The following is a 57,671-nucleotide window of genomic DNA, read 5'->3' on the forward strand; positions in this document are numbered from 1 at the left end:
ACCATTTGTGGATAATACTTCGAAGACCCCGTCGCCTAATTCCAAGATGGAAACATCAAAAGTCCCACCACCAAGGTCATAGACTAAAATCTTTTCATCTTTGTCGGTCTTATCCAAACCATAGGCTAAAGCTGCCGCCGTTGGTTCGTTAATAATCCGTTCAATGTTTAAGCCGGCAATCTTACCAGCATCCTTAGTTGCTTGCCGTTGGGCATCATTAAAGTAAGCTGGAACAGTCACAACGGCCTTTTCAACCGTGTCACCCAAGTAATCTTCAGCAAAGCCCTTGATATATTGCAAAATCATTGCTGAGATTTGTTGTGGGGTGTAGTCCTTACCTTCGATGCTAACTTTGTAACCAGCTTCACCCATGTGACGCTTGATTGAAGCTACCGTATTCGGGTTAGTGATTGCTTGCCGCTTGGCAACTTCACCAACTTGAGTTTCGCCATCTTTGAATGCCACAACTGAAGGAACCGTCCGGCCACCTTCAGGAGTGGTGATAATCTTAGGTTCATTACCTTCAAGAACCGCTACCGCAGAGTTAGTAGTCCCGAGGTCAATCCCGATAATTTTATTACTTGCCATAAATTAACAAACCTCTTTTTAATTTAGTATTTTTATTGATTAATTACTGTGCCACAACAACCATTGCTGGACGGAGGGTCCGGTCTTTCAATAGGTAACCCCGTTGTAAGACTTGTACTACCGTATCAGCTGGATGATCATCATCAACTGGCACCGTTTGAACAGCTTGGTGAATATTGGGATCAAACTTTTCGCCCGCAGCCGCAATTTCGGTGACCCCATGTTTTTTCAAAGCATCCTGTAAATGGCCATAGACCATTTCGACACCCTTCTTCAACTGTTGGGCCGCTTCATCGTCAGCTGGCGTTGCCAAAGCCCGTTCCAAGTTATCCAGAACTGGTAAGACATCCTTTGCAAGTGCTTGACCGTCATATTTCAACAGCGCCGCTTGTTCTTTTTTGTTGCGGTTTTGCATGTTGACGATCTCCGCCTGTGCACGCAATAACTGGTCATCTTTCGCATCTAATTGCGCTTTGAGATCAGTAATTTGTTGTGTCGGATCGACCGCTGTCGTTTGCTCAGCTTGATCATCAGTCGCACTCGTCGCTGCCTGTGTCGCTTCACTGGCAGTTGACATTGCTGCTGAATCAGTTGTTGACGCTTGTGAATCTTCCGGCGTCGTCCGCGTTGATTTCTTTGCCAATGTTTTCATCTCCCTGTCCGTCACTCGTCAAAGTACCGGTAATAATCTAATAATTTGCGGGCTAATTCTCGTTGGAACGCACCCATCAGTCCAATCATCCGTGAATACGGCATGGCGGTCGGCCCGAGCAAGGCAATCACACCTTGTCCGTGTTGATCAACATCGTAAGTCGCGGTAATTAAACTGTAGTTCTTCAACAAATCGTTGGTGATCTCATTACCGATTCGGACTTGAATCCGTTGACCGGGTGGACCAATCACGTTAGCTAACCGGTCCGTTTGGTCGAGTAACGAGTACAATGACTGTAACTCTTTAGGGCTCTGCTGGTCCGTATAGTTGAACAAATTCAACTTACCACCAACATAAAAGCGCTCGGAAGCTGCCTTGGACAACACACTGCCAAAAATATCTAAGAAACCATCTGGATCTTGCAAATACTGTGCAAGTTTTAACGGAATCTCATGCGTTAATTGGCGGAGGACGTCTTGTAACGGCAGGCCAACCAGTTGATCGTCGATGAAACGAACGACCGGTTCCAGCTCATCGCCGGTAATGTCACTAGGAATAGTAAACGTCTGGTTTTCAACGTCACCATTATTCGTCACTAGAATCGCCATTACTTGATGATTCCCCAACGGAACGAGTCTGAAACCACTCAACCGACTATCTTTAAGTTCAGGTCGCAATGTAAAGGTCGTGTAACTTGTCAGTTGCGACAAGATATCCGCCGACTGAGCAACGATCTCATCGATCTTGTGAAATTCACCGCCTAATGAATGTTGAATCACCTTCAAGTCTTTGCCGTCCACCTTTTCAGGCTTTAGGATATGGTCAACATAGTACCGATACCCCTTAATCGATGGAATTCGCCCTGAAGACAAATGCGTTTTGACGATTAATCCTAAATCTTCTAGTCGGGCCATTTCATTACGAATTGTCGCTGAACTGACCTTGATCGGTAGTTCTTGAACTAGCGATTTGGATCCAACTGGATTACCGCCCTCGGTATAGTCACGGACAATGGCCTTTAAAATTAGGCTTTGTCGTTCAGTTAACGTGATCATCACCTCTTTTTAGCACTTAACTTAATGGAGTGCTAACACAATTACTAATATAACAACCACCCTGATGAAAGTCAAGGAAAGACAAAGTATTTCTAGAAAAGAATGCTTAAATTATTAGGACCCCAGTCCCACTATGACTGGACTTATTTGACCGTCGCCCCCCAATTAGCACTCCTTACTTACGAGTGCTAATATACACCCTCACCCTTCACAATGCAAGCATGGTGCCTAGCAGACTACTCGCTTTTCTGCTGCCATTACTCAGCACACCAGCCACAACAAAAAAATCTCAAGAGTTACAGACTCTCGAGATTTTTGACTAGCCTGATGTACATTGCCAACAGACATTCTAGTGAAACCTGGCCTTAACGGTAATCAGCTTTCAAACTAATCAACGTTCAGCTTTATTAATGGCATGATCAATGGTTTCATTATCAAATTGTTCTTGTAAGTACGCTTCATTGTCGATTGGCAAGTGCACATGAAAGTCAGCAAAATGTTGAACTTTCAGCGTCGCTTGTTCGACTTCAAACCCCAGCAAGTGTCCACCTAATTGATGGTCTTTACTTAGAAAGTGTAAGTGAAAGCCACCGACCGTAGCGCCTTGGAACAAATGCGGTGCGTAGTAGCCAATAATCGTTCCGTCAACATGTTCACCGGTGAATTCCGGTTGTGTTGCCGTTGCCGCGACTAATGTTTTGTACGGTGGCTCCTGACGAGGCGCGACTCGCGTCTTGACTTTTGCAAAGGTCCCATCGACGCGAATAGCCGCAAACACGTTGGTCAAACGATAGTCATGAACCACTTGTTGCTCGAAATCAGTTTGTGTGATTGCAGCTAATTGCGCACTAATATCAGGCTTTTCAAAGTGCACCGATGCAAATGGTAACGTCTCTTCGGGCTGAATTTCCCGAATTTGACCATCCTCACGTGCTTGATAGGCGTGACCTCCTAGAATAATCACTTCACCATTGAGACCGTCTAACGTCCCAATACCCGTATCACCATGGGTTAAGAGTTCACCAGCCGTAATCGTCCCGTCAAATAATCCGGGAACAAGTAAGCCTAATGTGCCGTGTTGAAAAATTGTTGTTGTGTCCATTCATTGTGCCTCCAAACGATTTGATTGTTGTGCAACTTGAATCCGGGGTGTGACCACAAAGGGATGCGCCACATAATAGTCACGGGTGTTTTGTTCATCCCGCTTTAATTGCGCAACCAAGGCATCCGCCCCAGCAAATTTAATTTCACCGCGCATCCGGTGCCCCCAACGCACCGTTAAATTGTGGCCATAAAGATCTCCTTGGAAATCTAATAAGTATATTTCAACCGTGATTGGTCGGTGATCACCAAACGTGACATTTCGTCCAACTGAGGCCATTCCCATAACCCAGCGTGTCCCAATCTGCACCATCGTCGCGTAAATGCCAATTCCGGGAACCCGGGTATTGGGCCCGTGAGCAACGTTGGCCGTTGGAAAGCCGAGCGTTCGGCCCCGCGCTTCACCATGAACTACTTCGCCGGCAGTTTCATATTGATAGCCCAGTAACCGGTTAGCCGTATCGATATCTCCCGCGTCCAAAGCGCGGCGAATCCGCGTGGAACTGATCTTTTCAGCATCTAATTCCGCCTTAGGAACTTCAATGATTTCAAACCGGTTATGACCATAGTCATTCAAACGCTGCATATTTGCAATTTCAGCTGGCCCGTACGTGTAATCAAAACCAGCAACCACCGTTTGTGCGTGTAATCCAACAATTAACTGATCGACAAACGTTTGGGGTGGCATGGCACCGACCGTGGCATCAAAGTGAAGTACATATAAGATGTCAACGCCGAGCTCACTCATCAATGCCGTTTTTTGATCAATTGTCGTTAAATAACGGACTTGCTGCGGATCAGTGTGTTTAAAAACAACTGACGGATGCTGGTCAAACGTCATCACCGCTAGTTTGGCGTGTTGCGCCTGAGCGGCCTGGCGTGCCGTTGCAACGACTTGCTGATGTCCACGGTGAACGCCGTCAAAAAATCCTAAGGCCAATACGATTGGTCCTTCGGGAATCTGACTAAACGCCACGGGATACTTTAAATTAATCACCTGCATGACAAAAACTCCTTAATTGACCGCAAACATTTTGAACGGCTTGTACCGCTGTTCGTCCGGTCGATAACTATATAGACATTTTAGGCTGTTTTGGTAAACTAACGCAACCATCGTGTTCGCATCTGGATCAGTTTGTTGCCCTTCTGCCGCCGTAATAAAGGCCCCATTCTTGACCCGTTGCCACTGCTCATCCGTTAACGTGACTCGCGGGTACTGACTTAAAGCTTTATCAATTGGCGCCAATAATGCTCCGGCCGTTCCAGCATCGACGTGGGCCGCGATTTCCTCAAAGGTCACGGTTTCATCTAAAGTAAAGCCGCCACTCTTTAATCGGGTCAAATCACTCATCACAGCGGGTACCCCGAGCACTTTGCCGACATCCACCGCTAGCGTGCGAACATAAGTCCCTTTACTACAAGCGACCGTAAAATAGATCGTCTGAGTCTGGGTTGCCGAGTCATAGGTAGATGCCTGCCGTTGCTTGAAGCTGCTAATTGTGACATGCCGTTCTGGGCGCTCGACAGTTTCACCACTGCGCGCATAGTCATATAAACGCCGCCCATTTACTTTTACTGCTGAAAACATCGGTGGAATTTGCGTAATGGCCCCCGTCATCTGTGCCAGCGCAGCATCAACTTGGTCACTTGTGAACGGCTCTGTGACCGCTTGGCGCGCAATCTCCTCACCATCTAAATCTTCAGTAGTCGTTGCAAATCCGAGGGTAATGCTCCCTTGGTATTCTTTGCCAGAAGCCACTAAAAATTGCACAACTTTAGTCGCATTCCCAATACAAATCGGTAAAACGCCATCCACATTTGGGTCCAGTGTCCCTGAATGACCTACTTTGCGGGTCTGATAGAGTCGTCGGATTTTAGCGACACAGTCAAAGCTCGTCATCCCACGAGGTTTATATAATGGTAGAATCCCGTTCAACATAAAAAACGCCTTCAATCATTTAAATTCGGTTTCTAGTGGCAGCCAATCGCCGTGCCACGGATTCGATCGTTCTTAATCGACGGTTTTCAGTATACCACACCTCACAAATATGTAAGCGGATTATCACAGAATTCAAGGCCCTGAGCACCGCAACTAAGATACCCCAAATCGACACGCTGGTCCGGTGCCACTGACGACCACGTATGTGCCTGGCAAAGCTGTATTTAACTCATTGATCCAGAAAACCGTGAGCTTAATCCCTATTAGTCAAATAAAACGACTGAAAAACAAGAATCGCACAAATTAGTCCCCTTATCAAAAGGATACCGCGCGGGACCGTCCCTAATTACGCCGATGACTTTCAACATATGCTGCCATCAAAAAAGCGTGCAACGGCCTTAGTGTGGCTGATGTACGCTTATTCAATGTTATCGTCTTAAAATGCAACCGGCACGCTAACCGCAGTTGACAGCTACATGGTTCTTCAAGCTTGGAGCGCAACTGGCTGCTGATTCAACCACTGCTGAATTTGACGGGCAATCTGCTGGGGTGTCAGTTGATCGGTTGCGATCGTCAAATCGGCCGCATCAGCATATAAGGCTTGGCGCCGCTGCTTCAACGCAATCAGTGCCCCTGTATCCAATTCATTGACAAGTGGTCGGCTAGTATCATTTTTAACACGGTTAATAGTGGTTTGATCACTAGCCGTCAACCAGATAACTGGCACCGCGCTTTGTTTCAGGCTAATTGCATTCATTGCAATGGTCGGAGTACCACCACCGGTCGATAAAATCCCGGGTGTTTCGAGTGCTTGGAGCAAAGTCTGATGCTCCAATTGCCGGAAGTACCCCTCTCCTTGCTCCGCAAAAATAGTCGTAATCGACCGTCCCGCCCGCTGAACAATCAAATCATCTAAATCAGCATGTTTAGTTGCTAACCCGGCCGCCAAAAGCCGACCGACCGTTGTTTTCCCACTACCCATAAATCCAATTAAAATTGCTCGCATTCTTAATTCCTCCTTACAATCTGATAACCCGCATCAGCTAACAACGACGATGCTTGCGTTCTCGTCTTTAGATCACTAAATGTCAGTTGCAAGACACCATCAATCTCTTCACGAATCTCTAAAATATGAATATTGACTAAGCTCAGCTGAGCCTGTGCGAGCCGCTGAGTGACATCCGCGAGAGCGCCAACACGGTCGGGGACGTTCAAAAACAAATCATAAAAGTTTGGTAGTCCTCCCAACTGTTCCGGTCCCAAGTGATCACGCGTCACCTTAGCTGTCGCAAAAAATTCGTACAATGTTGCTTGATCATGCACCCTAATGGCTGTCTTGATGCGCAACAGTTGGTCAATATAATCCTGCAATTGATTGGTTATTAGTTCAGCATTAGTCATCAGGATGGCCGCCCACATCGTGGGGTCCGAACTGGCAATCCGAGTAATACTTTTAAACCCACCAGCCGCTAATCGCAACCCGAGTGCCGAATCTGCCAAAGCCACCTGAGTCTGATCAACTAAAGCCGCAGCGACAATATGTGGCAAATGACTTAACTGTCCTACAATCCGGTCATGCTGTATTGCAGTGACCGTCAACCATTTGACGTGAGTCGCTTGTAACAATGCTTGCAGCCGTTGAACGGCTGCTTGATTAGTCCGGCCCGGCACCAACAAGTAAAAGGCGTTCTCGAATAAGTTGGCGCGGCCAGCCGTCACACCCGATTTATGTGAACCCGCCATTGGATGACCGCCGATGAAAGTCACACCGTGCTGTTGTATGGCAAGCGCGGCATGCATCACCACTTGTTTAGTACTCCCGACATCCGTCACAAGCACCCCTGCCTTGAGTGGCATCATAGCCAGTCGGTGCAAGTCAGCAACGATCACATCAACTGGCCCCGCTAAAATAATCACATCAGCGTCGCTCGCGACCGCGGCCAAATCAGTGCCACTAGCATCGATCATACCCTGTTGACGCGCATAACTCAGGCTGACATCGTCACGATCAATCCCAATAATGTGCACCGTGGGATGGGCCTGCTTAATGCTTAGTGCCAACGAACTGCCAATTAGCCCCAAACCTTTGATCAATACAGTTGTCATCTTCACACCCCCTGGCTTAAACGTGCTAAATCTTCAAAGAACGTCGGGTATGAAATGTTCACAGCTTCGGCGGACTCTAGTTCGGCGGGAGCGGCTAATCGCAACGCTGCAATCGCCATCATCATACCGATTCGGTGATCGCCATGGCTGGCTAATGGCTCGGTCGGCTGCCGCCAAGACTTGCGACCATCAATCACGAAGCCATCCGGTTGCGAAGTGATCTGCACACCAAGTTTTCGAAGCTCGGTCACAATCGTTGCAATGCGATCGGTTTCCTTGACTCGTAATTCAGCAGCCCCATTGATTGTGCTAATACCATTCGCAGTCGCAGCCAACAATGCAACTAGTGGCAGTTCATCGATTACGGCAGGAATTTCAGTAGCAGTGACTTGGACCGGGTGCAGTTGTGCAAACCGCACGTCAAGCGTGCCAACTGGTTCGCCCATTCGGTGTCCATGATCGACCGTCACTTGACCACCCATCCGGCGCAAAATGTTTAAGAAACCCGTTCGTGTCGGATTCAGTCCCACGTTCGTTAACCGGACATGTGAATTTGGAATAATCGTCGCGGCTGTCACGAAAAAAGCAGCCGAGGAAAAATCGCCAGGAATCGTTAGTGACCGACCAACCAAGGCTGGCTGCGGTTGGACCGTGATTGTTCGCTGATCAGGCGCCGTTTCAATTTGACCACCAAATTGTTGCAACAACCGTTCAGTGTGGTCACGAGTCGGTAATTTTTCAATAATTGTACTTGCTTGATCGGCCTGCAAGGCTGCTAAAATCAAGGCGCTCTTAACTTGTGCACTAGCGACCTGCATCTCGGTACAACTACCATGTAAAGTCCGACCAGTGATCGTCATCGGTAAGTGCCCGGCTGTTAATTGTACCTGCGCCCCCATGGCTTGTAATGGTTGACGCACTCGCTCCATCGGCCGTTGACTAAGAGACGTATCACCGACCAAGGTCGTCTCAAACGGTTGACCGGCTAACAACCCAGTTAATAAGCGAGTGGCCGTCCCCGCATTCCCCATGTCTAATGGTTGTTGTGGTTGGGTCAACCCATGTAAGCCGCGGCCACTGATTGTAACGGTCGTATCGACACGCTTGATTGGCACCCCTAACTTTTGCAGCGCCGTTAAAGTCGATAGGCAATCGGCGGCTGGCAAAAAGTGATGCAAGATCGTCGTCCCTTGACTAATTGCCCCTAAAATCAAGCCTCGATGTGAGACACTTTTATCGCCTGGTACACTTAAGTCACCTTGTAACCCACTAGCTGGTTGAATACTTAGTTTTTTTATCATTAATCATCATCACCTAATTTATTTGATAGACGCACCACACCATCGAAGGTGTCAAACGTGCAAGTTCACGTTCATGAGTCGTCAGTGTCACGTTTTTCTCATTAGTTAGCACGTAGGCCGCCTGATTACGTTGATAAGCCTGATACGCTAAATATTTACTGGCGACTGTTTGCACCACGACCTGATGCACGACCCTCGTCAACAATTGGGCGGTCGCTGCATGCGTGTAACCAATTTGATTATCGGCATTTACTCGTTGGAGCACGACAAGTGGATCGAGCTGGGTCATAAAACAACTGCTCAACGTTAATTGGGACAATAATGCGTAATGTATATCCCCCCAGCTGGCATTCAGTGTGTCTGATTTGAAAGCAGCTGGTATCACCAGTTGGTCACCAGAATAGGCCGTTAAATCAGTTAAAATGGTTTCAAAGCTCGGGTGTTCGACAATCACCGCTTGGTCCTGCCAGTTGCGATGATTATAAACTTGCGCGGCCGCGTAACTATCCGTGGCGGTCGGGCCTAAAGTATGAATCTGCATAAGCCCTCCTAATATTGTCGGAGTTCTTCGCGGTATGCCGTCACTGTTTGCTGGAAGCGAGCTAAGTTACTCCCGTCAAACGTTGCCGTCAATGCTCGCGTTAATTCAATCGCTACCACACTTTCAACCACAATCGAGGCGGGGACGATGGCCGTCGTGTCTGAACGCTCTACGCTCGCCTTTTGGCTGACTTTGGTCGCGATATCCACACTTTGTAATGGTTTGTAAAGTGTTGGAATCGGCTTCATGGCGGCCTTAACAACAATCGGCATTCCATTAGTCATGCCACCTTCAAAGCCGCCCAAATGATTGGTCAACCGTGACCAGCCGGCGTGTTCATCCCAACTAATCTCATCCATCACTTGGCTACCATAATGGCTGGCAGCCGCAAATCCATCACCAATTTCAACACCTTTCATGGCGTTGACTCCCATCACTGCTGCAGCTAACTGTCCATCTAATTTGGTATCCCAGTTCGTGTAACTGCCCAAACCAGCCGGCACATTTTCGGCAACGACCCGGATAACACCACCCAAGGTATCCCCGGCCTTCTTCGTTGCTGTGATCAGCTCATGGATTTCGGGAACCAAGGCCGCATCTGGTAATCGCAAATCATTTTGCGCGATTTGGGCTTGTAATTGATCAACGGATAGTGTTAAATCGGCCGTCACTTGCTTAGGGCCAATTTGTTGAACGTAGCCAACTAGGTGAATATCTAGCTGCGCCAATAATTGCTTACAAATCTGACCGATAGCCACTCGCATGGCTGTCTCACGAGCTGAGGAACGTTCTAGCACGTTTCGTAGATCGCGATGACCATACTTCATTCCGCCTACTAAGTCAGCATGCCCCGGACGTGGACGAGTGACTTGCCGCAACGTATTGGTTGCCGTAGCTGGACTTACCGGATCCATGATTGCTGCCCAGTGCGCGTGATCGCGATTCATAATCGTTAATGCAATCGGGGAACCTAGCGTAACACCGTGCCGCACGCCACCAGTGATTTGGACGGTGTCATGTTCGATCTGCTGGCGATTGCCGCGGCCAAACCCACCTTGCCGGGCTGCGAGGCCTGTATTAATGGCATCAATGTCTAGCTGTAAGCCAGCCGGAATACCGGTCAGCACCCCTGTCAATTGAGGCCCGTGCGATTCGCCTGCCGTAACGTAATTAATCATGATCAATATCCTCCTTGTGTAAATTCGTGTGTAAATCCGTCTGATATGCGCGTGAGTTATGCATAATTGCTTGATAAATAGCTTGTAAATAAGGGGTATGCGCGGTCTGGGTACTCTTCACCGCAACTTGTTGTAACACCCGTTGTTCACGTTGCTGGTCTAATACCGGAAGTTGCTGTTGTTGCTTCAACTCCCCGATGGCTGTAACCGTCTCAAAACGTTGATTGAGTAATCGGACGATTTGCTGGTCAATATGATTGATACGTTGGCGTTCTTGACTAAGTGTGGTTGGGACATGTAGCGCCCATACAGCTAGGCCGACAAAGGCGAGACCACTGACAGCAATAACTAAATCAAAGCGCATCGCGGTCGCAATATTTTGCTTTGACAGCCACCCAGTCACGAGCGGAATCGTGAAGGAAGCAATACTGCCAAACGTGAAATAAATTCCTGTGATTCGGCCCTTGATGTGGGGATAGCCTTTGATAAATAAATTGAGGCCGACCTGCATCACGCCACCCGCAGCAGTAAACCCAAACCCGAAAGCCGCCAGCATGGACAGCCCAGCCGCTGGACTATAACAGATAACCGCTAACGCCAGCAGCGAGCCGCCATTCATTGCCAACAACAATTTGGTTTCTGCCACCCCACGACGTAACAACCAGAAAATCACAATAACGCCGGTGATTGACCCAATGCTGTAAAGTGAAAGCAACCAGTGCGCTAACACTGACGAAAAATGCAACGTCGTAGTGGCAAACAAGCTGACCCACTGCGTGTAGAGGATCATAAGTGCCATCGAAGTATACCCATAACCAGCTAAACCAACTGTCGCCAACCAGCGCCGGTTCTTAAGTGGTTGCTGGGATACGCCCGTTCCGGCTTGAGCAACTTGATTTTTTAGTGGAAACTGCTGCCGGTTCAACAGGATACTGTTGACCACTAGGATTGCCGCGGCCAGGATAAATGACCAGCCATACCAGATTCGTTGTGCTTCAAAGTTGGCAACGAGCAGTGGTAATAAGAATTCACCGGCAGACATGAAGGCCTTTAACAAGACATTGGCTGAGCCTTGCCGCCCACCCATTTCAATAAACGTCGTGTAGGTTCCCGCATCCAACGCGGAGTTCGCAATACCGGCCAAAATCGCCAAACCGTATGCCAGCTGAATATTAGTGACCAATGCCATCCCCACAAAGAACGTGAAGTAGCAAGCCATGCCAAGATTGACGAAGACTTTACGGCCAAAACGATCTGATAAATTTCCCAGAATAAAGTAGGCCAGTAAGCGCCCAATGCCAATCCCAGAAATGACATAGGAAACCGTCGCTAACGGGGTCTGCCAGTGTTGACTTAACGCTTGCATGTTTTGCGTTAAAATAATTAAGCCAATACCATGAATAAAGTAGTTTAAGTAAAGACTGATTGATAATTGGTGCTGACGCATGAATAACAACTCCTTCGTGGAAATAAAAAAAGCCGGCTAGATTGTGAAAATCTAGCCGGCTCATCAAAATTTAATCCTAATTGATGATATTATTCCAGCTAGACTCACGGTGTCTAGCTGGCCAAGATGAATTGACTTCGCTTAGACACGAACGTAGGTGTCGTCCGTATCTAAGGTTCCAACACGGGCGCTACCTAAAATAAGCAAAGCCATAATAATAAGTTGCGTTGAATGCTAACGTCGTCACAATCATCTATCCTTTCCGTTTCATTGATTGCTTATATTAAAACATTCTCATTTTGATTCGTCAACCCTAATTTCATTTTAATTTTGCAATTAAGAAATCATTTTCGCTTGTAAAAGCGCCACGATGCGTAATTCGCCTCATCCTACTACTATTTACAAAAATCGTCTTCAGTACGACTACTCATTAAACCAATTGTTTGCGACGGTCGCGAGCAGGCTACCTTGATTAGTCAGTCTACCGACAACGTTCAAGCAGTGTGTGAATGACTAGTGTGACCCTACAATCAGCACCATCTAAACCGCTTAACCTCAGTGATTGACAGCGAACGGCTCCATTCAATTTGAACACAAAAATAGTCGCTGTCAATCCATCTGGATTCACAACGACTATTTTTCCAGCGCCTAATCTTGACGCTTTAAGTTATTAATTAATTCATCAATCCGGCTACCGTATTGAACCGAGTTGTCGCGTTCAAAAGTTAATTCCGGGGTTTTATAGATGCTAAGTCGTGAGCCTAATTCACTACGAATTAATCCCGTCGCCTTAGTCAATCCAGCCGCCGTCTTTTCACCATCGGATGCCTTATCTGACAAAATACTGTAGTAGATGGTCGCTTGTTGAAGGTCGCCAGTTACCGTTACACCGGTAATGGTTACACCCGCAACCCGTGGATCACGAACCCGTTTTAACAAAATATCATTAACTTCGCGTTCGATTTCCTGTTCCAAACGACCAACTCGATAATGTTGTGCCATCTGCTAATCCCCCTTTTAAAGGTTATTCAACTGGAACTTCCTTCATCACGTAAGCTTCAATGACATCGTTGACTTTAATATCGTTGTAATCTTCGATTCGAAGCCCAAGTTCAAAGCCTTGTTTAACTTCCTTAACGTCGTCCTTGAAACGCCGTAAGCTAGCTAACTTGCCATCATAAATAACGACACCATCACGAATGACCCGCACACCAGAATCCCGGTGGATGACACCATCAGTGACCATCCCACCACCAATCGTACCGATCTTAGAAACCTTATAGATTTCACGGATTTCGGCTTGACCAGTGATTTCTTCTTTATAAGTTGGTTCGAGCATTCCCTTCATCGCGCTCTCGATTTCATCGATCGCGTTGTAGATAACTTGATGCAAGCGAATATCAACATCGTCAGTATCGGCTTGGGCTTTGGCTTGTGGTGTTGGCCGCACATTGAACCCGATAATAATCGCGTTACTTGCTTCCGCCAAGGCCACGTCACTTTCGTTGATCGCCCCAACCGCTGTATGGATGATATTGACCCGCACACCTTCAACGTCGATTTTACGTAAACTACCAGCTAAAGCTTCAACAGAACCTTGAACATCAGCCTTAATAATCACGTCAACTTCCTTAAGTTCACCTTGTTTCATTGAATCAAACAAGTTATCCAAGGTGACGTGAGCAGTTTGCTTCCGTTCTTCCATCAATGCCTGCTTAGCACGTTGTTCACCAGCATCACGGGCCGTCTTTTCATCATCAAAGACCACGAAGCGATCACCAGCATCCGGCACATCATTCAAACCAGTGATTTCAATTGGCGTCGATGGCACGGCTTCCTTGATCCGCTTACCATGGTCATTGGTCATCGTCCGGACTTTTCCGTAAGTATTCCCCACAACAATTGGATCACCAACATGCATGGTCCCTTGTTGAACAAGTAACGTTGCGGTAGAACCTTTTCCACGGTCAAGACTAGCTTCCAATACAGATCCCGCAGCATTTTGCTTAGGGTTGGCCGTTAATTCGAGCACTTCTGACTGAAGTAAGATCATATCCAACAATTCATCTAGGTTCTTACCGAACTTCGCTGAAATCTGAACAAAGATCGTATCGCCACCCCAATCTTCAGGAATCAGACCATATTCAGTCAATTGTTCCATCACGTGGTTAGGGTTGGCACCCGGCTTATCAATCTTGTTAACGGCAACGATGATTGGTACTTTAGCAGCCTTAGCATGGTTGATGGCTTCGATTGTTTGTGGCATGACCCCATCATCAGCAGCAACAACTAACACGGTGATGTCGGTGATGTCAGCACCACGCGCCCGCATTTCAGTAAAGGCCGCATGTCCTGGCGTATCCAGGAATGTAATAACCTTACCATCATGCTTAACTTGGTAAGCCCCAATAGCCTGAGTGATCCCACCGGCTTCGCCCTCTGTAACGTGAGTATGCCGCAATTGGTCCAATAGGGTCGTCTTCCCATGGTCAACGTGTCCCATGACCGTAACAACCGGTGCCCGTGGCGCCAAATTGTCGGTATTATTAACTTCATCATCAAAGAACTTGTCCAAATCGGTCACATCAACTTGGACCTTTTCTTGCGCATTGATCCCGTAATCAGTGGCTAAGATTTCAATCGTATCTTTATCCAAGGACTGATTTTGGTTAACTGCAACACCTAACATGAATAACTTCTTGATAATTTCAGCAGGCTCACGGTGCAATAATTTACCCAAATCCTGGGCATTCATGCCGACCGTGTAAACCAGTGTTTCTGGCAACGGCTTGTCCTTACGAACTGGCGCTGGCTTATTATTGACCTGGCGGATCCGTTGATTCTTATTGTTCCGGCTCTTATTGTTCCGGTTGTTACGCCGACGGTTATTGTTGTTACCGCCACGATAACGACCACCACCGTTATTGTTGCTATTCAAACTACCACCAAAGCGACCGCTGCCATTACGCGAACTATTATTCGACCCATTGCTCCGGTTACTGTTGTTATTATTGTTGTTCGTCGTAGTCCGGTTGTTGTTCCGGTTCTGACCACCATTATTGGTGCGATTACCGGTACTGTTGGTACGGTTGTTACTCGTATTTGAGCGATTGTTATTATTAGACCGGTTATTATTATTATTGTTGTTAGACCGGTTCGTATTGCTCCCACCGTTATTACGAGCACTGTTGCTCCGTGAAGCATTGGCCGAACGATTGCCGTTATTACTGTTAGTACGGTTACCGCCATTATTGCTTCGATTACCGTTACTATTACGACTTTGACTATTATTTTGGTTATTATTACGATTATTATTCAAAGAATCACCACTCTGTTGATGACGCGAGTTGGATTGCTGCTGATTAGCAGTTCGTGTCACATTTTTTGCTACGGCTTGCGTAGCCCGACTCGTTTTAGCTGGAGCCGGTTGAGATTTAGGATGGGTAACTGTGGTCGTGCCTTGTAACTGGCGCGCCTCACTGTCACCGAGTGTCGACATATGATTTTTGACGGAGAATCCCAACTGCTGTGCTTGCGCAATCAGCTGTTTACTTGGGACGTTGAGCTCCTTCGCTAACTCATAAATTCGCTTTTTCCCCATATCTTCACCCTCCTTTACTGTGTCATGATCGCCACCATTTTCTTGGCAAATCCGGCATCGGTAATTGCATAAACAGTGCGCTTATTACCAGTAGCCGTATTTAATTCTGCTTTAGTAAAGGTATCGATCACTGGAACATCATAAGATTGGGCCTTATCATGAAACTTTTTGGCAGTCGTGGGACCGGCATCGCTGGCAATAAAGACCAGTTTAGCCGTCTGATTACGAATTGCAGCCAGGGCTAGCCCTTCGCCTGCAATTTGCTTGCTGGCACGCCGTGAAAGGCCCAGTAGGTTTAAACAAGCTTGCTTAGGCGTCATTTCCGAAGAGTTCCTTTCGGGCTTGTTGATGATCAACATAAGCCACTAACTCATCGTAAAAGTCTGCACCCACTTTGATACCAAACGCCTTATCAAAAGTCTTTTCTTGCTTGGCACGTTGTGCAACTTGTACGTCTAAGGCAATGTAGGCGCCGCGTCCCGGCTTTTTACCAGTCGGATCAACGGACACTTCATCCTGCTTATTCTTAACGACCCGGACTAAGTCTTTTTTGGGATGCATTTCACCCGTAACAATGTCCTTTCGTAACGGCACTTTTCTTTTTTTCATAATCCCAGACCTCCTTTAGTTACTTCACTCACTTAGTGACGAACTTATTCAGCGTCACTTGCTGATTCATCCACAGCAGTTTCTGAGGCAGGCGTCGCCACGGCTGCGTCGGACGTTGCTGGTTCCTCATCTTCGCCGGTATCGGACTGCACTGCCGCGTCTGATGCTGCTTCAGTCGTTTCCGTTTCGGCAACTGCAACATCATCAGGGTTTGCATCCATTATATCAGAAGCTTCGGTTTCCGATTTAATATCGATCTTGAACCCGGTCAATTTAGCAGCTAAACGAGCATTTTGACCACGCTTACCGATTGCCAATGATAATTGATAATCTGGAACGACCACGGTACAACCCCGCTCATTTTCAGGATCAAAAATAACATCCAAAACTTCCGCTGGGTTCAATGCATTCGCGATAAATACGGCTTGATCATCCGTCCATTCCACGATGTCCATATTTTCGCCGTGTAATTCATTGACAATCGTTTGAACCCGTTGTCCCTTGGGACCGACGCAGGTACCGACTGGATCAACGTTAGGATTGTTTGAACGAACAGCAACTTTCGCCCGATCACCGGCTTCACGTGCAATCGAAACGATTTCAACGATGCCATCGAAAATTTCAGGAACTTCTTGTTCAAACAAACGTTTCAACAAATCTGGTGCAGTCCGCGAAACGAATACTTGGGGGCCCTTCGTTGCGTTTTCAACTTTCGAGACGTAAACCTTAATTTTGTCATGAATCCGATAAACTTCACCAGGTAACTGATCAGAACGACCCATGACCGCTTCTACTTTGCCCAAACTAACGTAGACAAATCGGTTATCTTGGCGCTCAACTTCACCAGTGACGATTTCATTTTCATACTGGCTGTATTCGTCATAAATAATGCCACGTTCTGCTTCACGAACTCGTTGCATGATGACCTGCTTAGCCGTCTGCGCTGCAATTCGGCCGAAGTTCTTCGGTGTTACTTCAAATCGAATATCATCACCGATTTCGTAGGCTCGGTTGATAGCCAATGCATCTTGCAAACTAACTTCTAAACGTGAATCAAAGACGTCTTCAACCACTTCTTTAACGGCATAAACGTGAATATTACCCTTAATTTGGTCAAAGTCAACTTCAACGTTTTGAGCCTGGCCATAATTACGCTTATAGGCTGAAACGAGTGCCGCTTCTAAGGCTTCGATGACAACTTCTTTTTTAATGCCCTTTTCTGATTCGAGGGTGTCTAAGGCCCCTAATAATTCCTTGCTCATGTGTAGACTCCTTTACTTATTTAGAACTTTACCGCTAAGCGGGCTTGTGAGATTTGTTCTCGGTTGATCGTCACCGTCTTGTGACGTGTCTTATCCAAGTAATCGATGGTCAAAGTGGTCGGCGTCACCGCCGTCAAATCACCTTCAAAAATTTTCTTGCCATCCAACTTCTGGTATAAGCCAACGTGCACGTACTTACCAATAGCATTTTGAAAATCTGCTTCCTTCTTCAATGGGCGTTCCGCACCAGGAGAAGAAACTTCCAAAAAGTAAGCTTGGGGAATGGGATCAGGCTCCATCGCATCTAGCTTTTCACTAAGTTCATCACTAACCATTGCACATTCTTCAATATTAATGCCGCCCGGTTTGTCAATGTATAATCGCAAATACCAGCTTTGACCCTCGCGAACAAATTCAAGATCCACGAGTTCAAACTGGTGAGCACTGACAATGGCTGCGGCCACTGGCTGAATGGTTTCAACAACATTACTACTCAAGGCTGCGCCTCCTATTCAGATTAGTCCAATAAAAAGAGTGAGCATCGCTGCTCACTCGTTAACGAGTTTTAAATTACAACCCATATATTAGCACAATTATGTTGAAACCGCAAGTTTACGCCATTTATAGCATTTAGCCGTTAGCTTTCAAGTCACGGTAAACTTCCGCTTCAACAGCCTGACAATTGCCGGTGTATCAACATTACAGGCCCTAAATCAGATAAATCTGTCTGAGTGCTGTTAAATGCATCAACCACCGCAAAAATTCATCAAACTTTAACAATTGTCGTGTTTTCTAGAACAACGAGAGTTGGTTTTCATCTGGCAAATCACTTAACACACCATTTTCAGTCATAAAGTCGATCAAACTCTTCGACACTTTTCCACGCTTAGACAGGTCTTCCTTCGACAGGAACGGCTTGTCCGCTCGGGCAGCAACGATTTGCTTGGCAACGTTCAACCCTAACCCCGGAACTGCTCGGAACGGCGCAATCAACGTATCACCATCGATCAGCCAATCCGAAGCATCAGATTTGTCAAGGTCGACCATGGAGAATTTAAAGCCCCGCTCCAACATTTCGTTGGCTAACTCTAAAACGGTCAGTAAGTTTTTCTCCTTGGCGCTAGCATCCATCCCTTTGTCAGTGATCGCCTTCATTGACGCTTTGACAGCATCTTTACCATGGGCCATCGCAACCAGGTCAAAATCGTCAGCACGGACTGAAAAATAAGCCGTGTAATAAATCAACGGGAAGTACACTTTAAAGTAAGCCACCCGCAACGCCATTAAGATATAGGCTGCCGCATGGGCCCGCGGGAACATATACTTGATCTTTAGACAAGATTCAATGTACCAGTCGGGAACGTTGGCATCCTTCATTGCTTGTTGCCATTCATCCGGGATCCCCCGACCCTTCCGCACGTGTTCCATAATTTGGAAAGACATATCAGATTCCATGCCGTAGTGAATCAAGTCGGTCATGATGTTATCACGACAACCAATAACTTCGGCCAGCGTAACCGTGCCATCCTTGATCAATTCTTCAGCATTTCCTAACCACACGTCAGTCCCGTGTGAAAGTCCTGAAATCTGAAGTAATTCGTTAAACGTGGATGGGTGAGTCTCTTCGAGCATCCCACGGACAAACCGCGTCCCAAATTCTGGAATTCCCAGCGTCCCCGTTTTCGAGAAAATCTGGTCTTCTGTGACTCCTAAAACTTCAGGACTGGAGAAAATCTTCATGACGTGCGGATCAACTGGTGGAATACTCTCAGGTTGGACACCCGACAAATCTTGTAACATCCGAATCATCGTCGGATCATCATGTCCCAGAATATCAATTTTCAAAATATTATCATGAATCGAATGGAAATCAAAGTGGGTCGTTTGCCAGGCCGCACTCTGATCATCAGCCGGATACTGGACGGGCGTGAAATCATAAATATCCATGTAATCCGGCACAACAATAATACCGGCCGGATGTTGCCCAGTCGTCCGTTTAACGCCAGTCGTTCCCTTTGCTAATCGGTCAACTTCCGCCGAACGAAGTGTTTGATTCGTATCCCGTTCATACGCCTTGACATAACCATAACCAGTCTTATCAGCGACCGTTCCAATTGTCCCGGCTCGGTACACATTTTTCTCACCGAACAAGACTTTGGTGTAATTATGGGCAATAGGTTGGTAGTCCCCAGAGAAGTTCAGATCAATATCTGGCACCTTGTTCCCATAAAATCCTAAGAACGTTTCGAAGGGAATGTTTTGCCCATCACGCACCATGTCAGTCCCACATTCAGGGCAATCCTTAGGTGGTAAATCATAGCCCGATCCATACTCGTTATTCGTATAAAAGTGCGAGTACTGACAATTTGGACACCGATAATGCGGTGGCATCGGGTTCACTTCAGTAATCCCAGACAGCGTCGCTACGATACTCGAACCGACTGACCCCCGAGACCCAACCAAGTAACCATCTTTATTACTCTTAAACACTAGGCGTTGGGCAATTAAGTAAATGACCGAGAACCCGTTACCGATGATACTCTTCAGCTCTTTATCCACCCGTTTTTGGACGATTTCTGGCAACGGATTACCGTACCACGCATGGGCACGGTCCATCGTCAGTTTTTCGATTTCCGCTTCGGCACCCTTCATCCGCGGAGTATACAACTTATCCTTGACCGGTCGCACGATTTCAAATTGGTCAGCAAGCGCGCGGGGCGTGTCAACCACGACCTCATGTGCCGTCTCCGTACCTAAGAAATCGAAATCTTTAAGCATCTCATCCGTTGAGCGAAAATGCACGTCTGGCCGTTCAGTCCGATTTAACGGGTTACCGGGCTGTGAATGAATCAAAATCTTACGATAAATCTTATCCTCAGGATTCAGATAATGCACATCCCCCGTAGCAGCGACCGGGATATTCATCTCATGGCCTAGTTCCACCATGTTGCTGATAATTTCTTCCAAATGATCCGTATCAGCAATCAAACCACTCTCGATCAGCGCCGAATATGCCGGTTTCGGTTGTACTTCCAGGAAGTCATAGTAGCCGGCCTTTTGTCGGGCCTCTTCCTTCCCCTTTTGCATCATTGCAGTAAAGACTTCACCACTAGAACAAGCCGAACCGACCAGGATGCCATCCCGATACTTGTTTAAAACACTGCGGGGTACACGGGGCACGCGGTAATAGTACTCAACATTCGACAAGGAAATAATTCGGAAGAGATTTTTCAACCCCGCTTGGGTTTGCGCATACAATGTCGCATGAAATGGCCGGGCATGGCGGTAAGCCGCATTTTCATTCATATGATCATTCAGCTGATCGTGGAATTGAACCTGATAACGGTCCTCCGCATCTTTCAAAAACAGGTGGTTCAAATGACCAGTCGTCTCAGCATCATAGATGGCGCGGTGATGGTGCTCCAAATTAACGTTGAATTTTTTGGCTAGGGTGTTTAAGCGGTACCCGCGTAAATTCGGATACAGCCACCGCGCCAGCGTCAACGTATCAATAATTGGATTTGTAATCGGCCCCATGTGATGCCGGGCATAGCCCGTATTCATAAAGCCAATATCAAAGGTGACGTTATGACCGACCACGATTGCATCACCATAAAATTCGCGGAAAAGTTTAAACACTTCTTCTTCCGATTTAGAGCCCCGCACCATATCATCGGTGATACTCGTCAAATTAGTGGTTGTTTCCGACAAGTGAAAACCAGGGTCAATAAATTCCTCAAACTGATCAACGACGTTCCCCTTGACCATCTTAACCGCTGACAATTCGATGACCCGGTCATAAATGGCGGACAACCCCGTTGTTTCAGTATCAAAAATAACGTAGGTGGACTCTTTCAAATCAACGTGGGCGTCATTATAAGCAATCGGCACCCCGTCATCAACCATGTTAGCTTCGACACCGTATAAAATTTTGATATTATTTTTTTCACCAGCCGCAAACGCTTCTGGGAACGCCTGCGCCCCCGAATGATCCGTAATCGCAATCGCCGGATGGCCCCATTTAGCGGCTTGTTTGACATAATCACTGACACTGTTGGTTGCATCCATCTGACTCATATTAGAATGCAAGTGCAATTCAACCCGCTTCTCATCTGCCGGTGCCGTGTCTTGCCGACTGGCATGCGACGTTTCGTTAATATCATACGCATTGATCGTTAAATCGCGCATAAAACTATCTTCCTGCACAGAACCACGTACACGTACCCACATTCCAGGCTTCAGTGCCGCGAATTGTGCCTCGTCATCAGCATTCCGTGAGAACTTCTTGACGACCATTGACGAACTATAGTCGGTCACCTTTAGAATCAATAACTGCCGCTGGGAACGTAACGTCCGCACTTCCATATCGAAGACATAGCCTTCCACGACGACCGACCGTTCTTCTTCAGTAATTTGGACCATCTGTTTAGCCGGCTCTTGCGGGTTGATCTGCTTGCCTAATTGGACAGGACCATCAATTGGTGCTGGTGCATCCGCCTGCTTTTGCCGTTTCTCATTGGCCTTTTTGATAGCCGCTTCCGCTTTTTGAGCCAACGCTTGATCAGACTTCGCTTTTTGTTCATGAAATTCCTTGATCTTCGCCTGTGAAGCACTCTCATCAATCATCGTGTGGACGGAGAACTTCGGGAAGCCCAAGCGATGATAGGTACTCTCAATCGGCCCTAATGCTTGGTTAGTTAGAAAATTTTGAATAACTTCATTTTCAGCCAACAAAATGACCCGACCATCTTCATAAGTCGGCACGTTGCTGTTACACAATGATTGGACCAGGGGCGACTTGATCCCACTGTGCTGAACGATCCATTCCCAGTATTCAGCTAGTTCACGACCATTGACCTCGGTATCATCAGTCACGATCGTAAAGGTCACGCGTGCAATTTCTTTAAAGGCGATTTGGAGTTTGTTTTGAAAAGTCATAAATTGTGTATAAGGTAAAACATGTTGGAAATGCAAATGAAATTCCCAAACCTTGGAAGCTTGATGAACGGTCAATTTATCGATCGCTGCTTCTGTAAATTCAGGACCCGTTGGCATTTCAATTTGTTCGAGTAACTTCTCGAACATTTCTTGTTGGTTTAAACTCACCAGTGGTCCTCCTTTTGTTGATTACAATCAGTTAGTAAGACACGCACCGTACTTGTTAATTTGCGCTTGCATATATATTAAAGCAAATCCAATCTTAAAATCAAAAGCCGCTAACCGTGACCCGCTAGAAATAGAATCTCGTTTCAACAATGACTTAGTCGCTAACAACTAACCCAATGCCAAGCAAGACTTTTAATATTAACTAGAACCCCAATTAAGTGCTCAAGGCCGCGGTCCACAGTTGGCACTACTTTGTCAGTTTGCTTAACCGACAGCGTGATGCCTCGGTGATTAACGGCATCTGAAATAATCTTCAGCGAACGCACAAATCGTTCACTTGAAACGTTACTATTTTATCACAGTCTGACCGTTGAGCCACGTGATTAATCGGCAAACAAAAATCACCCAGTCAACAGAATCCAACCAGGTGATTGTTGTTGGCGACTATCAACGGGTAGTTGCCATATTTTTATTAACTTAGTTTTGCAGCATTTTAATCGATATTCTTGAGCAGAACGGCCAAGTTGTTGGCGATTTCTTCCTGTTTAACTTCCAAAGTCTCACCAGTCTGGCGAAGCTTAATCTCGACGATTCCTTCGCTGGCCTTTTTCCCAATGGTAATCCGAGCAGGAATGCCCATTAAGTCGGAATCGGCAAACTTCACACCAGGACGTTCCTTCCGATCATCATACAAAACGTTGTACCCAGCGGCTTCTAATTGTGCTTCAACTTGGTCGGCAACCTCAACCTGGTCCGCTTTCTTCGGGTTAACCGGAATCACGTGCACATCAAATGGTGCAATTGCTTTTGGCCAAATCAACCCATTTTCATCAGCGCGTTGTTCAGCGATGGCAGACAACAACCGTGAGACACCAATCCCATAGCAGCCCATAATTACCGGAATATTACGTCCATTGGCATCCAAGACTTCTGCGTGCAAGTCTTTAGAATAACGGGTGCCAAGTTTGAAAATATGTCCAATTTCGATACCCTTGGTGAACTTCAAGACGCCCGCACCATCTGGTGATAACTCACCTTCCTGAACAAAGCGAATGTCAACGTAAGCTTCCGCGTGGAAATCACGTTCAGGGTTGACGTTCGTGAAGTGATGACCGTCTTCGTTAGCCCCGACCGTAATGTTGACCATGTCCTTCACATACTGGTCAGCGACAATTTTAACGTCATCATGAACGTTAACTGGGCCGAGTGAACCAAAGCTAGCGCCCAAATATTGTTGGGCTTGTTCTGGCGTAGCCATTTCCAAGAAATCCGCACCAAGGTAATTCTTCAACTTAACATCGTTGACTTCATGATCGCCACGAACCAGTGCCATTACTGGCTGATCGTCTGCAATAAACAGAATACTCTTAACCAGTTGGTCAGCACCAACTTTTAAGAACTCAGCCAGTTCGTCGATCGTGCCCACTCCGGGAGTATCGATCTTTTCCATATCCTTTAACGAAGCATGTGACTTCTTTGGGACGTATAAACTCCGAGCCATTTCAAGATTAGCCGCATAATCACTCGCATCCGAATAAACAATTGTATCTTCACCAACCGGTGCGATGGCCGAATATTCACGGGAATCCTTTCCACCCATCGCCCCACCATCACCGATGATTGAACGAAACTTCAAACCGACCCGCTCAAAAATATTCTGATAAGCTTGCGCCATATCTTGGAACGTGTCATCTAATGAGGCCTCATCCGCGTGAAATGAATAGGCATCCTTCATGATGAACTCACGCCCACGAAGTAATCCATAACGTGGCCGATCTTCATCACGATACTTAGCCTGGATTTGATACAAAGTCAATGGCAACCGTTTATACGATTTGATTTCATCGCGAACAATTGACGTAAATGTTTCTTCGTGCGTGGGGCCAAGGATAAATTCTCGGTCATGGCGGTTCTTCAGCTTGAATAGTTCTGGACCGTATGTCTCATAACGCCCAGTTGCTTTCCACAACTCAGCTGGAATGACTGCTGGTACCAGCATTTCCGCTGCATCAATTTTTTCCATTTCTTGCCGAATGATTTTTTCAATATTCGTCAATACGCGGTAAGCCAATGGCAAATAAGCGTACATTCCGGCTGAAATTTGTCGGATATAGCCCGCCCGTAACATCATTTGATGACTCAAGGCTTCGGCATCATTAGGCACTTCCTTGAGTGTTGGGATTAACAATTTCGACTGTTTCATCTACAAATCTTCTCCTTATTGTTCCAAATTAAATATCACTTAGAAGAAATATCGCTGAATATCATTCCAAGTTACTAGAATCATTAATAACATCAGGAGGCCAAAACCAATCAAGGTAATGACACTTTCCGTTTCCACCCGTAGTGGTTTACCCCGAATGCCTTCAACAATGTTTAATAATAGTTTACCACCATCAAGTGCTGGAATCGGTAATAAATTAACAATTCCAAGGTTGATCGACAGCACGGCGAGCAAATAGATCACCGTGCGCACCCCGGACTTAGCGGCTTGCGAGGTCGTGGCAAAGATTGCCACCGGCCCACCTAAATCGTTCAAACTGAACCCGTGAGTGACCATCCGACCAAGCACTTGAAAAATCTGTTTGGTAATTCCCCACGAACCAGTAAAGCCGTATGCTAACTTGGCCCCCAGACTCGTGTCGGTCTTAGTCGCCCATTGGACCCCGATTTGACCGATTCGATTACCAGAGACCGTCTTGGCAGCAGGGGTAACCGCAATTTTTTTAGTCTGACCGGCCCGGTTGATGGTCAAAGTCAACCGTTGCTTCGGGCTGTCTTGAATCAACAGCGAAATCGATTGGGCACTCGTCATTTTTTTACCGTTAACCGCCACGATTTGATCGCCCTTTTGAATACCGGCCGTACGGGCAACTGAGTCTGCTGTCGTCGCCGCTACGTGGGTCGTTGTACTCGTAACACCACCCTGCATAAAGGCAAGAATTGCAAATGTAATGATGGCCAAAATGAAGTTATTCATCGGTCCGGCAAAATTCGTCAACATTCGTTGCCATAACTTGGCCGATTGAAATTGGACGTCGACCGGTGCAATTTGAACTTCGGTACCATCGCTTTCAACGATCGTAGCGTCATGATCGACGGCGTAGTGTTTAACTTCACTTTCGTCCCCGTTCTCATAACCTTCGATCCAGAGTTCTTTTTCGAGATCAGTCGCCGTCACTGACAGTGGAATTCCATTGAACAACGTTGTCTTCTTACTAGCATTGATTGAATGAACAATCCCATCCGGACCAATTTGCAAACTAACTGGCGTTCCGGGCTTGAGTTCTTCATCTTCATCATCGGCCACACCGGCCATCCGTACGTAACCACCGATTGGCAGAAACCGTAACGTATAAGTTGTTGCATTACGACGAAACGCGACCGCCTTGGGCCCCATCCCGACAGAAAATTCACGCACTAGAATCCCAGCCTTTTTGGCAAAGTAAAAGTGCCCAAATTCATGGACGATGACCAAGATTCCGAAAACGATAATGAACGTAATAATTGTAACGATCAATTAAGCGCTCCTTTCTCCCGCGTTTCGGGTACTCAGCTTAAAAGAGGCCGAATAAATGTGCAATTGGAAAAACTAATAACATACTATCAAATCGATCTAGGATACCGCCATGTCCCGGCAAGATCTTACCAGAATCCTTAACACCATAGTAACGCTTCAACGCGGATTCTACTAAATCGCCAAACTGGCCAACTACTGATAAGACTAAAGTAATCAGTACCATACTGATGACGCTAGCATAGCCGACGTGAAACCCAATTGCAAAGGCACTGGCAACGATCACACCAATCACGCTACCCCCAATACAACCTTCCCATGTTTTATTGGGGCTGATCGGTGTGACTTTATGCCGACCCAGTTTGCGTCCGACCATGTAAGCCCCACTATCTGTCAGCCAGACAATGAACATCAGGAAGAGTAACATGTAAACACTGACACCCCGCGCAGCCGTGAAGTAGTTGAAGCCCATCCCGATGTACAGGACGCCTAACGTCAACATTCCGGCATCATCAAATGAAAAGCGATTCCGCGACCACACAGTGTGTAACAGTAGCAAGATAACTAAGAAGTAAACCACGTACTCCTTGTTTAATTGGTCTGGTAAGCCATTGAACCAGTTATTCGGTGCAATTTGAATCATAACTGCAAGCATGCTTACGATTGCTTCAAATGAAATCAATAATTTTTTACGCATCACGAGTAACTCGCTCATCGCAACGGCCCCTAACAGCATGGCCACAATATCTAAGGTTACCCCGCCCACAAAAATGACTGGGATAAATAAAATTAACGCAACGACAGCCGTAATGACTCGTTGTCTCATACCAAAAACTCCCTTTTATTTATGATCCGACAACCCACCAAAGCGCCGATCACGGCTCTGAAAATCCGCGATACAGGCTTGAAGGGTCGCCGCTGTGAAATCCGGCCACTTCACATCAGTAAAGACCAGTTCACTGTAGGCAATCTGCCACATTAAGAAATTTGAAATGCGTTCTTCACCACTCGTGCGAATCAGCAAATCTGGATCATTGTATGGCGCAAGTGGTGCCGTCATCAGTGCTGCGTCGATGGTTGCATCATCGATATCACCAACCGCCAATTGACCATCTTGCACTTGCTGGGCAATTTTTTGCACCCCGGTCACGATTTCGGCCCGTGAACCATAGTTGAGAGCAAAGTTCAGCACCATCCCATCACAATCTTTGGTATCTGCAATCGCATTTTGGACTGCTTTTTGCGTTGCTTCTGGCAAGTGATCAACGTAGCCCATGACTTGCACCCGCACATTATTTTTTATCAAGTCCGGTACGAAAGTATCAAAGAAACTCACTGGCAGTTGCATGAGGTAATTAACCTCATCAGTTGGCCGCTTCCAATTTTCAGTTGAAAACGCGTAAAGCGTCAGGACTTTAACGCCCAAATCACTTGCGGCAATCGTAATCTTTTTGACCGTGTTCATACCTTCCTTATGGCCAGCAACCCGTGGTAAATGCCGTGCTTTGGCCCAACGCCCATTGCCATCCATAATAATGGCGACATGGGCTGGAATACGTTCAGGATCCAATTGCACGTCGGTGTTATCTGCAGGATCATTCTTATTAAAAAAAGCGAACAAGGCGCACCTCCATAAAAATAGCTTAACTATGCACTATTTTACCAAAAAAAGCACTAATTAACTATTCGTCAACAAAAAAAGGCTTGAATTTCTCCAAGCCTTAATAAATTGGTCGGTCATTAACCTTCCAAAATTTCTTTTTCTTTGTCCGCAACGATCGCGTCGACGTCCTTACCCGCTTGATCCGTTAACTTTTGGGCTTGGTCTTCTAACTGATGTAACTGGTCGTCAGTGAATTGACCATCTTTATGGCCCTTCTTCAAGGCTTCCATTGCATCACGACGCACGTTTCGAACGGCGACCTTGGCACGTTCACCTTCCGCCTTAACGTCCTTGGCAAGTTCTTTACGCCGTTCTTCCGTTAATTGCGGAATAACTAACCGAATCGCAGAACCGTCGTTAGCTGGGCTAATACCGAGGTCTGACGCTAAAATAGCCTTTTCGATTTCTTTAAGGGCACTCTTATCAAATGGGGTCACCATTAAGACCCGTGGTTCGGGTACTGTAATTGCCGCCATCTGATTAAGTGGTGTTTGCGCACCGTAATAATCTGCAGAAATCCGATTCAATAATGATGCGTTAGCCCGGCCAGCCCGAATATTACCGAGCTCGCGTTGTAAAGCGGCTTCCGCCTTTTTCATCCGTTCCTGTGCTTCTTTTAAAATTGGTTCTGTAATTGCCATATTATTTCCCCCTGACTGTTGTCCCGATGTGTTCACCGGCGACGACTTTCCGAATGTTTCCAGGTTCATTCAAGTTAAAGACCACGACAGGAATGTCATTATCCATCGATAAGGAACTTGCCGTAGTGTCCATCACTTGTAACCCTTTGTTGATAATGTCGAGATGGGTAAGCGTATCAAATTTAACTGCACTAGCATCCTTGTTAGGATCAGCCGAGTAAACACCATCGACGCCATTTTTGGCCATCAAAATCGCATCCGCGTTAATTTCAGCGGCCCGTAATGCGGCGGTCGTATCCGTTGAGAAATATGGACTCCCGGTACCACCGGCAAAAATAACGATCCGGCGTTTTTCTAGATGGCGCATTGCCTTCCGCCGAATGTATGGTTCCGCGATTTGTCGCATTTCAATGGATGTTTGAACCCGGGTCGGCACACCAATTGATTCGAGATTATCTTGGAGTGCCAAGGCATTCATAATCGTAGCTAACATGCCAATATAATCAGCTTGGGCCCGTTCCATACCCATCTGGGCACCAGCTTCGCCACGCCACATATTGCCACCGCCAACGACGATTGCAATTTGTACGCCCATGTCATAGACGTCCTTAAGTTCCTCTGCCACCGTTTTAATGACGGGGGGATTGATTCCAAAGCCCTTCTCACCAGCTAAGGCTTCCCCACTCAGTTTTAGGATTACACGCTTATATTTAACTTCCGACATCGTTTTGTCCTCCTCGAAATTATCTGTCTATCATTTTACCATATATTTCAATAAGCGTTTGGTATCAGCCGTAATCCGGCGCAAAAATTAACCGAATTCTCTTTTTAAAGCGGCTTCAACCCGTTACTTTACAAAAAGGGACTACGCCGAAAATTGCTTTCCGTCGTAATCCCCAATTAGCTAATCCCTTAGTCAGTAATTAGTCTTTAATTTGGTTCATAACTTCATCGATGAAGTTATCAGCCTTCTTTTCGATTCCTTCGCCAACTTCAAAACGAATGAATGAGCTAACCTTGCCACCCTTTGATTCGACAAAGTGCGCAACAGTTTGATCAGAATCCTTAACGAATTCTTGGTCATCCAAGCTAATTTCTGAAAGCCACTTGTTTAAACGGCCTTCAACCATCTTTTCAACAATCTTTTCAGGTTTACCTTCATTCAAGGCTTCCTTAACAAGCACGTCTTTTTCATGAGCTAACCGGTCAGCAGGAACTTGTTCACGGTTAACATATTCAGGATTGATAGCAGCGACGTGCATGGCAACGTCCTTAGCAGTAGCACTGTCAGCACCGTCTAAGACAACTAAGGCTGCAATTTGGCCACCGTTGTGGATGTATGAACCAAAACTTTGGTCAGCACCCTTTTCAACAACTTGGAAACGACGAAGACTGATCTTTTCACCAGTTACTTGAGTCGTTTCGATGACGTCATCTTTAACCGTCCCGTTAGCCGTCTTCAAAGCTAAGGCGTCGTCAACGGAAGCTGGTTCTTCTTCAGCGATCTTGTCGGCAACTTCAGTTACCAAGTTCTTGAACTTGTCAGTTGAAGCAACTGAATCAGTTTCACAGTTGATTTCAACAATGGCAGCTTTGTTGTCCTTGATTGCAACAGCAGCAATCCCTTCGGCAGCAACCCGGCCACTCTTCTTCTCGGCCTTAGCAACCCCTTTTTCACGTAAAACGTCAACGGCTTTTTCCATGTCGCCTTCAGTTTCAACTAACGCCTTTTTAGCGTCCATCATACCAACACCGGTTTTATCACGAAGTTCTTTAACTTGTGCTGCAGAAATCTTTGCCATAGTTTACTCTCCTTTGAGTATCTTGATTTTAGATAAAAAGCTGCCCGCAAAATCAGGCCGTAATGGTCCGCGATTTTTAGGCAGCCTAATTATTTCAATTAATTATTTGTCAGACTTGGCGTCGTTGTCGCCTTCAACAGCTTCAACGATGTCTTCCAATGAGTCAACGGACTTCTTAGCGTCCTTGTTGTCCTTGAAAGAATCTTCAGTAACATCTTCGTCTTCACCTTGACGACCTTCAATGACAGCATCAGCCATCTTAGAAGTGATCAAACGAACGGCACGAATTGCATCATCGTTTGAAGGAATAATAACGTCAATGTCATCTGGATCAGTGTTCGTATCAACCATCGCAACGATCGGAATGTTCAATTTTTGAGCTTCCTTAACGGCGATTTGTTCCTTACGAGGATCAACGATGAAGATTACATCTGGAATCCGAGGCATGTCTTCGATACCGCCCAAGAACTTTTCAAGCTTGGCACGTTGCTTCATTAATAATGAAACTTCCTTCTTAGGTAACCGTTCGAAGGTGCCATCAGCTTCCATCTTCTTCAAGTCTTTAAGACGCTTGATCCGTGTTTGGATGGTGTTCCAGTTAGTCAAAGTCCCACCTAACCAACGATGGTTAACGTAGTATTGACCTGCACGGGTTGCTTCTTCTTCGATTGAATCTTGGGCTTGTTTCTTAGTCCCAACAAACAAGATAACACCATCATCAGCCGCAGCGTCCTTAACGAAGTTGTAAGCTGAGTCAATCATCTTGACCGTCTTTTGTAAGTCAATGATGTAGATGCCGTTCCGTTCCGTAAAGATGTATGGTTTCATCTTTGGGTTCCAACGACGAGTTTGGTGACCGAAATGGACACCGGCTTCAAGCAATTGTTTCATAGAAATAACAGCCATAATAAATGTGCCTCCAAAAAATTTGTTTTATTCCTCCCCACCGTTCAACTAATCATGGCACTCTCCCGAGCACCGCCATGATTATCGCAGTAGGTGTGAATTGGTTTTAACACCGAAAATTAGTATACCGAAAATTACTAGTGCTTGCAAGCAATTTCATCAAGAATTTGTGAATTCCTGAAAGTGTGTTAAAATACAATCTCGCATAGGGGGCTCACTTAATAATGATAAAAGCCATCATTTTTGACCTTGACGATACGTTGTATGATCAAAAATCACCGTTCACTGCTGCCTTAACTAAAACTTTTAACCAGGCTTTGAGCAGCACTGAATTGGCACAAATTTTTAACCGGTTCCATGATTTTAATGACCGTACCTTTAACCAGGTCACTGATACAACTATGACGCTGGAAGCGTGGCAAACCGCCCGTATTCGACACGCGTTAGCACCCAGCAAAGTCCACATCAGCACTGATCGGGCTATCCAATTTGAAATGGCCTATCAGCAGGAACTAAATCAGATTTGCCTTTTCGATGGGCTGAGTGCGACGCTGACTAAACTCAGTCACGCTTTTAAAATTGGTATCATTACCAATGGGCCAGCGCCGATTCAGCATCAAAAGTTACATCAATTACAAATTGAACATTTCGTGCATCCGGATAACATCTTTATCTCAGAAGAATTGGGTATTGCTAAACCCGACCCATCGATCTTCACGACGTGGGCCCATCAGGTTGGCATCAAGGCCAACGAAGCCGTTTACGTTGGTGACAATGCAGCACTCGACATGACCAGTGCCAAACACGCTGGGTGGCAAACTTTTTGGTTTAATCACCGGCGCAATGACCAGGTGACACCGAGCGTAATTCCTGATCAAATCATCCAGAGTCCAGCGGAACTAAATGAACTATTGCTAGCACTTCTTCAAGCCGCCAGCGCTTCATAGACGCATACTGGCGTTAAAGCTACGAGCAGCTTATGCTGGTAACAACCACGGTAAGTACGTGCTAGCAAGACCTTTACCTAGCAACACTTAATTGTGTTATCGCTAACAAAATCGCTCACTTGTGAAGCCCACAGTCGTGCAACCAGCTCTATTGTGGGCTTTTTGTTATGGATAATAACAGCATTGAAAGTACGCTTGGGGTTAACGCTTCGAAAAGGCCCCATTTAGGTGAAAGCATAAAAAATGGCGTCACTCAGATGAGTGACGCCATTTTCAGTGATAATCGAGATTAATCAAACTTAACTTGTGTGTCAGCTTTACCAGTTTCGATGAATTGTTTGTTACTGTTCATTGAAACGTGCACCATGTTGTGAACGGCAGTTTCAGTGTAGAAAGCCGTATGTGGTGTAATCAAAACATTGTCGCGGTTGAACAAGTTCATGAAGACCTTGTCATCAATCGTTTGACCTTCAAGGTCTTTGTTGAAGATCTTAGTTTCGTATTCATACGTATCAAGAGCGGCACCGGCAACTTTGCCACTGTCTAAGGCTTTGATCAAGTCTTCTGAATCGATGAGTGTCCCACGAGCAAAGTTCAAGATGTAGGCGCCATCTTTCATCTTGCTGAAGGCATCCGCATTCAACATGTGGTAGTTATCCTTCAATGCAGGAACGTGTAACGTGATAACATCAGCTTGGGCGTATAATTCGTCCAAGGTGTCAACGTACATGCCTTCCTTTTCAAGTTCAGCATTCCGGTAAACATCGTAACCGATAACCTTAGCGCCGAAGCCTTTGAAAATATCGATGGCAGCACGGCCAATCCGACCAGTACCGATAACACCAACAGTCATGGTGTTTAATTCCTTGGCAATATCTGGTGCCCAACGGAAGTCTTGCTTAGCTAACTTCTTGTTGAACAATGGGGTTTGACGTAATAATTGCATCAATTGCGTTACTGATAATTCAGCAATCGCATTTGGTGAGTATGCAGGTACGTTAGAAATGTTTAAGCCACGTGCTTTAACAGTAGGAACGTCCAAGTTATCAACACCAACGTTACGAAGAGAGATGTTCTTAACCCCTTCGTCGGCTAACTTGTTCAATACTTCAGCAGTATAGTCCTTTTGTTGGTATACATCGGCACCGTCGAAGCCTTTAGCTAAGTCAACGTTGTCTTCAGTAAGTAATTCTGGAACTAATTTAACTTCAACATCTGGGTTTTCTTTCATCCAAGTATCGAAGAATGGACGTTCGTCATCACGTACAGCATATGCAATAATTTTCATTACAAAAATTCCTCCTATATATTGATACAGTAAATATTATAACAGTAAATGCGAGAAATAGAATCATAAATTGTGAAAACTTCGCTAAATTTTTACATCGTGAGCTGACAAGTATTTTAGCTTGGCAGCTCGCGATTGGTGTTTGAAGGCATATTCAGCCTTTAACGCACTTGATTTGTCACTGAAAGTTTCATGGTAAATTAATTGCAAAGGCCGCCGTGAGCTGACCCGCGTATATTTAGCCCCTTTGCCCGCATTGTGCGTTGCTAATCGTCGCTGCAAGTTATCCGTAAAACCACCATACAACGTTTGATCAGCACATAATAGGACATAAAAATAATATTTTTTGGTTGCCGTCGTGGACGCAGCCGGCTTACTTGTGCTTGCCATAGAGTAATGTGTGCACCTCTTCCCTGTATTCACCATCATCACGATAAACGACAAGCGGTGGCATGATTCGAACACCGTTGCGTTTCCCATCCTTGATCATTTCGATCAGAACCATGTTCGCTTCCCGTTGTGCTTTGGGATGGACGAACCGAATCCGTTTGGGTGCCAACCGATTGGTCGCCATGGTACTGAACAAGTCATCTAGTCGTTCAGGACGATGAACAAAATATGCTTTACCATTCATTTTTAACAAATCACTAGTTACCGCTAGGATCTGATCTAAATTAGCGGACAGTTCATGCCGTGCAATCGCCAAATGAGGATTTGGATTTTTAACGCTCTGCGGTCGATCTTTAAAATACGGTGGGTTACATAAGACTGTATCCACCGAATCTTTCGGTAGTTGGCGCGTAATTTCCAGTAAGTCTTCGTTCAGGACTGTCATTTGTTGGGTTAAATCGTTCAAAACAACACTGCGTTGAGCCATATCGGCCAACCGGGGCTGAATCTCGACCGCCGTAATATGGCCTTGAGTTTTAGCACTGGCGAATAGACCTACTGCGCCATTGCCAGCACAGAGATCCACGATCTGGCTCTTAACGCCCTTCGCAACCTGGGCAAAGTCACCCAACAGAACAGCATCCAGTGAGAACGCAAAGACTTGAGAACTTTGAATGATTTGAATATCTTGACTATATAATTGATCAATACGCTCATCGGCGTGTAACGTGACGTCTGCCATATTCGGCCACCTCTCCATTCAATTCGTCGCACAGCTATCATACAATTAACTTGCAGAATTTGCCAAATTTCGTCATACTGTGAGCAGTTATTAAACGAAAGGAAGATCGTGATGTTTTATTCATTTATGCGCGGACTAGTCCGGCTAATCATCACCATTATTAACGGTCGGCCCCGCTATCAAGGACGGGAAAACCTACCAGAGGGGGCCTATATCTTAGTTGGGCCACACCGCACGTGGTTTGACCCGTTGTACTATGCACTGGCTGGCAGCCCAATGAAATTTAGCTTTATGGCTAAGGAAGAACTATTTAAGAATCCCGTTCTGCGGTTCATTCTCGTTCATGCGAACGCCTTTCCTGTCAATCGGCAACATCCAGGACCTTCAGCAATCAAGACCCCCGTCAAATTTTTGCGCAGCGGTAAGCTTTCACTAATCATGTTTCCATCAGGAACGCGCCACTCACAAGAACTTAAGGGCGGTGCAACCGTCATCGCTAAGATGGCCGGTGTTCCACTAGTCCCAACCGTTTACCAAGGCCCATTGACCTTCAAACAACTCTTTAGCCGTCAGCGGGTTACCGTCCGTTTCGGTCAACCGATTGATATTGATCGTAAACTGAAATTGGATGAAGCTGGTCAAAAACAAATTGAGACTAAAATGTTGCACGCTTTTGACGACTTGGATCGTCAAATCGACCCAACGTTCAAATACGTTGATCCTGCTACAACCCGTCAGAAACATTAAGTTCGATAATAAAAAAGTGTCGGTGATCGCAATTTAAAGCGAGCCGACACTTTTTACTACTTGTTATCGTTTTTAGATGCAGCTTTCATCGAATTCAACATCTGATGTAACTTCTTTTCGGATGGGCGTTGACCCATTTGCATCATCATACTACGAAGCATCTCTTCACTAATTGGTGGATTTTGCTTCAAGTAATTTTGCATATAGTGCCGGGCACCGAAGAAACCACCAGTTAACCCAACCAATACGCCGATAACGACGATTAAAATCCAAATTCCTGTAGACACAGTCATTCCCCTCCCTTATTACAGTCTTCATTAAACTAGTCTACACAAATTAATAATAAAAGAAAAGGAAAATTTGTCAGTTGACAAATTTTCCTGAAATCGGTTAATCATCTCGAAGACCGCGATCGCGTTGCACTTGACGGACCTTTTCTGGCGTAACCTCTTTACCATCTTTATCATAAACCTGAAGCATTTCAACTTGTTGCCGAAAACCGGCGCGAAATTCCTTCAAGTATTTTTGCCGCAACTCTTGACGTTCGGCTTCTTCTAGCTCGGTGAGCCCCTCGGCTTTCGCCTTATGAGCTAACTCATTGATCCGAGCAAGCAATTCTTTTGAAATCAAATCAGCAGCCCCTTTCACTCTTGAAATATACACGAAAGTAGACCCTAAATCAATTAATAGTGTTTGTCAACCGAACATTTGTTTGAAAGCTATGAAACGCTATGCTACAATTGGTTTAACCAATAATGAAAATAAAAAATGAGGTGCCAAGATGAGTAAAACATCGGAAAGCAAACAAATGGCCGTTCTTCGCTTTATTTATGAACGTGTCAATGAAAAAGGATACCCGCCAACCGTTCGTGAGATTGGTGAAGCCGTTGACTTATCTTCGACTTCGACCGTTCACGGCCACATTTCACGGCTAGAAAAAAAAGGTTACATCCAAAAAGACCCAACTAAGCCACGTGCCATTGAGGTAACGCCAGCCGGTTTCGAAGCACTGGGCGTCGAAACTACGCCACATCAAATTCCGGTACTTGGAACGGTAACCGCCGGCCAACCAATTCTTGCCGTACAGGAAGCGACGGATTATTTTCCAATTCCTAAGGAACTTGAATCATTCGGTGGCGACCTTTTCATGCTCACCATCCGTGGCGAAAGTATGATCAATATCGGTATCATGAATGGTGATCAAGTCATTGTTCGGCGTCAAAGTTCCGCTGACAATGGTGATATCATCATTGCCATGACCGATGAAAATGAAGCGACTTGCAAGCGATTCTTCAAAGAGGCCGATCACTACCGACTACAACCTGAGAACGACACGATGGCCCCAATTATCTTGAACAACGTCTCTGTATTAGGCAAAGTTGTCGGTTTATATCGCGACATGCTGTTTCAGTAAACTATCACCCACAAGATGACAATTCAATTTGTCATCTTTTTTGTTCGCCAGTTTTTAGAGCAGGTTGATGGCATGCCTACAGATTCCACTCACAAATATTTACACCCTTCCCGCCGTGCCAGGGACGAGAGCACGTTATTTGCGACAAAAGCACGCCCCCATTCCGAATTCACCTTGCCATAATCCCGCAATGCCCAACCGATTGCCTTCTGAATAAAAAAGTCATCATCACCCCGATTCGTTAGTATCGCCGTTTGTAAATTGGCAATCCGTCCTCTTTCAAGCCTAATCGAAGCGCGATACCTACTCGTCGCACCTATTTATCGGTAGCTCGTAAATATACCACCCACTTGTTGTAAACAACCGTGCGCTGAGAGATACGCTGCAGGCACCTTGCGCCAGGCATCAACACTATCCCACTGTGGCGTTACTGTGATTTGGTGGTAGCACCATTGCTATTGAATCAGCGGCGCCTGATTCTCCCGATGTATCGACAGAAAAAGTGCTGGCGTCAAATTGGTTATTAGTCGGATCTCTTTTCAAAATATTTCAAATCTGTGACGAACAGCCAATAGTTCAATGGTATAATGATTATACTATTTTAAACATTGGGAGTTGGTTACATGTTGTTCCTAGCCATTATGGGCTTGATTGTTTTTCTATTAGCATTATTTTCCGTGATTTACGCACGTCAAACCGGTGGTGGTTGGAAATTTCTAACACTAATTACGGTCCTCAGCGCCCTGGTCACCATCTACGCGGTCGTTAAATTGCCTTACTGGCCATACAACCAGTCACAGCAATCGGCGCGCAAAGCATCATCTAGCACGAGTACTAGCGCTAGTACCAGCAAGTCCAAATCAACGAGCTTGAGTTCCTCACAAGTCGTTTTTAACGAAGCCAGCACCAAACGCGCGGCCGCAACGACTAAGTTGAATGAAGAAAATATCCTTAAACAATTACAATCTAACTATCAATCGATTGGTACCGTTGCATTCACCAAGTCAACGAAAACATATACGATTACGCCAACCAATAAAAAGTACGTTAAATCTTTGAAGACGATTAAATCATATCCATCTCAAAACCAAAAAGCAATCACCACGATTACTTCGAATTTTAAATCGTTGTCAAAATCGCTCCAAAAGAATCTTGCCGCTGGTTACACGATTCAGTTGCTACAACCAGATACCACTGACAAGACGCTGTTGAGTGTCCAAGATGGTCAAATTATGACCAATAACTTCAAATAGGAAAAGTCACTTGTCTAGCAAATTTGCTAGTAACAAGTGACTTTTTTGTTTAAACTTGTTGATCCAAATATTGACGTTGTTCGTTCTTTTGACCGGTCAATACGAATCGATGGGGATCATCAGCATAGCTGACCGACTGATCATCGGCCCGCCATTGCAATTGATGACTGAATAAGGCTTCATACTCCGCCACACTAACTCGGCGACGACGAGCCAACCGTTGTGGTAGGCCATGATCTAAACCGGTCTGATAATCCGGCTGAATAACCCCGGTATAAAATTCACCCTCGGCACCCGAGCCATAACTGAATAATCCGAGTCGATTCCCTGGTTGTAACTGAGGATCAGTCAGTAACTGCGATAACAAGCTCAAATAGAGTGAACCAGTATACAAGTTACCAACTTGTCGATTTAGCTGACGCGCATGTTCGAAGTGCGCCAACCACTGGGCTTGTTTCTCGGCATCAACTAATGGTAACACGCTTCGAAGCGCTTTAAGTCCCATCTTTGTATATGGCAAATGAAAAACCAAGGCCGTCAGTGTGTCTGGACTAGTTTGAGTCGTTTGCAGGTAATTCTTAAACACATCTTGAAAATAATCAATATAGATATTAGACGAGTATTTGCCGTCAACTAGGGCTTCTGTATGATACAACGGTCGCCAAAAGTCCATCACATCTTCGCTCAGTAGACTTGACTCAGTACCCAGTACTAATACTTTAGGATCCGCACTAATTAACATAGCAACCGCCCCACCACCTTGAGTTGGCTCGCCCGGTGTGTTCAATCCGTAGCGTGCCACGTCACTACCAATGACCAGCGCCTTTTTATCTGGATGAACACGCACGTGATCTTGGGCCAGTTGGACACCAGCCGTCGCCGCATAGCAGGCTTCTTTCATTTCAATTGTTCGAACCCGCTGACTCAAACCGAGCAACTTAGCGACGTAAATCGCACTCGCTTTGGAATTGTCGATCCCCGACTCGGTACCGACGACTAATAAATCAATAGCCGCAATGTCAGTCGCTGTCAGCATCGGTGCGGCAGCATTAGCAGCTAACGTCACTACATCCTGACTCGGCGGAATCACCGCCATTTTAGACTGACCAATACCAATCAAATACTTATCAGGTTCTGCCTGGCGAGCTGTTGCCAGTTCCGCCATGTCTACGTATAAATGTGAAGTTGCAAAATGCAACTTGTCGATTCCAATTTTCACGTCTTTTCCTCCAATTTGTTAATGACAATAAGGGATTAATATGCACGTCCGCGTGGCCCTAAGTAATGAAAATCAGGGTCAGTTCCGACCCGATAGCAGCCGAAAGCCCGACTAATTTCATTATGAAAAGTCACAACAATTGCCGGTGTCGCCCAAGTAGACGCCGCCCAAAAAACGGTGTCATCAAACGCCCGGTTGTCATTCGGGTAGCGGTGATAGCCTTGTACATTGTCCCAAATGGTGCCGTGCGTATTCAACCAATCTTCAGCAAGTCCGGCGTCCACCTGCATCATCACGTCTTGATTATCAGCAATCAAACTACTTAGTTTTTGCCAATCGAGTTGCCAATCATGAATATGGGGATTCAGTCCGCGTGTGCCAAGTGGTGTATGCCCCAATGCGATCGGTGTCAATTCTACAAAGTCCATCTTGACCACCCCGTTCGTTAACCATCCTAAGATTTCTTAACTATTATAGCATTTCACGACAAAAATACTGCCCGCAATTGCTTGACCTGGGACGGGTTCCATAATTTATGCTGTTATTAAATAAGGCGATCAAGACAAGCACCAAGTAAGGAGCGCGGTAAACATGTGGTTCTCACGTCATCAAAAACGAAATAGTCTTCAGGCACCTGTCGCTGGTACTTATACGGCGATTCCCACTGCCACATCACCCCAACAAATCGGGCTATTAGCCATACAACCGACCAGTCCGGTGATTAATGCCCCGATTGATGGTGATATCATTAGCCTGTCACCCTCGCGTCTCGTTATCAATTCGCTGAGCAATCAACATATTGAACTGCGTATCGACCGACGAACTTCCACAACAACTGTACCTGGCAAGTACGCGTGGGCGATTCCGTTTCACCATTAACAATTGTAGGGACACTTTATGGATCCTTAAAAGACGTCACCATCGCTGTCTATCGAATTGATACCATTCAGGCCACTAATTGGGTTTCACTCGCAAATAATTAGCTGTTTACGGCTATAGATTCATATCCGCTAATTGGGCATTTCGGTTGTCAAAATATAAATTTGACGGTTGTGAATATTTCTAAGTCCACCTTGACACCCATCGCCCAATCTCAAAAAGATAAATCACAATAATCACTTTTCCAACAGCTTCAACGGGCCATGCTACTGTGCCCAGTTGGAGTTGTTTTTTTGCAAACTACTCAACACTGCCAGGTGTGAAATTTGAAATAACATGACGCATCGCTGTCGACGTACTTGATTGGTGGTGTAATTGACAAGCTATCGTGACATCATTACAATTTTTGTGGTTTGATATTTGATTGCTTTATACCTTAATTCAAGCTATGATATTCATACTGGTTTAAAATTCCTTTCTTTATTAATCAGTAGGAGCCCTGATTAATAGATCAATCTAAAAATTATAAAAAGGTCGGATACAATTATCATGAAAACCATGAGTCTTGTTGTTCCATGCTATAACGAGGAACCAACGATTGAAATCTTTTATAACACCGTTGAAAAAGTCCTGGCAGATAATCCAGAGTCGTTCAAGGATATCACTACTGAATATGTTTTCGTTAATGATGGCTCATCTGACGACACTTTGAACGTACTACGAACTTTAAACGCCGCCCATCCTGACACTGTTCACTATGTCTCCTTTTCGCGAAATTTCGGTAAGGAAGCTGGTTTATTAGCCGGCTTAGAACACACTATCGGCGATTACGTCGCCGTCATGGACGTTGATCTACAAGATCCACCAACTTTATTGCCTAAAATGCTGGCGATGCTTCAAACCGGTGACTATGACTGTATCGGAACAATGCGGGAAAATCGTGTCGGTGAACCAATGATTCGGTCATTCTTATCACGCTCGTTTTACTCAGTTGTCAACAAAATTTCAAAAGTACAAATTATTCCAAACGCCCGTGATTACCGGTTAATGACACGTCAGATGGTTGATGCCATCTTGGAATTGCCCGAATATAACCGATTTTCAAAAGGCATCTTCAACTGGGTCGGTTTCCGAACGACTTATTTGAAGTTTGAGAATCAGCCCCGCTCCGCTGGCGAAACACACTGGTCAATTTGGCAGCTGTTCAATTATTCAATGGACGCTATCGTCGACTTTTCAGATGTACCCCTGAAGATTGCGACCTTCACCGGTGGCTTGCTCTCACTAATCTCAATTATCAGTATATTTGTCGTTATTATTCGTAAAATATTATTTGATAACAGCGTCAGTGGTTGGGCTTCAACCGTCACAATTTTGCTCTTAATCGGCGGCATCCAGCTGTTCTGTCTGGGGATTATCGGTAATTATATTGGTAAAATTTATATCGAATCAAAACACCGGCCCCACTACATTGTGCAGGAAAAGAAGTAAACTTTTCAACCTAAACTGAGACGCATACGACCATATCGGGAAAATGGTATGGTCGTGTGCGTTTCGGCATCTGGATGAAGTTAAAGGTTATGAATGAAATTATTATTTAAAAGCTCTTTTGGGGGCATCAGTCCTTGTCAAGTTGATGAATGAAATAATATGATTTTTAATTACTTTTCAAACGGCTTCATCGCGGTATTCAAATGCGGTAGAGCCGTTTCTTTGTACTATTCGTATGATTTCATTAAAGTATTAAAAGCCTGGTTAAAGGTATCAACCACCGCCTCGCTGGTTGGCTGACTTAACTAAAGATGTTTTAGAGCGCCGTAAATCGGGCTTTGTGCTTGTTATTAGCCCATAAACGACTTCGGTGGAATCGGATAATCCTACTTGGTTAGACTGAGTTACTTGATTTAATTTCTTACTTAGTTTGTTTGATGCGTTGAGGCCGCTTAATACAACTTTAACATTTTAGATGGAGTACAGATACAGACATCAAGTGTTTAACTGAAAACCCAAAACCAATCGATTCATGATGAAGCCACTTATTATAGACTGAGCGCGACAAACCTGGCTTGCTAAACAAGGTGGCCTGAACACCATGAATATCCGAGCCGACGGTTTTGATTCCTTGATAGGCTAATTTATGTTGTGCATTCAATCTTTGTGCTGTATTTTTTGGATTTTTTTAAAAAGAAGTCAAACCTCCTGCTCCTTGATTTGAATCTTAAGTTGACGTTTCTTGAGCCTTAGTCGTTCAACCTCAGTCATTTTTTCAATTGGTTTCGTCCATCCAAGCCGGTCTTTAAGTGCGATGTAACCATTGGTGGTGGTTTTGAGCATCCAGAAACGGATTTGCTGATAAGATACATTGTAATGTTTCGCTGCTCGGGAATATGCATGTTCACTCACCGTAATGTATTCAACGATTCTAATGCGTTCTTCAAAAGTTATTTTTCTACTCATAATGTGGACCAGCAATTCACTGATCCGGTCCTCCAGCCGTCTAGTACTTCTAAGGCCAAATCTGATTTGAATATCCCACAAACTACTTTCATCATTCAAGTACGCTGATATGGCCTGCCGCTTAATCTCTGAGATATATCGAATCCAATTGTGCTGTTCTTTTAATCCTTCCAGACCATCCTGCATATAAAAATTTTGACATCTGATGAAAGTACTTCGAGCGATACCACACGCTTTAAAACACGTTGATTTAGTCAGGTTAGTTTTTTCAAGACCCAGAATAATAGCTAATTTTTCTGTGACCATAAAATTGGTTCTAGATATAATAAAATCTCCTTAAAATTGATAGATGAAGTATATCATTTCATCTATCAACCTTAAGGGGACTATAGCACTTAAAACTGTCTGGCTCGTTTTGGTTACTGAATAGTGTCCACTTGCTAACGATTATCGGAATCTAATGTACCGTGTACATCGTTTCAGTCCTATCTGAAACTCGGAAACCATTTTTCAACGGCACCGCTGCTGGTAATTTACCAATAGTAGTATTACCAGCATGACCTACGTACACATGCGATTGGCCATAATGCGTATCAGCCTTAGCTTCATCAGCCTTACTTTCAACGCTTTCATCGCTGGCATACCGATAATGTCCATTGGTTGTAAAGGTCTGCGAAGGCAAGTCTGGCCGTAGCCCAGCGGCGGCTTGTAGTTGCCGACTCACCTGTACGCGACTGTCCGGATAAACCTCTACCATACTACGGCCAGCAACATCAAACGTTCGCCACTGAAATGTCAATCGTTTTACTCGATATCGCTTAAAAGTTTTACGACTTTTAAACAGTGTTAACATATCGTGATTCGTCAAATTAGTCCTCATTTGATCTTTCAAATCACCGACAACTTTGGCCCCTTTAGACGAAAGCCCTTCCTGATTCAAGCGCTTGACCATTGCGTAAAAGACGGCTTGCTGCCGAAAACCACGGTGTTGATCGTTGTCAATATGTCTTTCGCGTGCATAGGCTAATGCACGTGCACCAGACATCGATTGCAAACCTGCTTTAAATTTTTCTGGTTTTCCCCAGTAATCTTGTCCGATAAAATCACGATCAACATTAACTTCAACGGGACCAATATCATCGATTGCCCTAATAAAACCATCCCAATTAACAGTTAGATAATAATCAATTGGTAAATTCAAATAATGTTCAACGGTCGCTATCGCCGCTGCATCACCACCATAGGTATACGCCGATTCAATGCGCTGATAACCATGATATTGCTGCGAATGGATCTTAACAAAAGTATCCCGTAATAAACTACATAAGGTCATTGTTTTAGTTTTATGGTTTACAATGACTACCATCATTCCATCCGTGCGCGTTGTCGATAATTTGCGCTTGCCACTATTATCTAACCCCATCAATAAAAAAGTACTGACCGGTTGCTGGGTCAAATTATGATGCGACTTAATAACTCGTGACTCATGGAACGAGTGCAACATGTCAAATAACCGAATACCTTGAATTGTGAAAGCTACTAACATAAAGGTTATACAACTCGTTACTAGTACAATTAGTCGTTTTCTTTTCCATTTAGGTAGTTGCCGCCTTCTCATAAACTCAGTCCCCCCGCATTTCATTCATATCGCGCTTAAATTGATCAGTAATTGCCATTGTCTTGGCCCAAATTTGTTGCTCAGTACGTTGATTTCTAGGCGTCTTAATCTGATAAGTGTTCATAATTTGTGCAGGTTTCCCTCCTAGAACATAAATGACGTCTGAAAGACGAACCGCTTCAGAAATATTATGCGTTATCAAAACAATCGCTTGCATTTTAAATTTCCTGCGTTCCCATAATGTGATCAAATCTTGCCCTAACCGCTGCCCTGTTAAAACATCCAGTGCTGAAAACGGTTCATCCAAAAGGAGCAGTTCTGGCTCAACAGCAAGTGCACGCGCAAAACCAACGCGTTGTTTCATCCCTCCAGATAGTTCATAGGGGTACGCATTTTTCAACCCTTTTAAACCAATCAAATTAATTAAATTGTCAATTTGATTGTCAACATATTGACAGTCAGAATTAAGCTGACTTTCTAGGCCAAACATGATATTTTGACGTACTGTCAACCATGGAAATAGCGCAAAGTTCTGAAATACCATACTCATACGGCGATTAGGAGCCGTGACTAAATTACCATCAAAAGTAATGGCGCCATAGCTGGGCCGAATAATCCCCGCAATCATTCGTAATAGTGTTGATTTTCCGACACCAGACGAACCAATAATACTAATAAACTGGTGGGTTTGAACCTGCAAACTAACCGCTTCCAAAATCAGTTCAGACTGCCGTTGTTTTGAAAGTATAAATGACTTTGAAACGTGATCAACATCTAATAAAACTGCTTTTTTCAACTTAAACTCCTCCTCGTATTAATAATGAAAGCGACGTTCAGCAAATCGATATAATGGTTGCCAAATCAACACAACGCATAACCCAACAATGACACAAATAATCAGTACTCCAGTTGCTTCTGCAGGCTTATTATTGATATTTTGGGCAATGTAAGCACCAAGTCCAGTAACCGCATACTGGTGGGTACCCCAGCTAATCAATCCAGCCGCAATATCAGCATTCTAGGCTGCCCCAGCAGCATTAATAATTGCGGTAATGAACGATGGAAACAGTGATGGAATTAAAAAGTGTGTCCACCAACGCCACCCTGACAGGTGAAAAATATTAACAACATCTTTGATATCACTGGGAATTGCCAGATACCCCGCGATAATGTTGAAAAAAAAGTACCATTGAGTTCCAGTCATTATCAATGGAATGACCCACCAATGCTGTGTCGTCCCTGTCAACGTAATCATTAATGCAACAATTGGAATATAAATATCCGCGGGAATTGATCCTAAAACTTGTCCAACCGGTTGAATCAGTTTTAACCGCCGCGCATTACTAGCAACCCATACGGCAAGTGGAATAAAAATAAGCGCCGAAAGTAAAACAGCTATCAACACACGACTAGTTGTTAGGAAGGTCCATTTAAACAAAACACTCAAATTAATCCAATCAAGATATTTTATTAGTAATACACCCAAGCGATATAGACCAACAGCTATTACTAGCCACCATGCAATACGCCAATATACCGTATATTTTTTTTATATTTGTATAATCCGTGAAAAGCCCAGTTTTTGCCATTGCTTTGGAGCACCATATAACCACCAATACCGGATATGACGATGTAATCGCTTAACTAACAGCGGCACTTTAGCCATAACCATCAAATCATAGACTTGCGATTGCTGTGGTAGTTGGCTATCGGTACTCGTACCGTATTTATAATGTGCCGTTCCTTTAATCAGCGGTTGAAAAATAAACACATTGACCAATAACACACAGATAACTAGCGCAATCACTGCATTAATAACAGCACCAAAATTAGCTGTATCAAGCGCAATCTGGATGTATGATCCAATTCCTGGTAGCACTAATGTTTCATTTTTAGGAACCACGATCGTCGCTTGTTCACAAGCGACTAGGGCAAACCAAGCGGCCGATTGAGAAATGACAATATTCCATAGAATGCTTGGCGTCGCATAAAGAAATTCTAAGCGCCAGAATCGTTGCCAGCTATTACAGCCAAATTGCTTAGCCACTGTCATCAAGTCTTCGGGCGTAACCCGAAGTGACTGATAGAGAGCCAACATAATATTCCAGGCCTGTGCAGTGAAAACGCCGAAAATAGCAACGGCCTCAACACCCAGCACATTATTGGGAAACAATCCCATGAACCATGCAGTTGTAAACGTTAAAAATCCCAATAACGGCACTGACTCCAATAAATTAACAATCGGCAAAATAACATAGCGTGCACTTCGATAGCGCGCTGCTAATATGCCAAAAATCAAAGAAAACAATATTGAGTAGCCCATTCCAATGAATAGTCTCGTTGTTGTTCGTAACGCAGCCGCTACTAAATGTGACATTGTTAAGTAGTCTTTACCTCCCGTAGTATCTAAATAACCCTGAGTGGGTAATCGACTGAGCGGCAGGTTCATCTTGGCAATGCACCAGCCAATCATAAGCAATATTCCAATACTTAGTCCAAGCCACATCATCGTTCCCACCACAGAACGTACTTTAATCCCTCTTTTTAAACTTGTCATGGTGACTCCTTTCCATGTTCAAGTTGTTTTTAGGCAAATAAAACCCCATTAGCAAATTGCAGCTAATGGGGTAAAAAACTAAAATGGATAACGATTTTTGCATCGACGCATTCATTGAGTTTTAGCACTTTAAGACGTAAGAACTAGTCTAGTTATCTTGAAAGAGCCTTAATTCGGCAAATTCTGCTTTACTCATTCCTGTCTCTCGACATTTCTGGGCGATAACCTATATTCTTAAAGTAACCTCACCTAATTGCAACTGATTTTTATTGCTGATGTAATCAACAATGCTATCATAGTTTCAAGATCTTTAACCGTCAATAGAAACCAGCTAATGATAATCATTAACAAGTGATTATTTATACTTTTTAGGTTTCCTTTATAATCGTAACTTTTTCTTAACTATTTATCTCTAAACAAATTACTCGTACTGTCTAGCTTGAAATTTGGACTTTAATTGCCACAAAAATCCTGTTACTTAGTGAAAAATTCTCGGTACCGAAAAAATGGAGCGCACGTTAGGATACTGTGTCGCAAGAACCAAGCCAACCCCCATAAAATCGCCAATTATGGCCGAACCTCCCTGACTAACAAAAGGTAACGGAATTCCCGTTAAAGGTAACAGCCCAATCGTCATGCCAATGTTTTCAAACATATGGAAAGCTAGCATTACGGCTACTCCAGTGGAAACATAGACATAAAATCGACGTCGACTAGCGAATGCTGAGCGAAAAATTAGATAAAACAAGTACATGTAAACGATAAGTAAGACACTACAGCCAATGAGCCCAGTTGTCTCACCAACAACCGAAAAAATCATATCTGATTCCCTAACTGGCACATAAACAGCGTTATGAGTTACACCATTCCCAGTTAATCCACCCACCCCAACCGCTCGCATACTTTGCCACAATTGATAGCTTTGATCCGAGACGCCATTGCTTGGGTTAAGCCACGTATTGATGCGATCAAACTGGTACAATTTAAATCCGATATGAGATAACAGAGATTGGCCCGTGCTCGATGTCGCTAACAAAATTAAAACAACCCCAATGGATCCGGCCACCAATAACACACGCCACAAAAAACTAAACCGGCATGGTGAAACAATGAGCATACCAATAAAAATTGTCAGAAAAACTAACGTCGTTCCAAAATCATTGATGATTTTCAACGCAACAATAATTGGAAAAGTGTAAATAACTAAGCGACGTGTCAACCGCCAATCCGCATTAAAATTATTGTGGGGTCCCCACTGTTGATCTTGAACGATTAACCGGCCCATCATTAAAATATAGAGCGGTTTCATAACTTCAACTGGTTGAAAAGTCAGTGTACCAATTGCAAACCAACTTTTAGCCCCTGTTTGAACATAATATTCTCGACTATAGAAGACCAATAAAAGTATCAATAACAGCATGCCAATTGAATAGCCAATCGGGGCCCACTGCATCAATTGTTTTTCACTTAGGTGAAGCATCGTTGTCGCTATCAATGCACCCACAAGGTACCAGAGACACTGCATCATTGTCGTCCGAACAGGATCAATCACTTTTAAATCATGCAGACAAGCATAGTAAACAGCCCACATACCAATACAACAGAGTATGATGACACATAATATAATCCCCCAGCCATAGTCGCCAATATGTTTATGCTCTTGCCACCGACCAAGTTCTCTATTATTCATTTGTTACCCCCCATAAATAAAATTTATACCGGGCTTAGTATAGCGGTAAATCCAAGTATTTTATATTTTAAGTGGCTTTTTTATGCTTAATTAATCGATTTAACCGGATTCTAAATATTGCATTAAAATCTTAATAATCGTGGCTAAGCCTCTTGCTAGCCACGATAAATTAATTGATACAACATTTGATCATTATTACGGTTAATATTTTGCACGTTGTTGACTAATCGTCTTAAAATCTTAGCGTCAATCTAATATTTGACGCTACCTTTAAATCTTTTGAATAAATATTTATTCCAGCAGAAAATTATGCTATACTTATTAAGTACCATATGGAGAGTTGGCAGAGTGGTAATGCACCGGACTCGAAATCCGGCGAACCGGCTAATACCGGCGCGCAGGTTCAAATCCTGTACTCTCCTTAAATTGATTATCAGTACCAACCTTGAGCGTCGTCAATCGTTGAATTGACGGCGTTTTTTATTTTTCATAATCGCTTTAAAACTATATAAATAGATATAATGGTGCACTTTTTGGTGCACTCTTGCTAAAAAATACTAAATTATGCTGACTTTTTGCACTTAAAAGTGCACCAAAAACATTTAAACGTGCCTTGACACCTTATTCCATAAGGGTTTNGCTTTAAAACTATATAAATAGATATAATGGTGCACTTTTTGGTGCACTCTTGCTAAAAAATACTAAATTATGCTGACTTTTTGCACTTAAAAGTGCACCAAAAACATTTAAACGTGCCTTGACACCTTATTCCATAAGGGTTTAGGCTCAAGCAAAAAAGCACACTTACACCTAGGCGGGTAATACATAAAAAAATCCCCCACGCCGAAACGCAGGGGAATTAATCAAGTTATAACTATCATCTAGAAACTACACTAGAGACAATTAATATTATACTTATTACTTGCTATTCTGTAAAGTCTTGTAGTTATCTAATTAGCTATATTGACAGCTAATAATGCTAAATCTAAACTCTCACTAACAAAATATACAGGCAAGCAACACAAAAAAATCTTCCACCCATCAAGCAGAAGATTATCCTCATCACTTCCGGCACCACTAACCGACAATCTTGGGGGGATTTGAAAGCTGTGATACTAATAACAGGACAAGGGACATAATAACACTTGTCGGTTTATATCACAATACCGAAAGTAATCTATAGAAAAATATTAATAAGCCCTTGTTATATTAATCAGGTTTAATGTATAATAACTGTGTTCTCTATTATCTTAGGAGAAACAGAACACCCATTTTATTTATTTAAACATTGGGCCAGTCTTGACTGGCTCTTTTTTATATATTTTGTTAACAAAAAAATCCCCCACGCCGAAACGCAGGGGATTAGCAAATTCAATGTTTAATTATACTACTTTTCGCCTGCTTGTGAGGCGGATTCTGACGCCGTTTCAGTGTCAGATGATGCAGAACTATTCACTACAGCGACTGTAGACGTGGGTGCTTGTAATTCGTCAGCGGCCTGATTAGCGGTCGCTTCAATTTGGCTTTCCTCATCACTTTTAACTGTTGGTGCCGAAACTGTTTGAACGTCAGTAATAACTCCCAGCATACCAAGGATGGTTAGAACCGTGTTGATAACAGCAACAATGGCTGACCAGTCACCGGCAAACTTGATGCCAAATACAGCTAGTACCTGTTGAATCAAAACGATCAGCAACGAAATAATCCCAGCAATCAACTTACCATTCAAGCTTCCATCGGCATTCTTAAAACTAATTTTTTTCATAATATCCTCCTATAAAAACTTCTCAGCAACATATACCAGCAACGTAACTAGAACGCCGGAAACTAGGACACCGATAACCCAATTTTGTATCTGAGTAACCCGTCCTATTTCGTGTTCAACCTCGATGGACTTGGCCAGTGCCTTGTCTGCTTTGTCGCCAATATCGTCAACTTGATTCAATTTTTCTTCGATGTTCTCAACTTTCGTTTTGGTGGCAGCCACATCCTTTTGAATATCCATTAATAACTTAGTTGTATCATCGTATTGTGCCATTACCGCACCACCAATCGCTGGCCGGGATAGATAGTGGTGTAAATCGTCTTGCCGTTCTGACTAGCTAATGTAGTCATGCTTAGGCCGTTGTGCTGAGCGATTGACCACCAGCTGTCGCCAGACTTGACTGTGTAATACGTATGACTAACCAGCTGACCAGTAACTCGCTTCCCGTAGTCATGTCCGTTGGTGCCACCTAGCTTGATAAAGCCATATAGGCCGTTTGAGCGGGTGTAGCGTGCCCATACATAGTCGTGTTCGATAATAACCGCGTTGTAAGTTACACTTTCACCTTTGTAATAGGTAGCCACTTGACTAACTTTGTCGCTATCCGTATATCGTACGGCCAGAGTCCGATTAGGATAGAACACCCCTCGCTGGTCATATTTAACGACCTTAAAGGTGGCTTTCTTAGCTGCCTGAGCCTTATTAACGTTGGTTTGAGCTTGTTTCTTGCTAACAGTCGTGTAGCCTGATTTAGTAATGCCCGTTAAATCGACATTGCCGTCTAATCCACCTGCTTTATACATACTAGTGAATTGGAAGATAGCCACGCCGTCCATGCTAGGGAACCAGTTGTAATCAGGCTTAGTTCTAACCAGATAGTCCGGATACTCAGGTATCCATAGACAGCTACCGTATGCCTTTAAAATCAAGCTAACATTAACGTGGGCGTTTAAATAGGCCTTGCCGGAATACAACATAGGTGTATAGCCAGCGTCTTTAATAAGCTTCATCTGGGCTAGAATGGCATTAGTGTTGGCTGTCGCACTATTAGAAGCACCGTCCTCATAGTCTAGTGCGACAATGCTGCCCTTGGGCGTCCTAATCCGTGGTAAGTAATAGTCCATCATCGCCTTAGCATTAGTCATATTGCCACCAACACCGTCCCATAAATAGGTATGCACCCGTTTACCAGCCTTCTTAGCACTAGCCACTTGGGTATTGTAAGTGGTCTGAGGGATATTAGTACCGCCATAGAAGCCACCAGCCTGCGAGAATACAAACTTATCGGTACTATAGCCGAATGTCCCACTATTACCGTTATACTTAGACCAATCAACCCCCTGTTCACGACTAGTTGAAGCCTGACTGTTTAAATTGACCATTAAAAAGACCATAAAAATGGCGCCCACCGTTAAGATGAGTGCCTTTAGCTTGTGTTTATTCAATTGGCTACCCCCTCATTGCACTTGATCCGCTGCTGCCTTATCTGCTTCTGCTTGTGCAGCCTTGTAGGCTGTAATTGCATCAGATACCTGAGTAACCTGAGCTTGGGTAATCAGTGATTTTACTAGATAATTGCCAGCGTATACAGTTGCTAAGTCCGATGGAATCAACCCGTTGTTAACACTGCTAATTAATCCTTCGGTTAAAAATTCGCTTAAATCAAAACTCATGACAAAGACCCCCCTAGCGCTACAATAGCCGCTTTTATTTTTGCGTAATCCGATTGAGTCAAAATTTCTGATGGATTAGGACTCCAACCAGTAGCTACACTGCCTTTTTCAAGTTTAAATCGGCGAAACTCATATGATCCTGCACCGATTTGGGCAAAGGCAAGGTTAGGCATAAAATACGCATAATCATTTGGTAAATTTGCGGTAAACGTAATAATAATCTTCCCGTCATTGTCTGCTCCTTTCTTTGGCGCCAGAAGTCCAGTGCGTGCGCCAGCGGCAGTGTAATAAAATGGTTCTAGGTTAATTGGGGACGTTACGTTTTGAGTTTCGACTTGTAACGTATAAGTTTCGCCATCTTTAATTTCGTAGACTTGATTGGATAAATACGTTGTGCCCCAGCCACCTGTGAATGATGCTTTCTGCCAGCACGAACTCGTTCCAGTTGCTAGATTGGTAACAACCGCACTGTTATCAACCTGCGTTTGCAAGCTCTGGAATGCAGGTGCACTGGTTAGTCCAGCGTTATCAACAGTCCCAGTATCGCCTTTCAAAGAAGCCAACCAGTCCGTTTGTGAACCATGGTAGCCATTATTTACTGCGACTTGGTAGGCAGACAGACCATCATTACCTTTGTCGCCCTTGTCAATTGTGCTTGCGGCTTTATTTAGTTCTTTAACAAAGTCATCAAAAGTAATTGTTGTAATAACTGAGCCATTGGCACTTTGAATGTTATTGGTAATAGTAAAACCAGTTGACCCATCACTAGGGTAAATTGACGTCCCAGTACTATCAACCACCCAGACTTCAATGGCATAGCTACCAGCGGTTAAACTAGTCATCAAGTCAGCATTAAAGTTAACGGTAACTTGACCAGTCGTTGGGTCGGTTAAACTAGCTGGGTCAACTGTGGCCGACTTAAGATAGCCACTAGCATTACCCAGTTTAACAGTAATTGAAGTGGCCTTAGTTAAGTCCGTTGCCACATTATCATTGCCACAAATTAACGTAAAACTGGTCGTGGTATCGCCAATTTTAACAGTCTGTGGTGAAGTATCGGTAAAACTAAGCGTTTTCGCCATCTTTAGGTGCCTCCTTTTCAGCCAACTTGGCATTTAGCTGGTCAATTTTAACTTGTGCCATCGCCAATTGCTGGTCTTTAATGGCAATCGCTTGGGCATAGTTACTCGTTAGCTTGTTAATTAAAGCTTGTGCATCGATATTCATAATTTAAGCCTCCTTTGTGGTAGTTGTGGTAACTGGCTTTAAAGCGGTCAGACTGTCAATCAGTGTGTTCAACACCTTTAACTTAACATTATCTGCTCCACCAGCACCTCCAGCAATGGCAGTGTTAAACTCGTCCATGGTAATACTTACCTGTGAGCTGATACCCAGCGTGTTAATTTGAATGCTGATCGTCATAATGTTGTTCGTGTAATCTGGTTTATAATTTGTAATCAAAATGCTATCCATTTAATCTGGCCTCCAATTTGTTTAATCTAGCTTCCAATTCCATGTTGTGACCGTTTAATTGGTCAATTTCTTTCTGTTGTTCCTGCACAGTCGCTAAAGTGGCGTTCAATAACACACTGTCATCAACCCCATTTAGCTTGCCGTTTTCATCACGGCTGATAAATATGTCCGGCAATCGCCACTGCTTAGTGTCATTCACGTCATCGACAATGGAAGACAACCTAATATGACTATTACTATCGTCAGATTTGTACTGATAGGTTGCCAAGTCAATTGAGTTAACTAGTTGCGCCCAGTAAGCTGTATCAGCCTTTTGCACGTCCTTCTTAACGCTCAATAGAGATGACTTAACTAGGCTATCATAGTGAACGGTACCAGCATAGATGTCTGCGGCACCGCCTGGGCCCTTGGCAAAGTGAATAGGAGCACCATCAGTACTAGTAAATGTGTGATAGGTATTTATGTTGAAGTTGCCAATATCTAAAGAACGATTGAATTGGATATTATAAGTACCCGATCCATCCATACCAAAACTGGCTGTCTTCATATTCATATTATTGCCGACATACCAGATATTCTGTGTGCCATTAGGGTTGATATTGCCATAGGGAGTAATAATTACGCCCTTCGGTGTAACATCAGCAGAAGTACCGTTAAAGGTGATTTGTTGATTGTCACCATGCAGGGTAATACCATCATTTGCATTAACAATGACATATCCTGTGGTTGTACTTACCGGATTAGAAAAAGTTGTATCTTTAGCTGACGTATAACCTGATTGTAAATCAAGACCTTGGCCGTTAATTACTGAATCATAAGCTAAGTATTGCCCATTACCGATCATTGAGCGATATTTATAGGCAATCGCTCCAGATTCAACACTTGATTGCAATCCAACCATACTGTCAAAGTACGTCGACTTATACGCCCCGTCTGGCGTAATAGTCATTGGATAATATTTAGCGGTGTTATTGGAATCGCTAATGATGTCGCCACCATGGAACGTTGTCCCATTGATAGTTGAACCATTAATCGTACTAGCATTGATTGTTGGCGAGGTTAATGTGCCACCAGTAAGCACCATATTTTTAGCTGTTATAGCGCCATTTTCATCTACTGTAAATGTTTCATTATTGGTACTAAATTTGTTAGCTGAAATGTCTGCCGCTTGTAATTGTTTGCGAACAAGGACCGTTTCAATATTAGCGCTAGGAATAATAACAGGGTTATTAGTATCAAAGTAAATCGTATTACCAGCTAGTGTCAATTGACCGCCAGATGAAATTAATGTGTTCTTAGCTTGGAGATTAATCTGGCTAATCAGACCATCTTTGGTAACTCTAAAGTTAATCTTGTCAGCTAACTGCGTGATTTGAGACTGTGTGTCTTCTGGTGCTGGTGTCCAACTTACCTCTTTTGAAGACTCAGAGATAATAAAGTTAGAAACAGTTACCGTTGCAGTTGTGTTGTCTAATCGTAAGTTAAGACCTCCTGAAAAGTCATCGGTTGTTGTAAAAGTATGTGAGTGATGCTGTTTTCCAGATACCAGCGGTGAGTCCCAAGGGACGCTCTGCCATGTTCCACCTACAAATTGAATAGAATAGGTACCTGTTGCATTTGTTGACGTAATATCAAAGGTTAAAGTAACAGTAGTCCCCTTTGCTATTGTGCCCGATGTTGAATACATGTACTGTGCCTGATTTGTAGAATTATTACCATTCATTGTGAATGGTGTAGCGGTTCCAAGTGCTAGGTTACGGTTGCTTATCGCTAGGTTGTTAAATGATACCTTGCTAACAAACATATCAGCAGTCTGTTCTTTATAAGTCGTGAAGTCACTAGATTCAACCTTACTCTCGATTGCTTCGGCAGTTGTAGCTTGATAGGCTGAGAAAGCACTAGTAGCTACCTTGCTGGAAATCAGGTCAGCTGTAGTTTTTTGATAAGCTGAGAAAGCTCCATTAGTAACCATTTCCCCTATCTGACTAGAGGTCTGGTATTTGTAACTAGCATATTCTGAGTTCGAAACCTTAGATTCTAACCCGTTTTGTAGTTGAGCAATCGTCATAGTTGAGCCGTCTTTTAGGTCGGTGACTGCTTGACTAGTGACGTTACCAGTATCTATTGCTTTAATTGCTTGGCTAGAGGCGCTGTCAGCGGCACTTTGAGCTTTGTCGATAGCTGTAGATGTAACAGCTATTTCTGAATTGGCATAATCAAAGACAGATTGTGCTTGACTAAAGGCTTGACTAGCTGTTGAAGCCGCCTGACTTGTGGCGTTTGCGGCACTAGCAAATCTATTGTCAGCATTATTTTGAAAAGCACTTTGAATATTTGCTAATTCTTCATTATAAGCGTCCTGATATTTCTTATATGCTGCACGGTCAATATCACTAGCGTTGTCAGGGTCTGCCAGAGCGTCAGCCATAAATTTGTTTAAGTTGTTATACGCTGTAGTTACAGCGGTCGTGTCAATCCCATCATCTTTAGCGTTCTGTACGAGAACGTTGTATTGAGATGTTAAACCAGCGAATTGTGCAATGTTGTTTTGCTTTTCAATGACGCTCATTAAATTAGGATCATTTAAATTGGTGACCCCACCAGCGGCACTGTCAGCTGTGCTTTGAGCCTTGATAATTTTGAGACCATCATCGGTTAGAATGACCTGTGTTGCATTAGATTCAGCCATTTAATTCACCTCCCTTCTTAATCATTGCTAATTGAAACCATTGGCAAACGTTCTTCAATTGGTATTACAAAGACACGTTCTAAAGAACCACAATTGAAAGTAACCAATAGTTCCGGCTGGTTATTCTGATTATAAATAATGTTGCATGTTTCTGGTTCGATAACATCATCGGTTAACCCTAAATTCATATCCAGCAAATAGTTAGAGGCAAATTCTTGCCCGCCATGAATAACATTAATGGCGTACACCATACGAGGGTCTTTCATGTTGTAATCGCCTGAGTGAAAGTACACATATGGAAAGTCAATGTCTTGTGATTGGTAGGTTTGCTCGCCCACGCCAAACCCATAGTTGGCAATATTAAAACTATATAGCACATCATAATTACCCTGTTTAACCTCATCTAGTCGTAGCACATCATGTTTACCATTCACGTAGCCACACAGTACGTACCCATGTTTGAAATCAACGCTGACTCTTATATAACGATCGACAGTGCAAAAACGTGTAATGCGATTATCATCATTGTCTAGGGTCGTATTAGCAAGGTAGGGTATGCGACTAACTGCATATTCGTTAACGTTTAAATTAGGCTTAGTTGCAGACCAAATGTAAATAGTCCCATCTACTTCTTCAATCGAGAAGCTTGAACCATGCCCGCCATGTGAAACAATCATCTTGCTAATCGGATTAAAATTAGTGTCATGTAAGACAAACATGGTATCGCCAGTTGTGCTTTGGTTAATTGCCCGACTAGTTATATACTGACCATTACTCAAAGGACACATATATTGTGCTACGTCAGTTATTCCTAGTGCACTGTCGTCTGGGTTAAAACTACCCAAACTACGAATAGCACTAGTTTCTAGCTTAATCTCTGGTTCATTTTGAATGTAACGGGTCTCAATAGTCCCGTGCAATGTGCCAACGGCATTGTATGCTGCTTGTACTAAATAGCCAGTTTGATTGAAATTAGTATCAAGGGTGCCGTCAGTATTATAACGGCGCCAAATAAATCCCTTGTTATCAATATAGGCCGAAATATTAGTGTTACCTTCCCAAGCCTGTAAGATTAACCGCTTAGTCTGGATGGTATCAGTGAAATTGTTGCCATCAGGAGTTAAGGCCACCGGCTTTACTGAACTAGCGTCCTCCTTTGCCTTTTCAATGGCGCTGTTAATCGCACTTTGATAACCTTGCATCCAGGCTGGTGTTGCAACTGGTACCGTGACGTATTCGCCAAAACCAACTGTGTTGCCATACGGATTAGCAAAACTAATTGTCCGTTGAATTACTCGGCCACTTGCATCTAATGCCGGCTCAATTAACTCATCTTTAAACCTAATCGTGGCACCTAATGGCGGGTTAAATTTAGACGTTACATTAACCTCATAATATGTCCGTGGGTGATTATACAATTGCAACATTTCTTCGGCCCAAGCTTTAATTCCGGAAGGGTCTTCAATTGAGTTAGCAGTGATAACACCCTCGTAATACAGTCCACTCTGCCAGTCCGGGTTATATTTCTGGTTAGCCTCATCATCAACAATGTAAGGTTTGCCATCATTAACTGCTGACATTGTATTGCCGTTGTCACCATAAGCAATCAGCTTGGTAACAGGTGTTGACACCGTTGTTCGCTTTAAGCTAGTCATATTCTTACCAAATACTGCCTCGTTATAGACCACATCAGCATTAAGCTGGTCAGTAATGACACACACCTTTTTCGTGATGTTACCTTGTGAGTCAATCTCAACATAAGGATCGATCTCAACGTTATAGGTCTGGATTAGTGTCTGCACTAAGGTACTAGCTTTTGTTTTACCATCAATGGTAATCGATGGAGTCATCACAT

56 protein-coding genes, 1 tRNA gene and 1 riboswitch (2 of these 58 running past the window's edge) are annotated in these 57,671 nt (G+C 44.2%); of the genes, 7 read left to right on the forward strand and 50 right to left on the reverse strand.

Annotated elements, in window-relative coordinates:
• From dnaK to rpsB, 27 genes are all read right to left on the reverse strand, one after another.
• Positions 1–588, reverse strand: the start of a protein-coding gene (gene dnaK / locus ACOV1R_RS03630) for a molecular chaperone DnaK (RefSeq protein WP_003640711.1). The gene continues 1,281 nt to the left of window position 1, outside the view; 588 of the gene's 1,869 nt are visible here — the first part of the coding sequence; it begins with the start codon at positions 586–588; the stop codon falls past the left edge of the window.
• Between the two features lie 43 nt (positions 589–631).
• The gene (grpE, locus tag ACOV1R_RS03635; RefSeq protein ID WP_003645970.1) at positions 632–1,231 is read right to left on the reverse strand and encodes a nucleotide exchange factor GrpE; all 600 of its coding nucleotides are present in this window, start codon (positions 1,229–1,231) and stop codon (positions 632–634) included.
• Positions 1,232–1,251: 20 nt separating this feature from the next.
• Positions 1,252–2,295, reverse strand: coding sequence for a heat-inducible transcriptional repressor HrcA (gene hrcA / locus ACOV1R_RS03640; protein WP_003640713.1), 1,044 nt, complete (start codon positions 2,293–2,295; stop codon positions 1,252–1,254).
• Between the two features lie 391 nt (positions 2,296–2,686).
• Positions 2,687–3,397, reverse strand: a complete 711-nt coding sequence (gene budA, locus ACOV1R_RS03645; protein WP_003640714.1) for an acetolactate decarboxylase — start codon at positions 3,395–3,397, stop codon at positions 2,687–2,689.
• On the reverse strand, positions 3,398–4,399 hold the full coding sequence (gene ribF / locus ACOV1R_RS03650) for a riboflavin biosynthesis protein RibF (RefSeq protein ID WP_217203167.1): 1,002 nt from the start codon (positions 4,397–4,399) through the stop codon (positions 3,398–3,400). It lies immediately after the preceding gene.
• A gap of 12 nt (positions 4,400–4,411) precedes the next feature.
• Positions 4,412–5,335, reverse strand: a complete 924-nt coding sequence (truB, locus tag ACOV1R_RS03655; RefSeq protein ID WP_003645968.1) for a tRNA pseudouridine(55) synthase TruB — start codon at positions 5,333–5,335, stop codon at positions 4,412–4,414.
• A gap of 484 nt (positions 5,336–5,819) precedes the next feature.
• Entirely contained in the window at positions 5,820–6,341 is a 522-nt protein-coding gene (locus ACOV1R_RS03660) for a shikimate kinase (RefSeq protein ID WP_003645967.1), read from the reverse strand.
• A 2-nt stretch (positions 6,342–6,343) separates the two neighbouring features.
• On the reverse strand, positions 6,344–7,441 hold the full coding sequence (locus ACOV1R_RS03665; RefSeq protein ID WP_003645966.1) for a prephenate dehydrogenase: 1,098 nt from the start codon (positions 7,439–7,441) through the stop codon (positions 6,344–6,346).
• A gap of 2 nt (positions 7,442–7,443) precedes the next feature.
• Positions 7,444–8,742 carry a 3-phosphoshikimate 1-carboxyvinyltransferase gene (gene aroA / locus ACOV1R_RS03670; protein WP_003645965.1) on the reverse strand — a complete coding sequence of 433 codons (1,299 nt, stop codon included), beginning with the start codon at positions 8,740–8,742 and terminating at the stop codon, positions 7,444–7,446.
• A gap of 13 nt (positions 8,743–8,755) precedes the next feature.
• Positions 8,756–9,283, reverse strand: a complete 528-nt coding sequence (locus ACOV1R_RS03675; RefSeq protein ID WP_003645964.1) for an amino acid biosynthesis protein — start codon at positions 9,281–9,283, stop codon at positions 8,756–8,758.
• A gap of 8 nt (positions 9,284–9,291) precedes the next feature.
• Positions 9,292–10,461, reverse strand: a complete 1,170-nt coding sequence (gene aroC / locus ACOV1R_RS03680; protein WP_003640721.1) for a chorismate synthase — start codon at positions 10,459–10,461, stop codon at positions 9,292–9,294.
• Positions 10,454–11,908, reverse strand: a complete 1,455-nt coding sequence (locus tag ACOV1R_RS03685; protein WP_003645963.1) for an MFS transporter — start codon at positions 11,906–11,908, stop codon at positions 10,454–10,456. Before ACOV1R_RS03685 ends, aroC begins: the two co-directional genes overlap by 8 nt.
• A gap of 648 nt (positions 11,909–12,556) precedes the next feature.
• The gene (gene rbfA / locus ACOV1R_RS03690; RefSeq protein ID WP_003640723.1) at positions 12,557–12,910 is read right to left on the reverse strand and encodes a 30S ribosome-binding factor RbfA; all 354 of its coding nucleotides are present in this window, start codon (positions 12,908–12,910) and stop codon (positions 12,557–12,559) included.
• A 22-nt stretch (positions 12,911–12,932) separates the two neighbouring features.
• Positions 12,933–15,509 carry a translation initiation factor IF-2 gene (gene infB, locus ACOV1R_RS03695; protein WP_003645962.1) on the reverse strand — a complete coding sequence of 859 codons (2,577 nt, stop codon included), beginning with the start codon at positions 15,507–15,509 and terminating at the stop codon, positions 12,933–12,935.
• A 14-nt stretch (positions 15,510–15,523) separates the two neighbouring features.
• Positions 15,524–15,829 (reverse strand): L7Ae/L30e/S12e/Gadd45 family ribosomal protein, encoded by a 306-nt coding sequence (locus ACOV1R_RS03700; protein WP_003640725.1) that lies wholly within the window; start codon positions 15,827–15,829, stop codon positions 15,524–15,526.
• Positions 15,819–16,118, reverse strand: a complete 300-nt coding sequence (rnpM, locus tag ACOV1R_RS03705) for an RNase P modulator RnpM (protein WP_003640726.1) — start codon at positions 16,116–16,118, stop codon at positions 15,819–15,821. The genes ACOV1R_RS03700 and rnpM overlap by 11 nt, the downstream gene beginning before the upstream one ends.
• Before the next feature lie 44 nt (positions 16,119–16,162).
• Positions 16,163–17,380 carry a transcription termination factor NusA gene (gene nusA, locus ACOV1R_RS03710; RefSeq protein WP_003640727.1) on the reverse strand — a complete coding sequence of 406 codons (1,218 nt, stop codon included), beginning with the start codon at positions 17,378–17,380 and terminating at the stop codon, positions 16,163–16,165.
• Between the two features lie 20 nt (positions 17,381–17,400).
• A complete protein-coding gene (gene rimP, locus ACOV1R_RS03715; RefSeq protein WP_003640728.1) occupies positions 17,401–17,877 on the reverse strand; it encodes a ribosome maturation factor RimP in 477 nt (158 codons plus the stop codon).
• A gap of 295 nt (positions 17,878–18,172) precedes the next feature.
• On the reverse strand, positions 18,173–22,486 hold the full coding sequence (locus ACOV1R_RS03720; protein ID WP_003640729.1) for a DNA polymerase III subunit alpha: 4,314 nt from the start codon (positions 22,484–22,486) through the stop codon (positions 18,173–18,175).
• A gap of 493 nt (positions 22,487–22,979) precedes the next feature.
• Entirely contained in the window at positions 22,980–24,689 is a 1,710-nt protein-coding gene (locus ACOV1R_RS03725) for a proline--tRNA ligase (protein ID WP_003640732.1), read from the reverse strand.
• Positions 24,690–24,728: 39 nt separating this feature from the next.
• A complete protein-coding gene (gene rseP / locus ACOV1R_RS03730; RefSeq protein WP_003640733.1) occupies positions 24,729–26,006 on the reverse strand; it encodes an RIP metalloprotease RseP in 1,278 nt (425 codons plus the stop codon).
• Positions 26,007–26,043: 37 nt separating this feature from the next.
• Positions 26,044–26,829 carry a phosphatidate cytidylyltransferase gene (locus ACOV1R_RS03735; protein ID WP_003640734.1) on the reverse strand — a complete coding sequence of 262 codons (786 nt, stop codon included), beginning with the start codon at positions 26,827–26,829 and terminating at the stop codon, positions 26,044–26,046.
• Between the two features lie 15 nt (positions 26,830–26,844).
• Positions 26,845–27,624 carry an isoprenyl transferase gene (locus ACOV1R_RS03740; protein WP_003640735.1) on the reverse strand — a complete coding sequence of 260 codons (780 nt, stop codon included), beginning with the start codon at positions 27,622–27,624 and terminating at the stop codon, positions 26,845–26,847.
• 119 nt (positions 27,625–27,743) lie between these two features.
• Positions 27,744–28,307 (reverse strand): ribosome recycling factor, encoded by a 564-nt coding sequence (gene frr / locus ACOV1R_RS03745; protein WP_003640736.1) that lies wholly within the window; start codon positions 28,305–28,307, stop codon positions 27,744–27,746.
• A gap of 1 nt (position 28,308) precedes the next feature.
• Entirely contained in the window at positions 28,309–29,031 is a 723-nt protein-coding gene (gene pyrH / locus ACOV1R_RS03750; protein WP_003640737.1) for a UMP kinase, read from the reverse strand.
• 199 nt (positions 29,032–29,230) lie between these two features.
• Positions 29,231–30,109, reverse strand: a complete 879-nt coding sequence (tsf, locus tag ACOV1R_RS03755; protein ID WP_003644498.1) for a translation elongation factor Ts — start codon at positions 30,107–30,109, stop codon at positions 29,231–29,233.
• A 102-nt stretch (positions 30,110–30,211) separates the two neighbouring features.
• The gene (gene rpsB, locus ACOV1R_RS03760; protein ID WP_003640739.1) at positions 30,212–31,015 is read right to left on the reverse strand and encodes a 30S ribosomal protein S2; all 804 of its coding nucleotides are present in this window, start codon (positions 31,013–31,015) and stop codon (positions 30,212–30,214) included.
• Positions 31,016–31,239: 224 nt separating this feature from the next.
• Between rpsB and ACOV1R_RS03765 the strand changes: the two genes are divergently transcribed.
• Complete coding sequence (locus ACOV1R_RS03765) at positions 31,240–31,962, forward strand: HAD family hydrolase (RefSeq protein ID WP_003640740.1); 723 nt, start codon at positions 31,240–31,242, stop codon at positions 31,960–31,962.
• 289 nt (positions 31,963–32,251) lie between these two features.
• Here the strand turns inward: ACOV1R_RS03765 and ACOV1R_RS03770 are convergent, their stop codons facing one another.
• The 3 genes from ACOV1R_RS03770 to ACOV1R_RS03780 form a co-directional block, all read right to left on the reverse strand.
• Entirely contained in the window at positions 32,252–33,250 is a 999-nt protein-coding gene (locus tag ACOV1R_RS03770) for a D-2-hydroxyacid dehydrogenase (RefSeq protein WP_003640741.1), read from the reverse strand.
• A gap of 84 nt (positions 33,251–33,334) precedes the next feature.
• Entirely contained in the window at positions 33,335–33,640 is a 306-nt protein-coding gene (locus ACOV1R_RS03775) for a GIY-YIG nuclease family protein (RefSeq protein ID WP_003645628.1), read from the reverse strand.
• Positions 33,624–34,382: a tRNA1(Val) (adenine(37)-N6)-methyltransferase gene (locus ACOV1R_RS03780; protein WP_003645629.1), complete on the reverse strand. Its 759-nt coding sequence runs from the start codon at positions 34,380–34,382 to the stop codon at positions 33,624–33,626. The genes ACOV1R_RS03775 and ACOV1R_RS03780 overlap by 17 nt, the downstream gene beginning before the upstream one ends.
• Before the next feature lie 111 nt (positions 34,383–34,493).
• Between ACOV1R_RS03780 and ACOV1R_RS03785 the strand changes: the two genes are divergently transcribed.
• Positions 34,494–35,129 (forward strand): lysophospholipid acyltransferase family protein, encoded by a 636-nt coding sequence (locus ACOV1R_RS03785; RefSeq protein ID WP_003645630.1) that lies wholly within the window; start codon positions 34,494–34,496, stop codon positions 35,127–35,129.
• Positions 35,130–35,185: 56 nt separating this feature from the next.
• Here the strand turns inward: ACOV1R_RS03785 and ACOV1R_RS03790 are convergent, their stop codons facing one another.
• Together ACOV1R_RS03790 and ACOV1R_RS03795 are read right to left on the reverse strand one after the other, a co-directional pair.
• On the reverse strand, positions 35,186–35,422 hold the full coding sequence (locus tag ACOV1R_RS03790; protein ID WP_003640745.1) for a YneF family protein: 237 nt from the start codon (positions 35,420–35,422) through the stop codon (positions 35,186–35,188).
• A gap of 97 nt (positions 35,423–35,519) precedes the next feature.
• Complete coding sequence (locus tag ACOV1R_RS03795) at positions 35,520–35,759, reverse strand: DUF896 domain-containing protein (RefSeq protein WP_003644501.1); 240 nt, start codon at positions 35,757–35,759, stop codon at positions 35,520–35,522.
• 151 nt (positions 35,760–35,910) lie between these two features.
• Here ACOV1R_RS03795 and lexA point away from each other — a divergent pair, with 151 nt between their 5' ends.
• A complete protein-coding gene (gene lexA / locus ACOV1R_RS03800) occupies positions 35,911–36,543 on the forward strand; it encodes a transcriptional repressor LexA (RefSeq protein ID WP_003640747.1) in 633 nt (210 codons plus the stop codon).
• Between the two features lie 89 nt (positions 36,544–36,632).
• Here lexA and ACOV1R_RS03805 read toward each other — a convergent pair whose 3' ends face one another.
• Entirely contained in the window at positions 36,633–36,863 is a 231-nt protein-coding gene (locus tag ACOV1R_RS03805) for a DNA alkylation repair protein (RefSeq protein ID WP_089197934.1), read from the reverse strand.
• 303 nt (positions 36,864–37,166) lie between these two features.
• On the opposite strand from ACOV1R_RS03805, the gene ACOV1R_RS03810 reads away from it, so the two are divergent.
• Positions 37,167–37,796, forward strand: coding sequence for a hypothetical protein (locus ACOV1R_RS03810; RefSeq protein ID WP_003645631.1), 630 nt, complete (start codon positions 37,167–37,169; stop codon positions 37,794–37,796).
• A gap of 49 nt (positions 37,797–37,845) precedes the next feature.
• Here ACOV1R_RS03810 and ACOV1R_RS03815 read toward each other — a convergent pair whose 3' ends face one another.
• Both ACOV1R_RS03815 and ACOV1R_RS03820 read right to left on the reverse strand, forming a co-directional pair.
• The gene (locus ACOV1R_RS03815; RefSeq protein ID WP_015380455.1) at positions 37,846–39,015 is read right to left on the reverse strand and encodes a hydroxymethylglutaryl-CoA synthase; all 1,170 of its coding nucleotides are present in this window, start codon (positions 39,013–39,015) and stop codon (positions 37,846–37,848) included.
• A 35-nt stretch (positions 39,016–39,050) separates the two neighbouring features.
• Positions 39,051–39,443, reverse strand: coding sequence for a hypothetical protein (locus ACOV1R_RS03820; protein WP_003645633.1), 393 nt, complete (start codon positions 39,441–39,443; stop codon positions 39,051–39,053).
• Between the two features lie 163 nt (positions 39,444–39,606).
• Here ACOV1R_RS03820 and ACOV1R_RS03825 point away from each other — a divergent pair, with 163 nt between their 5' ends.
• Positions 39,607–39,894 carry a hypothetical protein gene (locus tag ACOV1R_RS03825; protein WP_236039307.1) on the forward strand — a complete coding sequence of 96 codons (288 nt, stop codon included), beginning with the start codon at positions 39,607–39,609 and terminating at the stop codon, positions 39,892–39,894.
• A gap of 549 nt (positions 39,895–40,443) precedes the next feature.
• Positions 40,444–41,385 carry a glycosyltransferase family 2 protein gene (locus ACOV1R_RS03830; RefSeq protein WP_003645635.1) on the forward strand — a complete coding sequence of 314 codons (942 nt, stop codon included), beginning with the start codon at positions 40,444–40,446 and terminating at the stop codon, positions 41,383–41,385.
• 699 nt (positions 41,386–42,084) lie between these two features.
• Here ACOV1R_RS03830 and ACOV1R_RS03835 read toward each other — a convergent pair.
• The 6 genes from ACOV1R_RS03835 to ACOV1R_RS03860 form a co-directional block, all read right to left on the reverse strand.
• A complete protein-coding gene (locus ACOV1R_RS03835; protein WP_003645636.1) occupies positions 42,085–42,657 on the reverse strand; it encodes a helix-turn-helix domain containing protein in 573 nt (190 codons plus the stop codon).
• Between the two features lie 151 nt (positions 42,658–42,808).
• On the reverse strand, positions 42,809–43,993 hold the full coding sequence (locus tag ACOV1R_RS03840; protein ID WP_217203169.1) for an LCP family protein: 1,185 nt from the start codon (positions 43,991–43,993) through the stop codon (positions 42,809–42,811).
• A complete protein-coding gene (locus tag ACOV1R_RS03845) occupies positions 43,974–44,765 on the reverse strand; it encodes an ABC transporter ATP-binding protein (protein ID WP_003645638.1) in 792 nt (263 codons plus the stop codon). Before ACOV1R_RS03845 ends, ACOV1R_RS03840 begins: the two co-directional genes overlap by 20 nt.
• Before the next feature lie 222 nt (positions 44,766–44,987).
• Positions 44,988–45,407 carry a hypothetical protein gene (locus ACOV1R_RS03850; protein ID WP_236039309.1) on the reverse strand — a complete coding sequence of 140 codons (420 nt, stop codon included), beginning with the start codon at positions 45,405–45,407 and terminating at the stop codon, positions 44,988–44,990.
• A 111-nt stretch (positions 45,408–45,518) separates the two neighbouring features.
• Positions 45,519–46,526, reverse strand: coding sequence for an ABC transporter permease subunit (locus ACOV1R_RS03855; RefSeq protein WP_225914083.1), 1,008 nt, complete (start codon positions 46,524–46,526; stop codon positions 45,519–45,521).
• A gap of 100 nt (positions 46,527–46,626) precedes the next feature.
• A riboswitch (M-box (ykoK) riboswitch) is annotated at positions 46,627–46,790 on the reverse strand.
• A 214-nt stretch (positions 46,791–47,004) separates the two neighbouring features.
• Positions 47,005–48,216 carry an FtsW/RodA/SpoVE family cell cycle protein gene (locus ACOV1R_RS03860; RefSeq protein ID WP_003645640.1) on the reverse strand — a complete coding sequence of 404 codons (1,212 nt, stop codon included), beginning with the start codon at positions 48,214–48,216 and terminating at the stop codon, positions 47,005–47,007.
• A 334-nt stretch (positions 48,217–48,550) separates the two neighbouring features.
• Here ACOV1R_RS03860 and ACOV1R_RS03865 point away from each other — a divergent pair.
• Positions 48,551–48,638: transfer RNA gene (locus tag ACOV1R_RS03865), tRNA-Ser, on the forward strand.
• Positions 48,639–49,603: 965 nt separating this feature from the next.
• Here ACOV1R_RS03865 and ACOV1R_RS03870 read toward each other — a convergent pair.
• The 9 genes in view from ACOV1R_RS03870 to ACOV1R_RS03910 are tightly spaced (at most 17 nt apart) and all read right to left on the reverse strand, a layout consistent with a single transcriptional unit that may run on beyond the window.
• Entirely contained in the window at positions 49,604–49,981 is a 378-nt protein-coding gene (locus ACOV1R_RS03870) for a phage holin (protein ID WP_054519161.1), read from the reverse strand.
• Positions 49,982–49,990: 9 nt separating this feature from the next.
• Positions 49,991–50,254, reverse strand: coding sequence for a hemolysin XhlA family protein (locus ACOV1R_RS03875; RefSeq protein ID WP_054519162.1), 264 nt, complete (start codon positions 50,252–50,254; stop codon positions 49,991–49,993).
• A complete protein-coding gene (locus tag ACOV1R_RS03880; protein ID WP_054519163.1) occupies positions 50,254–51,426 on the reverse strand; it encodes a GH25 family lysozyme in 1,173 nt (390 codons plus the stop codon). The genes ACOV1R_RS03875 and ACOV1R_RS03880 overlap by 1 nt, the downstream gene beginning before the upstream one ends.
• Positions 51,427–51,438: 12 nt before the next feature.
• Positions 51,439–51,654: a hypothetical protein gene (locus ACOV1R_RS03885; protein ID WP_097557986.1), complete on the reverse strand. Its 216-nt coding sequence runs from the start codon at positions 51,652–51,654 to the stop codon at positions 51,439–51,441.
• Positions 51,651–52,736: a hypothetical protein gene (locus tag ACOV1R_RS03890; RefSeq protein ID WP_054519164.1), complete on the reverse strand. Its 1,086-nt coding sequence runs from the start codon at positions 52,734–52,736 to the stop codon at positions 51,651–51,653. The genes ACOV1R_RS03885 and ACOV1R_RS03890 overlap by 4 nt, the downstream gene beginning before the upstream one ends.
• Positions 52,720–52,881 carry a hypothetical protein gene (locus ACOV1R_RS03895; protein ID WP_021357806.1) on the reverse strand — a complete coding sequence of 54 codons (162 nt, stop codon included), beginning with the start codon at positions 52,879–52,881 and terminating at the stop codon, positions 52,720–52,722. The genes ACOV1R_RS03890 and ACOV1R_RS03895 overlap by 17 nt, the downstream gene beginning before the upstream one ends.
• A 3-nt stretch (positions 52,882–52,884) precedes the next feature.
• Positions 52,885–53,127, reverse strand: coding sequence for a hypothetical protein (locus ACOV1R_RS03900; RefSeq protein WP_097558274.1), 243 nt, complete (start codon positions 53,125–53,127; stop codon positions 52,885–52,887).
• Positions 53,120–55,816, reverse strand: coding sequence for a phage tail protein (locus ACOV1R_RS03905; protein ID WP_128485027.1), 2,697 nt, complete (start codon positions 55,814–55,816; stop codon positions 53,120–53,122). Before ACOV1R_RS03905 ends, ACOV1R_RS03900 begins: the two co-directional genes overlap by 8 nt.
• A 17-nt stretch (positions 55,817–55,833) precedes the next feature.
• Positions 55,834–57,671, reverse strand: partial view of a phage tail spike protein gene (locus tag ACOV1R_RS03910; RefSeq protein ID WP_128485026.1) — the 3' portion only. It continues 520 nt past the right edge of the window; only the last 1,838 of its 2,358 coding nucleotides appear in the window; its start codon lies beyond the right edge, outside the window; it ends in the stop codon at positions 55,834–55,836.

This window comes from Lactiplantibacillus sp. YT640 (genome assembly GCF_049745435.1).
GTDB classification, from domain to species: Bacteria; Bacillota; Bacilli; order Lactobacillales; family Lactobacillaceae; genus Lactiplantibacillus; species Lactiplantibacillus plantarum.

Coding starts and splice junctions, on each gene's coding strand:
- ACOV1R_RS03820 (WP_003645633.1), bottom strand. CDS start 39,443: ATGGACTTTGTAGAATTGACACCGATCGCATTGGGGCATACACCACTT.
- ACOV1R_RS03840 (WP_217203169.1), bottom strand. CDS start 43,993: ATGAAATGCGGGGGGACTGAGTTTATGAGAAGGCGGCAACTACCTAAA.
- ACOV1R_RS03700 (WP_003640725.1), bottom strand. CDS start 15,829: ATGACGCCTAAGCAAGCTTGTTTAAACCTACTGGGCCTTTCACGGCGT.
- ACOV1R_RS03855 (WP_225914083.1), bottom strand. CDS start 46,526: ATGACAAGTTTAAAAAGAGGGATTAAAGTACGTTCTGTGGTGGGAACG.
- ACOV1R_RS03890 (WP_054519164.1), bottom strand. CDS start 52,736: ATGGCGAAAACGCTTAGTTTTACCGATACTTCACCACAGACTGTTAAA.
- ACOV1R_RS03810 (WP_003645631.1), top strand. CDS start 37,167: ATGTTGTTCCTAGCCATTATGGGCTTGATTGTTTTTCTATTAGCATTA.
- ACOV1R_RS03905 (WP_128485027.1), bottom strand. CDS start 55,816: ATGGCTGAATCTAATGCAACACAGGTCATTCTAACCGATGATGGTCTC.
- aroA (WP_003645965.1), bottom strand. CDS start 8,742: ATGATAAAAAAACTAAGTATTCAACCAGCTAGTGGGTTACAAGGTGAC.
- ACOV1R_RS03770 (WP_003640741.1), bottom strand. CDS start 33,250: ATGAAAATTATTGCATATGCTGTACGTGATGACGAACGTCCATTCTTC.
- rpsB (WP_003640739.1), bottom strand. CDS start 31,015: ATGGCTGTTATTTCTATGAAACAATTGCTTGAAGCCGGTGTCCATTTC.
- pyrH (WP_003640737.1), bottom strand. CDS start 29,031: ATGTCGGAAGTTAAATATAAGCGTGTAATCCTAAAACTGAGTGGGGAA.
- ACOV1R_RS03885 (WP_097557986.1), bottom strand. CDS start 51,654: ATGAGTTTTGATTTAAGCGAATTTTTAACCGAAGGATTAATTAGCAGT.
- ACOV1R_RS03660 (WP_003645967.1), bottom strand. CDS start 6,341: ATGCGAGCAATTTTAATTGGATTTATGGGTAGTGGGAAAACAACGGTC.
- ACOV1R_RS03860 (WP_003645640.1), bottom strand. CDS start 48,216: ATGAATAATAGAGAACTTGGTCGGTGGCAAGAGCATAAACATATTGGC.
- ACOV1R_RS03895 (WP_021357806.1), bottom strand. CDS start 52,881: ATGAATATCGATGCACAAGCTTTAATTAACAAGCTAACGAGTAACTAT.
- ribF (WP_217203167.1), bottom strand. CDS start 4,399: ATGCAGGTGATTAATTTAAAGTATCCCGTGGCGTTTAGTCAGATTCCC.
- ACOV1R_RS03675 (WP_003645964.1), bottom strand. CDS start 9,283: ATGCAGATTCATACTTTAGGCCCGACCGCCACGGATAGTTACGCGGCC.
- tsf (WP_003644498.1), bottom strand. CDS start 30,109: ATGGCAAAGATTTCTGCAGCACAAGTTAAAGAACTTCGTGATAAAACC.
- ACOV1R_RS03785 (WP_003645630.1), top strand. CDS start 34,494: ATGTTTTATTCATTTATGCGCGGACTAGTCCGGCTAATCATCACCATT.
- rnpM (WP_003640726.1), bottom strand. CDS start 16,118: ATGAAAAAAAGAAAAGTGCCGTTACGAAAGGACATTGTTACGGGTGAA.
- ACOV1R_RS03900 (WP_097558274.1), bottom strand. CDS start 53,127: ATGGATAGCATTTTGATTACAAATTATAAACCAGATTACACGAACAAC.
- ACOV1R_RS03825 (WP_236039307.1), top strand. CDS start 39,607: ATGTGGTTCTCACGTCATCAAAAACGAAATAGTCTTCAGGCACCTGTC.
- hrcA (WP_003640713.1), bottom strand. CDS start 2,295: ATGATCACGTTAACTGAACGACAAAGCCTAATTTTAAAGGCCATTGTC.
- truB (WP_003645968.1), bottom strand. CDS start 5,335: ATGTTGAACGGGATTCTACCATTATATAAACCTCGTGGGATGACGAGC.
- budA (WP_003640714.1), bottom strand. CDS start 3,397: ATGGACACAACAACAATTTTTCAACACGGCACATTAGGCTTACTTGTT.
- ACOV1R_RS03665 (WP_003645966.1), bottom strand. CDS start 7,441: ATGACAACTGTATTGATCAAAGGTTTGGGGCTAATTGGCAGTTCGTTG.
- nusA (WP_003640727.1), bottom strand. CDS start 17,380: ATGAGCAAGGAATTATTAGGGGCCTTAGACACCCTCGAATCAGAAAAG.
- lexA (WP_003640747.1), top strand. CDS start 35,911: ATGAGTAAAACATCGGAAAGCAAACAAATGGCCGTTCTTCGCTTTATT.
- ACOV1R_RS03780 (WP_003645629.1), bottom strand. CDS start 34,382: ATGGCAGACGTCACGTTACACGCCGATGAGCGTATTGATCAATTATAT.
- ACOV1R_RS03735 (WP_003640734.1), bottom strand. CDS start 26,829: ATGAGACAACGAGTCATTACGGCTGTCGTTGCGTTAATTTTATTTATC.
- ACOV1R_RS03765 (WP_003640740.1), top strand. CDS start 31,240: ATGATAAAAGCCATCATTTTTGACCTTGACGATACGTTGTATGATCAA.
- rbfA (WP_003640723.1), bottom strand. CDS start 12,910: ATGGCACAACATTATCGAGTTGGTCGTTTGGAACAGGAAATCGAACGC.
- ACOV1R_RS03870 (WP_054519161.1), bottom strand. CDS start 49,981: ATGAAAAAAATTAGTTTTAAGAATGCCGATGGAAGCTTGAATGGTAAG.
- frr (WP_003640736.1), bottom strand. CDS start 28,307: ATGGCAATTACAGAACCAATTTTAAAAGAAGCACAGGAACGGATGAAA.
- ACOV1R_RS03725 (WP_003640732.1), bottom strand. CDS start 24,689: ATGAAACAGTCGAAATTGTTAATCCCAACACTCAAGGAAGTGCCTAAT.
- ACOV1R_RS03685 (WP_003645963.1), bottom strand. CDS start 11,908: ATGCGTCAGCACCAATTATCAATCAGTCTTTACTTAAACTACTTTATT.
- ACOV1R_RS03875 (WP_054519162.1), bottom strand. CDS start 50,254: ATGGCACAATACGATGATACAACTAAGTTATTAATGGATATTCAAAAG.
- ACOV1R_RS03835 (WP_003645636.1), bottom strand. CDS start 42,657: ATGGTCACAGAAAAATTAGCTATTATTCTGGGTCTTGAAAAAACTAAC.
- aroC (WP_003640721.1), bottom strand. CDS start 10,461: ATGATTAATTACGTTACGGCAGGCGAATCGCACGGGCCTCAATTGACA.
- ACOV1R_RS03790 (WP_003640745.1), bottom strand. CDS start 35,422: ATGACTGTGTCTACAGGAATTTGGATTTTAATCGTCGTTATCGGCGTA.
- infB (WP_003645962.1), bottom strand. CDS start 15,509: ATGGGGAAAAAGCGAATTTATGAGTTAGCGAAGGAGCTCAACGTCCCA.
- ACOV1R_RS03830 (WP_003645635.1), top strand. CDS start 40,444: ATGAAAACCATGAGTCTTGTTGTTCCATGCTATAACGAGGAACCAACG.
- ACOV1R_RS03775 (WP_003645628.1), bottom strand. CDS start 33,640: ATGGCAAGCACAAGTAAGCCGGCTGCGTCCACGACGGCAACCAAAAAA.